Origin of the sequence: Mesorhizobium sp. CA15 (genome assembly GCF_020165215.1) — a bacterium.
In the GTDB taxonomy this organism is placed as follows: Bacteria; Pseudomonadota; Alphaproteobacteria; order Rhizobiales; family Rhizobiaceae; genus Mesorhizobium.
In genome coordinates, this window is record NZ_JAIUHQ010000002.1 from 172,621 (window position 1) to 229,297 (window position 56,677).

Consider the following 56,677-nt stretch of genomic DNA (forward strand, 5'->3'; position numbering starts at 1 on the left):
GACTATTCCCGCATCCGCGACGAGATCGAGCGCTGCTTCCCGGCACATTTCAAGGATTTCAACAAACGCTTCCTCACGCCAGGTGGATTCCATCGCGACATCAAGGCGTCGAAGCGCGTCTGGGAAACGCCGAACAAAAAGGCGAATTTCAAGCTGCCCACCACGCTGGAAACCGACCCCGACATCGATGTGTCGGGCGAGGACGTACTGACGCTGATCACAGTACGGTCGAACGACCAGTTCAACACGACCGTGTATGGTTATCGCGATCGGTTGCGCGGCATCATCGGAACGCGAATGGTCCTGCTGATGAACGAGGAAGACATCCGACGGATGGGGCTCAGCGCCGGGCAGGAAGTCGCTCTCGAGGCGCATGCCGATGATGGCGTCGAGCGGCGGGTGGGAGGCCTGCGGGTCACGCCTTACTCCATACCAAGCGGCAACTGCGCTGGCTATTATCCCGAACTCAATCCTTTGATTCCGCTGTGGCACAGGGCTCATAAAGCGCACGTCCCGGCGGCGAAGTCGGTGCCGGTGAGGATCGTCGCATAGCTTCAGGTCCAGGCCGAGAGAAACGTCTCCATGTCGACGGTCTCGACTTGTTGCGCGAAGCGCTGGAGGTAGACGGTCATCAGGCGTCGTGCGTGGCGTCGGAAGAACTGCGCGATCCCGGCTTGGCCGTATTCCTCAGGTTGGAGCTACGGGCCTTCAAGCCTCGTCGGCGTCATACTTATCATCTTGATAGTCCTGGCTCTCATGGGCAGGATTTGAGGACCGGATAATCCAGTCGCACCGATCGGCATCTCTACCGGAGACGAGACCGAGGACGAGGCCCTGCTGCCTTCAACGCTTCTGGATGACAATTAATTTCGCATGGAACTCGCAGTGCCGGCGACCTTCTTCGTGGCGGACGATCCGCTTCCGATCCAAAAAGCTGCCAGGATCAATGCGGCCGCCAAGTAGAAGGCGGAGGCCCCCACCCACATGATCAAGCCACCAAGTTGCTGGTCTTCGAGAACGGTCAGATCCCATTGTGACGCCACTGAGTTCCTCGGAACGAACAGCTCATTTTTTGACAGGGCCAGAATCGCGCCGAGCAGCCCGCAATGCATCGAGGTGAAGAACAGATAGAACACCGACGCGCCGTAGCCTCTCCGGCGCGCCCGGCCATTGAGTAAGGCCCACCAGAAGAGCAGCGCGCTTGCCAGAAAGCTGAAATGCTGCAGCCAGTGCACCGGCTCGCTTGCGAGTGCAGCATCGAAGAGAACCGGCATGTGCCATGACCAGATGGCAAGGCCGTGCAGGATCGTTGCGGAGGCCGGCTCAATCAGGCCTCGCCATGTTATTCGCAAGACCGGCCATCGCGCCGCGCGCGCCAGGCGGCGTCGTATGACGGGCGGGAGCGCCCACAACATGGCGCCGAGCGGTCGCGACAGGGCAAGCGCAGGAGCAGCGACCACCATCAGGACCTCATGTTCGAGCATATGCGCCGTAAAGAGCCGCTCGCCCAATTCATGCAGCGGCGACATCAGGGCCGCCGCAAGCGCTGACCACCCTATCGCGAAGCAGCCCAGTTGCCACCACGCGACGCCGTGCCCCGCTCCCGCCCGCCGCCACAGCCGCGCAATGCCACCGCTGTAGATAAGCAGCGCGACGCCAAGCGGAACAACGGTCAAGCCGGTGATGGACCAGCCGCCGGTTCCTTGGCCTGCACCATGTGCGAATGCGGCGGGCGCCGGCATGGTGCACAGCGCCGAAACACATGCTGCGAGCAAAGATGCCTCGCCGACGGAGCGGGCGATCCGCATCACAATCTCGGCAGCCAATAGAGCACGGCATAGAGGGGCAGCCATGAGAGCACGACGAAATACCAGTAGAAAGCATTGTCTTCGGCATCGCTGAAGCGTTTGCCCGTTCCGTGCCGCGTAAACATCAGCACGGCCAGGACCAACGTGTCGGCGACGTCAGTGAGCACGTGCACGCCATGCAGGCCGAGAAGGAGCCAGACAAAGGAGCCATACGCATTGTCGCTCCAGCGTACCGGCAAGGCCGAGAATTCCATGATGCGCAGCCCGATAAGCACCAGCCCAATCGCGCTCATGATCAGCAGCAGCAGACGGACCGAGCGCAAGCTCTCCCGCATCGCTGCTCGCTTGATCAGGAAATTCGGCAGTGCGCTGACGACAAGGACGAGCGTGAAGAGCGCCGACCAGAGCAGGCTCAAAGGCACCGCGTCCTTCGCCCAGTCCTTGTTGGTAACGGCCAGGTAGAGATAGCCTCCGATGCCGAGGGCGAAGCCAGTTCCCTCCAGCAGGCAGAACGAGAAGGTCCCCCACCAGGGGGTGACACGCGAACCGAAGGCATAGGTCGGCAAACCCGAGACATCGATGACGCTGCGGGCCATCTAGACATTCTCCTCGATGGTTTTCGGCCAGAACCAGGCGACCAGCACGATGGCGACGACGGGCGAACCCCAAGTAACCGCCCAGGGCGTGTAGATCGAGCCGATGAACGCGACGGCTGTGGCAAACGCCGCCAGAAAGGGCCAGATCGAGGGCGCCGGCGATTCCTCGCGAATGTCAGGCCGGGCCTCCGTGACGCTCGTCACGAGCAGTTCGCGCTCATCAACCTTGAGGCCGCCGACCACCGCCTTGTCGTCGCCCTGATCCCATAGCGGCGAGCCGCTTGTGACGCAGGGAATGCGATCGAAGTTCTGCGGCTGGGGCGGCGAGCTGGTCGCCCACTCCAACGTGTCGGCGCCCCAAGGATTGTCGCCGGCAAGGGCGCCCGAGCGGGCGCTGGCAATCATGTTGTAGAGCATGAGTAGAAAGCTTGCGAAGAACAGCAGCGCGCCGGCGCTGGCGAGCAGGTTGAGCCCGCCCCAGCCCATCTCCGCAGGGTAAGTGTAGACCCTGCGCGGCATGCCATGCAGGCCGAGCAGGTGCATCGGAAAAAACGTGACGTTGGAACCAGTGAAGGCGAGGACGAACTGCCATTTGCCAAGCCGCTCATCCATGAGCCGGCCCGTCACTTTCGGGAACCAGTAGTAGACGGCCGCGACAAGCGGAAAGACGGTGCCGCCTATAAGCACGTAATGGAAATGAGCGACGACGAAATAGGTGTCGTGCACCTGCGTATCGATTGGCACCGACGCCAGCATCACGCCGGAGAGCCCGCCGGCGACAAAGATGAAGAAGAAACCGAGCACGAAGATCAACGGCGTCTTGAGCACCGGCTTGCCGTCCCACAGCGTCGCGATCCAGCAGAATATCTGGACCCCGTTTGGAATGGCTATAGCCATGCTGGAGGCGGTGAAGAATGCGGCGCCGACTTCAGGCAGGCCCGTCACGAACATGTGGTGAACCCACAAGCCAAAGGACAAAAAGCCGATCGCGATCAGCGACAGCACCATCGGCAAATAGCCGAAGACCGGCCGCCGGGAGAATGTCGCCACGATCGCCGACACGAAAGCGGTTCCAGGCAGGAAGATGATGTAGACTTCGGGGTGACCAAAGAACCAGAAAAGGTGCTGCCAAAGCAGCGGATCGCCGCCCGCGTCCGGATTGAAAAACTGCGTGCCGACCAGCCGCTCCATGATCAGCATAGACGAGGCGAGCATGATCGCCGGCATGGCGAAGATGATGATGAAGGAATGGACGAGCATCGTCCACACGAAGAGTGGAATGCGGTCGAGCGTCATGCCCGGGGCGCGCTGCTTCAGGACTGTGACGACGATCTCCACCGAGACTGCGAGCGCTGCGACTTCGGTAAAAGTGATCATCTGCGCCCAATAGTCCGGCCCCTTGCCTGGAGTGAAATTCAGATTTGCGAGGGGCACGTAGGAGAACCACCCGACATCAGGGCGGATGCTCAACGCGAAGCCGCCCCACAACATCAGGCCGCCGAACAGATAGACATAGTAGGAGAAGGCATTGAGACGCGGAAAGGCGATGTTGCGGGTGCCGACCATGAGCGGCACCAGATAGACGGCGAACGCCTCGCCGACCGGCACCCCGAACAGGAACATCATCGTTGTGCCATGCATGGTGAAAAGCTGGTTGTAGAGCTCGGCGTCGACGAAGTGGCTGTCCGGCCGTGCGAGCTGCAGCCGCATGATGATCGCCATGATGCCGCCGGCCAACAGGAAGACGAAGGCAGTGACGGCATAGCGGATGCCGATGATCTTGTGATCGACAGTCGAAAGAATGCCTATCAGACCACGCGCCGTGCCCCAGGTCTTGCTCAGTCTTGTGCGCAGCTCCTCGTCACCCAGATCGGTGTCACGGGTTTCGTGACGTTCTTCGACCACCTGGCTCATCGCGAATGCTCCGAAAGGGCGGCGGATGGAGACGATGCAGCGGAAGCAAAGACATTTTGTTGCTTCGTAAGATGAGCCATCGGCCTTGCCGGCGCGGCCTGTTTTGCGCGCCAGCGTTCGAATTCGCTCGGCTCCAGTGCCACCACGAAGATCGCCATATGCGCGTGCTGCTGACCGCAGAATTCGGCACATTGGCCGCGGTACACACCGGGCTTATCCGCTTGGATACGGAGTTCATTGCTTTTGCCTGGAATGAGATCGAGCTTGCCGGCAAGGCTCGGTATCCAGAACGAGTGGATCACGTCACCCGTGGTGAGCTTGATGTCGACCGCGCTGCCTACCGGAATGCGAATCTCGTTTGCTGTCTCGAAACCATTCTTTCCTTCGTAGCGGACCTGCCACCACCATTGGTGCCCTATGACAGATATTGTTACGGCCGCCCCGGCCCCATCCCTGAAAACCATCCTTTGTCCGTCGAAGCTGAGCACGGCCAGGCCCGAGAGAATGATGACGGTCGATGTCAGCATCGCAGCGAAGGCGATACGCATCGGCCGTTTGACGGCTGGACGCGCTTGCGCCGGTTCGCCGCGACTGTCTCGCCGGCGTGTCAGCGCAAAGAACAACCCGGCCATGGTGACCAGCCAGACCAGTCCGAGCACGGCCGTGAATATCCAGAACAGAACAGCCAGAGCGTCGGCCTGCTCGCCGTGCGGATTGAGGGCCGACTGCACACCGGTGCAGCCAGAGGCGAGAGCGCCGGCTGCAGCCGGAAGGCTGGCCAACGCCCGCCAATTGGGGGCTCTCCGAAACAGACGAAACACAAGATCCGGAACTCGCCGGTCCCGTTCCGTGTTGTGGGCTTCGTAGGGTGTCGAAGAGGCTGAGCCGTGAGTCTGAAACGCGATACCAGGATTTTCCGCGAACACGGGTTCTACGTTGCGACACTCCTGGCGTTCTGCCTGATCGGCGGCGTTCTTCTGTTCTGCGGCATCTACGCGCCATAGCTGCGACAGGGGGCCGGGACAGGCTGCAGTCCCGAAATTCCATGTCTCGTAAGGCCGCCGGAAGTGCATTCAGCCTGGTTCACCCGCAAAGGATGCTTCAGCCGGCTGTCTGCTCAGGCCGTCTGTGCGGAGTTGGAACTGGCAGGATGGGATAAAGTTCCTTGAACCGATTTCGAGGCGCCTTGTACAGCAGGCGCATTGTGCTCACCGAGGACCTTCAGCACTTCTGGAAAAATAGGCCGATACCGCTTGTATATCGTCATCCGTGAGGCGTTGGGCTGCGGTAGCCATGATATGCCAGAACGGCGTGCCGCCTCGGTCCTCGGACCGGAACAGCTTTAGCTGCCGCTCCAGGTAAGCAGCACGCTGACCGTCGAGGCGCGGATAGATCGGATTTTTGTCGGAACCGAGATGGCAGCCGGAACAGGCAGGCACGTTCCGCTCCGGAATTCCGGCCTCAGCGATTTGCTGTCCCTTGTTGATCACCTCCGCCGAAACTTGATCGCGGTCCGCTGATACCGGCGGCTGCGCCGCGAAATACCGGGCAAGCGCAGCCAGATCGGCGAGGTCGACGCCAGTCACCGGCAGAGCCATGAAGCCGCTCGTGCGATCGCCTTTGGCATAGGCCTGAAGGCTGGCGAGCAGGTAAGCTTCTTTCTGCCCGGCCAGCACGGGCACGGCGTCACCCCTGCCCTCGCCGTCGCCTCCGTGGCAGCGCATGCAGTCGGAGAGAACATCCGGGGTGGCGGGTTGCCGATCGCTGCTGGTAGCATCGCTGCCATTGAAGGCAAGCGCTCGAAATTCATTCGGATTGAGCTTTGGAAGTTCCCGCAGGAAAGCAACCATTGCCCAGACCTCGTCATCGCGGTCGCGGGCCGGCCAGGCGGGCATGCCGGTGAACCGTATTCCATGCTTGACGATCCGAAAAAGCTGGGCGTCGGTCCAATCTCCGACCGTGAGCGCAAGATCCGGTGGTTGCGGAAGCATCCGCAGCACTGCCGGCGAGCGGAGCTCGCCAGGTGCGCCGTGGCAGATCGCGCAGCCTCGCGCGAAATGTCCGGCTGCCGCCGGGAGCCCCCGCCGGTCGAGCGTTTTCGGCGCGTCCACGGCCAATGCATAGGTGCGTACGGCCGAGCGCATGGCGAGTTGAAGGAACCAGGCCGTCACCTTCCAATGGCCGCTGCTGGCGCCGACGTTGAAAAAGCCGATCCATGCCCCAAGCAACAGGACGACAGGCAAACCGATGGCGCCGAATACGACATGCTTCACGCGGATCATCATCGGCTGGTTCGCCACGCGAACGGCGTCTTCTTCGGCAGTAGCATTGGACGACGCTGTCCCGAATTCGGTACGAGAACCAGGCGTCATTTCAAGGCTTTCAAATATCGCGCGATCGCCTGGATTTCGGTTTGCGGCAGCATGTCGAACGCCGGCATTTTCACGCCTGGCTTGAACAGATCAGGGCGAGCGACAAAACGTGCAATGGCTTCCTCGGTGTTAGGCAGGACCCCGGCGCCGATCGCTGATCGCGATCCGACATGGGAAAGGTCCGGGCCAATCGACCCGCGGGCCTCGGTGCCTCTTATGGTATGGCATGCACCACAACCGTTGCTCAGGAACAGCGACAGCCCGCTGCCCGGCGGGTCTTGGGACGCGGTTAGGTTCGAGAATTGCGGCGCAGCCGGAATCACGGGCTCGATCGGAGGTTCGACGACCTTCGCTTGTTGATGCCCGAGTTCCTCGGCTGCGACCCAGTTGCTGGCATAGGCAAGGAACCAAAATGCGAAGCCTACCAGAAGGCCGGCGTTTGCTGACATGACAACCGCTCCCGCGCTTTAACTTTGCAGGATGGGCGAGGTTCCATTCCCGCGGGCGCCGGGGCTGCGGTCTTTTGGCGGTCAACCGCTAGCGAAGGCGGTGGTTCAGCCTGGAGACCTTTTCCAGTCGAACACGTCGAAGCCGATCACAGTTATTCGTCGAGAATCCGGGCAAGTTGCGCAAAAGACTGCTGCCACAGATTATCGAGAAGGCACCGATTGCGGCCGGGAGGCCCTGGGGTTGCCGCGGAAGGCGGTCCTACTTGGAATCTCGATTCTTGTTATGGGCACTTTCTTGATTTTTGCCGCGAAGGATATTGCGATCGTCTGGATCGACCAGGTCAGGCGTATCGCCCCTGAGGCTCGACCCCTTCCGCCGTGCCTCGCGCTCCGCCGCCGACCGCTTCAGCTCCGCTTTGGCCTCGAATTCCTTGGGCGCGTTCTTCGTATTCTCACGCTTCTCGATGACACGTATCTGCTGATCGTGGGTGGTGCGTCCAGTCATTGCTCGCTCCTGTCTTTTTGACGGTAACGGCAGTTGGACTCGATCGTTCCGCATACGAGGAGTTTCCTTGGGCATAAATGCAATATGGCAAGAGTAGCGGCCTTGGCGTCGGCAAGTCCGGGCTCATCTGGACAGACGGCGCGCCCGCGGATCGGTGCAAAGCGTCTCGGACGACATCGGGAGACCGCTGCCTCAACTGTCGCGCTGATGGAGGGGAGCGGGACTTGTGCGAGAATTGCCAATATCTTCTAATCCCGAAAGCTCGTTATCCGAGCAGAGCAGCCGCGGGTGCGCCGGATCGGTAATGTCGAGCTTGTCCCAAGGTATGCGATAGAGGCCCGACCTGCGACGCAGCCTGAAGAAGTCCAGCAATGCGGTGCCGATGGTCGACGCGGACAGTCGTTCGAACGCCGCGAAGATGCCGATATGGAATTCGGTGACGACGAGATCGTCACCGTCCTGCTCGGCGATGATCTCCTCGATGTAGCCGATACTCTTGCCGCTTTCTGAGCACACGCGCCGACCGGCCAGATGCTCGAGGTTTACATTCGTCATCGTCAGGCTCCCGGGATCCGGCCGACGACGTGATCGCGCAACCAGTGCTGCCAGGCAAAGATCTTCGTCCTGCGAACGTCGATATCGAATTCGATGTCGACGCCGATGTCGCGCACCTTGTGCCACGCGATCCGGTGCGGCCGTGCCTGGCGCTTGCCGCCAAGCTTTGCCGCGAGCCGCGCGGTCCATCGGCCTGGCTGCGCGCCAAGCCGACGCGCCAGCGCGATCGAGCCAAGCTCGATCGCAATGACCCTGGGCGGCTTGCCTTGCCTCAGCTCGGCGACCACGCCATCAACCTTGCCGATCTTGACCTGCTCGCGGTCGACGACCTGCTTGTCCAATATATCGCGCAGCAGCTGCATCATGTGCCTCCGAATATCTGCAGCGGAATGGTCACCACCGCCAGCACGAAGCCGAGCGCGATGACGAAGATCACGGCCGCGTTCGAAATGACACCGTTGCGATGCTTGCCGACATAGCGGTCGTCGTTCAGCAGGAAAAGGAACGGCACGACCGTCAGCGGCAGGCTGGCCGCGGTCAGCGCCATCGAGAAGATGGTGAGCTTCAACGGGTCCAGACCGAGCGCTATCGGGACGGCGGCGAGGAAGAGCGTCAATGTGTAGACGAGGCTGAATCCGGGATCATCGCGCGGCTTCAGATCCTCACCCCATGTCCAGCCGAATCCCTGCGCGACGAGATAGGCCTGCTGCAGCGCCACTTCGAGAGCGGCTCCGAAACAGGCAATGCCTAGCGAAGCAACGAAAAGGACGAAGCCCCAGAAGCCGAAGATCGGGATCAGCATCAGCGGAAGCTGGTTATAGTCATCCACCTGGTTCACGCCATGAGCGCCCAGCACGAGCGCGGCCACGATGAGCACGCCCACGGAGATCGTGCCACCGAAGCTCATGCCGAGGCCGGCAATCGCTCGATTGGTGCCGAGGTAACTCTTGTCCCATTGGTCCTCGATCGCGCCCGACGAATAGAACATGAAAAGGTAAGGCGAGATCGATGCGCCGAGAATGCTGACGGCCATGAACCAGTAGGTCGCCGTGTCGTGCTGCGGCAGGCTGGGCACGGCCCCGACCGCCACCTCTTTCCATTCAGGGCGCAGCATCAAGGCCGCGACGACGAAACAGAGGGTGACGAGGCCAAGCATCGACACCCCTTTCTCTATGAGGCCGAACGTGCCCTTCCACAGCAGCAGCCACGCCAGGAAAGCGACCGGCAAGGCCCACCACTGGAAGCTGATCCCCGTGGCAAGCTCGGCAGCGACGGCAACACCGCCTATCTCGGCGGAAAGCACCAGGAAGTTGACCAGCAAGACTGCAAGCAGCGGCCAGATGAACGCATTGAAGCCGAACCTCTCGCGGATGCCGTCAGCGATGGTGTGATGGCTGACCGCGGCGAAGCGGCCGGCCATCTCGACCAGGAAGATGATGCAGATGGTACCGAGCACCACCGCCCAGATGAGCTGGTAGCCGAACAATGCACCGGCCTGCGCCGCCGTCGCCATCGAGCCGACCTCCAGGAAGCCGCCGACGCTGGTCACGACACCGAGTGAAATTTCAAGCAGCTTCTTCATTGCTGCTGCGCAAAATACTGGCGATAGGCCGCGGCGAGATCCGCTTGCGCGGCGCGAAGATCCTGCCGCGCCTGTCTGGCCTGGATCTGCTGTTCAGCCTTAACGGCGCGCTCGGCCGCGGCTGCTGCGATCGTCACCCGGCCGACCGCCGACTTCAGCGCGTCCCGCCTTGCGATATCGGATGAGGGGGCCGATTGAACTTGCCGGTCGGCATCACCAAGCGTGCCGGCAAAGGATTGCAGGGCCGCAGATGCATAGTGCGGCGGTGCGGCGCCCGAAAGCCAGGCATCGATCACCAATACCGCCGCCTCCGCCGTCGAGGCGGCAAGCTTCGATTGCTGTTCGACGGTTTCAGATGAGGAGCAGGAGGCCAGCGCCAGTGCAAGCACCGGCAGTAAAAGCAGACTCCGCCAGGCAATGCTGCTCAATTGCTTCCTCTCGCTGCTTCTTCAAACATGAAGATAAGGCAGCATCGATCGGAAGGTTCCACTCACTTGGACGGCAGAGTCCGTTGGCGCAGTTCCGGCAACTTCGTCTACGAATGAGTTGCTCAACTTCGCTTCGAAAAGCTGCAGTCATCGACCTGCCAGCTCGAGCGCTGGCGAAGACCTTTTCTCATGCAGCGAGACGGCTTGAGGACACGATGGGGTGGCTCGACTTTGACAGTGCGACGCAACAGAAGAATGCATGATCGATCGAACGATTTCTAAGCCTGAAGGTCGACCCAGAGTACCCTCTGACCTGACGCGACACACCGATGGAACATCTCGACGCAGATCGGCTCCGCGCTGTCATTGAAGCCATTTTTCGAGCTGTTCGACGCTCTTTGGAGCTAATCGAAGGGAGCTAATCGAAGCCTTCCATTTTCGCCAGAAGAGAATGCAACGTTCAGGCCCGCCATCATGGGGGCCATGGGTCATTCGTCAAAAACCGTGACGGACAACTACGTCCCGAAGCAAACAAGAAGCGGATCGCGGTGGATATCGCTCGCGCCAGAAATGATCGCGAGGCGAAAAGCGATGCAATGAAGCAGCCAGCTGTCCTGCGAGTCATCAAATGATCAAATTGGCGACGCCCAGCGGCTCGGTCTGCTCGTCGGTCTTGACCAGGATGGCGCGGTCGGCGCCCATGGCGAGCGCGGTGCGCAGCGTCTCCTGCGCCTGTTGCGGGCCGATCGAGACGACGATGATCTCTTCAGCCTTGCCGGCTTCCTGATGCGGATGGCTTCCTCGACCGCGATCTCGTCGAACGGGTTCATCGCCATCTTGACGTTGGCAAGCTCGACGCCCAGTCCGTCGGCTTTCACCCGGACCTTGACGTTGGCGTCCACAACCCGCTTCACGGGCACAAGGATCTTCATTTCCGTTTTCTCTAAAATCAAATTGGGAGCGCCGGTCGGCTCAGTTTGACACGGCTCAAATCACCGCTTCTTCGAGAAACGGTTCATTCCGCGGTATGCGCTCGTAGCTGAACGGCGACAGGTCGAGCGTCTGAAAAGCCCCGTGGACAATCAGCTCCGAGACCGCCCGGCCGACGGCAGGCGACTGCTGCAGGCCATGGCCGGAGAAACCGTTGGCGAACATGAAGTTGGTCACCCCCGGGTGGAAGCCGACGATACCGTTGTGGTCGAGCATGTTGTATTCGTAATGGCCGGTCCAACTGGTCTGCACCTTCAACGCGTCGAAGGCTGGAATGCGGTGCCAGAGCGCCGGCCAGATGTAGTCGTCGAACTCTTCAAAATGCATCTCGAAGTCGTCGTAGTCGGCCGGCCCGTCGCCCTGCGGCGTGTTGCCGGTGAGGAAGAGCTCGCCTTCGGGGCGTACGAATGTGCCGGAAAGATCGATGACATTGGGCATCCGCCCGGGGATGGGATTGGCGCTGGCGAAAACAAAACTGTAGCGCTTGTAGGGAGCAACCGGGATGGACAAGCCAGCCATGGCGGCGACCTGCTGTGCGCGTGGACCGGCGGCGTTGACTAGGGTTCCGCAACGAACCGTCTGGCCGGTCGAGAGACGGGCCGAGACGACCCGGCCTTCGGAAACATCCAAATCCGTCACGGCGTTGTCGATATATTCGACGCCGCTCGCTCGCGCCGCGCGGCGGAACCCATTAAGCAAGCCCATGGAGTCGAACCAGCCCTCTTCGCGCGAACCCCACGAACCTCCGCCGAGGTCGTCGACATTCAGCCAGGGAAAACGTTCCTTCAACGCGCCCGGTTCGAGGAAGACGGTGTGGGCGCCGAGGCTGCGCTGCAGCTCGACCCGTTCGCGCGCCGCGTTCACGCCCTCGGGCGAGCAGCAGTAGAGATATCCATGTTCCTTGAAGCCGAGATCAGGCGCGGGCTCATTGGTGTAGAACGGCGCCATCCGCTCCTGAAAACCGCGGATGATCTCGATGCCGAACTGGCTGATCTTCACATTGATCGGGTTGGAATATTGCTGGCGGATGGCGCTGGTGGAGAGCGCCGTCGAGGAAAATTCGTAGCTTGAGTCGCGTTCGACCACGAGAATCGACGCGCCGCTGCCCAGCGCCTGGCTCAGCCAGTAAGCGGTTGACGAACCGATCACCGCGCCACCGACGATGACGATGTCGTAGGCGTTCCGGGAAGGCGCCTTGTAAGGAGGAATTGCCATGGCTTTTCCTACTGCCTGAACGAAGCGATCAGGGCATCCGAGCCCCGCGCCAGCAAACCGAGATCCGAGCCCACCGCAATCATGGTGAAGCCGTCGGCGACATAGCGGTCGGCGTCGGCCTTGACCGGCGCCAGGATGCCACTGGCCTTGCCAGCGGCGGCCGCGGCCTTGCGCACCGAAGCGATCGCCTCCTGCACATGTGCAGCGCCTGGATTGCCCATCGCGCCCATATTGGTGGAGAGATCGCCGGGGCCGACGAAGAGCACATCGACGCCCGCGACAGCGGCGATCTCGGCCGCATTGGCGACGCCAGTTTCGTCCTCGATCTGCACGGCTAGCAGCTGCTGCTCGCGTGCCTTGGCGTGATAGCCGGCGATGCGCCCGAACGCGTTGGCACGATGACCGACCGAGAAGCCACGGAAGCCGCCAGGCGCGTAGGTCATCGCGGCGACGATTGTACGCGCCTGCTCCGCCGTGCGCACGTTCGGGATCATCAAGCTACGGGCCCCGACATCCAAAGCCTGCTTCATGAGGTTGGCATCGTCGGACGGCAGGCGCACCACTGCCTCACAAGGAAACGCTGCCGCGACCTGCAGCTGCGCCATGATGCTGCGCAGATCGTTCGGGCTGTGTTCGCCGTCGATCAGCAGCCAACCCGTCCCGGAGCCGGCGACGACCTCGGTGGTCAGCGCCGAAGCCAGCGAGCACCAGACACCGATATGGGGTTTGCCCGCCTGCACGGCAGCCTTTAGCGAATTGACACGCTCCTGCATTTTGCGATCGGTCTCCAATGAGAAGAAGGTGCATTGAAATTTGTATGATGTCCTATATCATATGGCAAGCTTGGCCTGCAAGATGGCTCTGGCCGCAACGGAGTTGCAAATGAAGATTGGCTTTATCGGACTGGGCGTCATGGGGGCGCCGATGGCAAGGCATCTCGCCGACGCAGGGCATGAGGTCGTCACGGTGCTCAACCGCTCGCCTCTGCCTGCAGATCTGCGAGCATCGGTCGTCGCCTCCGCCACTGAGGTGGCGCGGACCGCGGAGATCGTCATCACGATGCTGCCCGACACGCCTGACGTGGAGCGCGTCCTGTTTGGCCAGAACGGCGTGCTTGAAGGGATATCCGCCGGCAAGCTGGTGATCGACATGAGCTCGATCAGCCCGATCGCCACCGCCCAATTTGCGGCGAAAATCACGGAAGCGGGGGGCGGCTATCTCGACGCGCCGGTCTCCGGCGGCGAGGTCGGCGCCAAGGCGGCGAGCCTCACCATCATGGTCGGCGGACCGGCCGCCGAGTTCGAGCGCGCGCTGCCGATCTTTGAGGAGCTCGGCAACAACATCACGCTGATCGGTGAAAAGAACGGCGCCGGCCAGACATGCAAGATCGCCAACCAGATCATCGTCGCGCTCAACATCGAGGCGGTTGCCGAAGCGCTGGTCTTTGCTGGCAAGGCCGGCTGCGATCCGGCGAAGGTGCGCACTGCCCTGATGGGCGGCTTCGCCTCATCGCGCGTGCTTGAAGTGCATGGCGAGCGCATGATCGCCCGCGCCTTCGCGCCGGGTTTCCGCATCCGGCTGCACCAGAAGGATCTCGGTCTTGCGCTCGAAAGTGCTCGCGCACTTGGCGTTGCATTGCCGGGCACGGCAACGGCGCAGCAGCTGATGAATGCCTGCTCAGCGCGAACCGCCGGCGCGGACGCCGACCATTCGTCACTCGTGCGGGCGCTCGAAATCCTGAGTGATCACGAACTGTCAAACGGAAAGGAATAACCGATGCGCGGAACCGGCAAGGCCGACATCTTCGTCATGCTGGCCCATCCTGTGGGCCATGCGAAGAGCCCCGGCATATTCAACGAGATCTTCGAGCAGAAGGGGCTCGACAGCCTGATGGTGCCGCTGAGCTGCCGTCCGGAAGATTTCGACACTTTCTGGGCCGGCATCACGGCGGCCGAGAACATCAAGGGTGTGATCATCTCCGTGCCCTATAAGGTCCCGGCCTACCACAAATGCGCGGCCGCTCACGACCGCGCCGCGCGCGTGCAGAGCGCCAACTCGGTGCGCCGGCAGGCGGACGGCAGCTGGTATGCCGACAATTTCGACGGCGTCGGCTTCATCGATGGCTTGAAGGCAGGCGGACACCGGATCGCCGGCAAGCGCATCCTCCAAGTTGGCGCCGGCGGCGCCGGCTCCTCGCTGACCTATTGCCTGGCCGAAGAAGGCGCGGCGGAGATACGGCTGGCCGACATCGACCGAGACCGCGCGCAAAAGCTTGCCTCGCTGGTCAACAAGTCCTTCCCCGATTGTCGCATCGAGATCGGAGAGCCCGATCCGTCCGGCATGGACATGGCGATCAACGCCACGCCGTCCGGGCTGAAGGCCGGCGATCCGTTGCCGATGGATGTGAGCAAGCTGACGCCGGAGATGACGGTGGTCGACATCATTATGGAGCCCGCCGAGACGGCGCTGCTCAAGGCGGCGAAAGAGATCGGTTGCCGCATTCAGCCCGGACGCCCGATGATGGATTTCCAGGTCGAGGCCATGGCCGAATTCTTCGACATCGAGCGGAAGGACCACCGCCATGGCTGATAAATCGAGCGCCGTCGTCATCGGCGGCACGTCGGGCATCGGCCGCGCGATCGCCGAGCGCTTTGCCGGGGACGGCTATCAGGTGGTCGTCGCCGGCCGTGAAAGCGTCCGTGGCAAGGAAACGGCGAGCGCGTGCGAGAGCATAGGCGCGCCGCGAGCCCTCTTCGTCCGGACCGATGTTGCCGATCCCGTCTCCGTCGAGGCGCTGGCGACGGAAGTCGTGAGCGCGTTCGGCACGCCTCATGTCGTCGTCAACTGCGCCGGCATCCTGCAGAGTGGCAAGCATGTGCTCGACCAGGACCTCGCCGAAGACGAAGAGATGTGGCGCATCAACTATCGCGGCACCCTGCTCGGCTGCCAGGTGTTCGGCCGGCTGATGTCGGCGGCCGGGCGCGGGGCGATCCTCAATGTCGGCTCGCTTGCCTCTTTCGCGCCGCTGTCGCTGCCGGCCTATACGCCGGGAAAACATGCGGTGCTGGCCCTCACCCAGATGTTGGCCGCCGAGCTCGGCCCGCACGGGGTTCGCGTCAATGCCGTGGCTCCGGGTTACACGCTGTCGGACGGGCTGAAAGCAAAGATCGCCAAGGGCGAGCGCAACCCCGAAGCCATCCAGGCGACCACGGCGCTGCGCCGCTTCGTCGAGCCGCGCGACGTTGCCGAGGCCGCGCTGTTCCTGTGCTCCGACCGCGCCGCCTCGATAACCGGCGTGACCCTGCCCGTCGATGCCGGCTGGCTCGTCCAGGCGCCCTACGCGCAGTATCTGCAAGGCAATCCCATCCGGCTGACGCCGGCTACCTGAGAGAGAACCCGTGACCGACATCCAGCGCTTCGACTTCGACACCCGCGTTCATCACGGCGTCATCCACAACGGCACGCTGTACCTCACCGGTCAGGTGGCGAAGCCGGGCCAATCCGCGGCCGACCAGATGCGCGAGGTGCTGGACAAGATCGACGCGCTGCTCGCCAAGTCGGGCACTAACAAGACCCGCATCCTGCACGTCCAGATGTGGCTGGACGACGTGCGGGATTTCGACGAGGTCAACACGGTCTGGGATGCCTGGATGCCGAAGGAGCACGCGCCGGCCCGCTCCTCCGGCGAGGGCCGCATGGCCAAGCCCGGCATGCTGGTCGAACTGATCGTCACCGCGGCGGTTTGAATGGTCCTGCCGGTTCGGGCATCATCCCGAATCTGAACTTGAACGGAAGGACCTCAATGACGAAACGCAAGCCGCTTTCCACCCTGGTGGCGGAGAGCCTGGCCGAAAAGATCCGCTCCGGTCAGTTGCAACCCGGCGCGCAACTGCCGACCGAGGCGGAGCTTTGCGCCGAATACGACGTCAGCCGCACCGTCGTGCGCGAAGCAGTGGCGCGGCTGCGCTCCGAGGGTATGGTGGTTCCGCAGCAGGGGCGCGGCATGTTCGTCAGCGAGACGCCGACCCCGCGCAGTTTCTCGATCCCGGACGAGGCACTCAGGACCCTGCCGGAAACCATCGCCTTGCTTGAACTCAGATTGAGCGTCGAGGTGGAATCCGCCGGGCTCTGCGCGGAACGCCGCACCGACAAGGAAGCAAGCGGCATCCGCGCCATAATGGATGACATCGACGCGCAGCAGGCCGACCCCGCCGCGGTCCAGATCCATTACGATTACGACTTCCACCTCGCGATCGCCAAGGCGGCGCGCAACGAATTCATCCACGGCTTCCTTGCCTATCTCGGGCCGATGATCGTGCCGAGATTCCAGCTCGGTTATGTCGTCGAGCCTGCCCTCAAGGACAGCTACTACGCGCGCATCCACAGCGAGCACAAAGCCATCGTCGATGCCATTGAAAGGCAGGACGGAAGCAAAGCCCGACAGGCGATGCGCAAGCATCTGCAGAACAGTTTGGGACGTGTGCGCGCGCTTGCCAAAGCCTCGGGCGTCGAGGCAACCGAGGCCGAGCAGAAGGCCGCGGCGGCCTCGCTTTTCACCAAGCTGAAAAAGCCTTTGCCGACCGCCGGGTAGGTTCACCGACTTCGACGTCGTTTGCCTCTGTCGCCGCGCAGGCGGCCGGTTGTTTACGAAAGCCATGTTTTTTCTCAGCTGGCGATCGGAAATCCGCCTTCGCGGGTTGAGGACATTGTTTTCCTTGGGATAGCAGCGTTTGTCGCCGCATAGGGCACGCCGGAATATTCCAGCCGCCGAAACGCGTTCGAAAGTTTATCTTTCCATTTTGCTGCTTTTCTTGGTTTCGCGGCATCCGCCCAGGCCGCAAACTGAAGTCCAAGCAATCGGGGAAGCCCAGGTGACGACAGCCTTCATAACAGGAGCGACGAGCGGCATAGGGCGGGCGATGGCAATTGCGCTGAGCGACGCCGGCTACGACGTCTATGCCGTCGGCCGCAGCCAGGCCGCGCTCAAGGAGCTACAGGCCGAGCGTCCGGGCATCGTGCCGATCGCCGTCGACGTCACCGACCGCGAGGCGCTGGAATCGGTGCTGGCCGATCTCACCGTCGACGTCTTGATCAACAATGCCGGCATCATGCCGCCGCTCGGCAATTTCGCCGATATGAACATCGCCGACATCGACACCACGCTCGAGGTGAACCTCAGCGCCGCGATCCTGCTCACCCGCCTCGTCGTGCCGCAGATGCGCGAGCGGCAGTCGGGCCACATCTTGTTCACCGGTTCCGTCGCCGGCCACACGGCATTCTCCAACATCGCCGTCTACGCGGCCACCAAGGCGGCTATCTCCGGCTTTGCCGGCGCGCTGCGCGCCGACCTCTCTGCGTCCGGCATACGCGTCACCGAGATCGTCGCCGGCCGTGTCGAGACGCAGCTCTATGAAGACATCCTCGACGCCAAGACGCGCGAGGCCATGTACGCCAGCAAAGTGGTGCAGCCGGATGACGTGGCCAAGATGGTGACCGCGGTTCTCGCGCTCCCCGCATGGGCCGACGTTACCCGTTTTGACATCATGCCCACCTGGCCCACCTCGCCGAGTGGCACCAAGTAAGGGAAACAGGATGAAAGACCTTTCCGTTCTGATCGTTGGCGGCGGCGCAGGCCTCGGCGCTCTTCTCGCCCGCATGGCCGTGGAGGCCGGAGCGACAAAGATCGGTATCATCGACATCAACCAGGAAGCAGCGCAGAGCGCGCTCGATCCGGCAAAGGCCAAGAGCCTGCCGACCGCAGCGGCGACTTGCGACATCCAGGTCGGCCCGCAGTGCCATGCCGCTTTCGACGCCATCGTTTCGAAGCTCGGGCGCATCGACACGCTGATCAATTGCGCCGCCATCTATCCGCGCCGTCCGCTGCTCGAAATCACCGACGCCGATTGGGACGCCTCCAACGGCATCAACATCAAGGGCACCTATCACATGATGGTGGCCGCGGTTCGCCACATGCAGGCGCAAGAGCCGAAGAACCATGTCCGCGGGCGGATTGTGAACCTCACCTCGGTCGATGCCTTCAAGGCGCATCCGCAGAACGCCCATTATGCAGCGACGAAGGCAGCCGTCGTCAGCCTGACGCGCTCCTTTGCCCATCACGTCGCCAAGGACGGCGTCCTGGTGAATTCCGTCGCACCCGCCGGCATGGCCACGGAGAAAGCAAAGGCGCTCGGTTTTCTCGAGGAGCTGGCTAAGGCAAGCCCTCTCGGCCGCGGCGCCGAGCCGACGGAAATCGCCGAGTGGGTACTCATGACCGGCGGACCCAAGAATACCTACATGACCGGCGAAAACGTCATTGTCTCAGGTGGTTACATCTACGCCTGAACCAACTTCATCAGCCCGGCCCGGCTGACATTCAGCAGTGCATGCTCGACGGAGTCTCGAACGAAAGGAGGCGGAATTCCCATGACCGGCAAGCTTCGCCTCCCATCGCTCAATGCGCTGCGCGTTTTCCACGCCGTCGCGCAGCACAAGAGTTTTAGGCAGGCAGCCGACGAATTGCTGGTCACGCCGCAAGCGGTCGGGCAGCAGATCAAGCTGCTGGAGGACACGCTCCAGGTGACGCTGTTCGAGCGCAAGGGTCGTTCGATCGAGCTGACCGAATCCGCCATTTTGCTCTCGCACTACGTCAAGGCCGGCTTCGAGGAGTTTTCCGAAGGTGTCCGCCGCGTCACTAAGTCGAACTACCGCGACCGCATCAACCTGAATGCCAGCCCCTACTTCGCCACGCACTATTTACTGCCCAGGCTCTCGCTCTTCCGCGAGATGCTGCCGGGCGCCGATCTGCGGCTGACGACGATGGTCGACCTGCCTGACTTCGGGCGCGACGACATCGATATGACCGTGCAGTGGGGCTACGGCAACTGGCCGGACTACGAAACCACGCTCTTGGTGCCGGATCCGAAGATCATTTGCTGCACGCCGGCAATCGGCGAAAAGATCAAGTCGGCGCACGATCTCACGAAGTTCACGCTGCTCGACACCGTCAAGTCGAAGCGCCTGTGGCCGGATATTCTGCGGCACCTTGGCGTCGAGTTGACGGATGGAGACCGCAGCATCAGCTTCGACGATGCCGCGACCATGCGTCGGGCGACCCTGCAAGGCATCGGCGTCGGCCTGGTTTCCGTGATCGATGCCGAGGAAGATTTCCGCTCCGGCGCGCTGGTGGCGCCGATCGGCCGCGACGCCATTGCCGATATGAAGCCGGAGGAAGTGCCGGGTTTCTACCTCGTCGTCCCGCGCGGGCATCTGCGCGTGAAGGCGGTGGCAGCGCTCCATCGGTGGCTGGCCCAGGAGGATTGGCGGAGCGACCTGAAACTCTCCTTGCCGAAACCGACCCCGCTTTCCGACTGAGAGGCGGCTTCGAGACCGAGTCCCGAAGACATCTTGCGGGGCTCCAACAACAAGAAACGGAACAACCTCAACAGTGGAGACAACAACTATGAAAATGATCAAATGGGGGGCCGCCGCCATGGCCCTGGGCCTCGCGCATCTGGCGGCGCCGGCTGAAGCCGCCGGCGGCAAGACGCTGGAGACCGTGAAGGCCCGCGGCGTGCTCAACTGCACCGGCCATGACGGCTCCTATCTCGGCTTCGCCGAAGTGGACGACAAAGGCAACTGGAAGGGCATGGACATCGACCTCTGCAAGGCGGTGGCGACCGCCGTGTTCGGCGATCCTGCGAAGCTGAAGGTCGTGCCGATCAGCTGGGCGCAGCGCTGGCCCTCGCTTCAGTCGGGCGATGTCGACATCATCATCAAGGCCTCGGGCGGCACACTCAGCCGCGACACCGAGCTCGGCCTGCAATTCTCGATGTCCTACTACCTCGGCACCACCAAGGTGATGGCGCATAAGGAGCTCAACCTGAAATCGCTCAAGGATGCCAATGGCGGCACGATCTGCATTCCCGCCGGCACCTCGCAGGAACAGCAGGTCGCCGCCTACGCCCAGAAGCTCGGCATCAAGCTCGAGCCGGTGCTGATCGAAAAGACGGAAGAGTTGGAGCAGGCCTACTTCTCCGGCCGTTGCGATCTTTATGCGCAGTGGGGTCCGACATTGGCCATCGCCCGCATCGCCAAGAGCAAGGTCGAAGACCATGTCATCCTGCCCGACGTGCTCGCGGTAGAGCCGGAAGTCATGATCATGCGCCAGGGCGACGACAATTGGGTCGACATCGCCAACTGGACGCTGAGCACACTGATCTTCGCCGAGCAGGAAGGCATCACCTCCAAGAACGTCGACGAGATCAAGGCCAAGCCGACCTCGCCGCAGGTGGCGAAGTTCCTTGGCGTGACGCCCGGCATGGGCAAGGGCCTCGGACTCTCCGACGATTGGGCCTACAACGTGATCAAGAAGGTCGGCAATTACGGCGAGATCTTCGATCGCGACCTAGGCAAGGACTCGCCCTACAAGATGGATCGCGAGCTAACCAACCTCTGGAACAATGGCGGCGTCCTGTTCCCGCTGGTGATCGACTGATCCACGTCTGACGGTGTTACCGCTCAAGGCTCCCGCCTGGCTTCGGCCGGGCGGGGCCGGCGGCAATTCGAGAAGGATTGATCAATGGTCAGCCTGCTGAGAAATCAGAAGGTCCGCAGCGCGTTGTTGCAGGTCGTCTATGTCGGTTCGCTTGCGGCCCTGGTGCTCGCAGGCATCATCATCGCGCGGCGGAATCTCGCGGAGCAAGGGATCACCTCGGGATTCGATTTCCTCTACAAGTCGACGGGCTGGGACGTGAACTTCTCGTTGCTGCCGGCCACGGCCAACGATCCCTATTGGTGGTTCTTCCTCATCGGCATCATCAACACGCTGTTCCTGGGCTGCACCGGGCTGATCCTGGCAACGCTCGTCGGGACGATCGTCGGCCTGGCGCGGACCTCATCCAACGAACTGGCGCGATTGCTCGGCCGCACCTATGTCGACGTCTTCCGCAACATCCCGCTGATCCTCCAGGTCTTCTTCTGGTACGCTTTGATCACGCACCTGCCGACGCCGCGCGCTGCGCACGAAGCCTGGGGCTTTCTGCTGACCAGCCGCGGCCTCTACGTGCCGGCGCCGAATGTCGGCGGGATGGCAATGGCGCTGGCCACATCGGCCGTGATCGCCGCCATCGCGCTGCCGGTCTGGCTGGGCAGGACGTCACGGCTCAGCCAGCCGTTCGGCCAGCGTGCCACCATTCAGCTTGCCGGTGCTGCTGCGGCGCTGGCCTGCGCGGCCATCGTTTTGGTGGTAGGACGTCTGCCTGACGCACCGCTGCTCGATTTCCCGGCCCTGGAAGGCCTCAACCTGAGGGGCGGCCTGCGCGTTCCGCCGGAATTCTCCGCCTTGGCTATCGCGATCGCCATCTATGGCGGCTCCTACATCGCAGAAATCGTGCGCGGCGGCTTCAAATCTGTCGGCATGGGCCAGATGGAAGCTGCACGCTCGCTCGGTTTGAGCCCATGGCGCGTCTTCACGCTGGTGCGTCTGCCGCTGGCGTTGCGGGCCATGCTGCCGATCCTTGCCAACCAGTATGTCTGGCTGATGAAGGCCACGACCATGGGCATTGCCGTCGGCTTCACCGACTTCTTCATGATCGTGGCGTTGACCATCAATCATTCCGGCCAGACCCTGGAAGTGATCGGCATCCTGATGGGAGGCTTCCTCGCCATCAATCTCAGCCTCGCCGCCGTCTTCAACCGCATCAACAAGGCCATTGCCCTCAAGGGCAATCAACTGAGGGGATGACAGAGATGGAGATGGTCATTGTCGCCCCCCCTGCCCCGGGCAGGCTCGAAGACCTGAAGCGCCGCTTCTTCGCGACGCCGCTCCAGGCGCTGCTGTCGCTGATCTCCTTGGCGATCATGGTCTCTATCGTCTGGAAACTGCTCAACTGGGCAGTCTTCTCTGCCGTCTTCACCACGAGTGGCGGGCCAGAGGCGTGCCAGGCGGCGGCAGGAGCCTGCTGGTCGGTCATCGCTGCCCGGTGGCGGATCATCCTGTTCGGCCTCTATCCCTTCGAAGAGCAATGGCGCTCCGCGCTCGCTTGCCTGACCGTGGTGGTGATGACGGTGCTGAGCTGTATTCCGGCCTTCTGGACCGGACGCCGGATCGCGCTGGTGTGGGGAGCAGGAGCAGCGTCGTACTACGTGCTGATGAAAGGCGGCGTGCTCGGCCTTTCCTATGTCGGCGAGGAAGCCTGGGGCGGGCTGGCGCTCACCCTCTTCATCTTCGTGACCACCTGTCTGATCGGCTTCCCGCTGGCGGTCTGCCTGGCGCTGCTGCGCCGCTCCAAGCTGCCATGGATATCCAGGACCACCGGTCTCATCATCGATGGGGTCCGGTCGTTGCCGCTGATCTCGATCCTGTTCACCTTCGCCATCGTCCTGCCTTTCGCCTTGCCGCAGTGGCTGGCGGGCGACAAGCTCTACCGGGTGATCCTGGGTTCCGCCTTGTTCTTCTCCGCCTATCAGGCCGAGATCGTCAGAGGCGGCATGCAGGGCGTCCCGGCCGGGCAGGAAGAAGCCGCCATGGCGCTCGGCATGAGCTACTGGCAGCGTATCGGCCGCATCCTTCTGCCGCAGGCGATGCGCAACGCGCTGCCGGCCACGATCAACCAGTTCGTCATCTCGTTCAAGGAGACCTCGCTGGTGGTCATCGTCGGCTTCTTCGAGATCCTGGCCTCCGGCAACGCCGCCTATGGCACCGGCGAATGGCGCTTCGCCTATGTCGAGGTCTATGCCTTCATTGCCTTCATCTATTTCGTCTTCGTCTTCAGCCTGTCCCGCTACGGCGCTTACCTCGAGCGGCGCATGGCGGTCGGCGACCGCTAAGGAGGCATGCATGGAATCGACGCTCCCGTCCGGCTCGGCCGTGCAAATCGAAAGTCTCGACAAACATTACGGGTCGTTCCACGCGCTGCGAAAGATAAACCTCTCCGTCGGGCGCGGCGAAAGGATCGTCATCTGCGGTCCGTCAGGCTCCGGCAAATCCACCCTGATCCGCTGCATCAACCGGCTCGAACAGCATGACGGCGGCCGCATCGCCGTGCTTGGCACCGAGCTCAACGACGACGTCGGCAATATCGACGGGATCAGGCGCGAAGTCGGCATGGTGTTCCAGCACTTCAATCTGTTCCCGCACATGACGGTGCTGGAGAACTGCATGATCGCGCCAATGATCGTGCGCAAGCGGCCGCGCGCGGAAGCCGAGACGACGGCCAGGCGCTTTCTGGAGAAGGTGCGAATCCCTGAGCAGGCGATGAAGTTTCCGAGCCAGCTTTCCGGCGGCCAGCAGCAGCGCGTCGCGATCGCCCGCGCGCTCTGCATGCAGCCGCAGATCATGCTGTTCGACGAGCCGACCTCGGCACTCGACCCGGAGATGATCGCCGAGGTGCTGGATGTCATGGTGACGCTCGCTTCCGAAGGCATGACGATGATCTGCGTGACCCACGAAATGGGCTTCGCCCGTCGCGTCGCCGACCGAGTCATCTTCATGGACGGCGGCGAGATCGTCGAAGAGGCGCCGCCGGAGGCGTTCTTCACGTCCTCCCGAAACGAGCGAACCCGTCAATTTCTGTCGCAGGTGCTGGGTCATTGAACAGCATCCCGGGAGATGCAACGTTCGCGCGCACATCAGCAGGAATTTCAATGACCGATCCTATAGTCGCCCTGCGCGGGATACTCGGACCGAAAGGCTGGCTTTCGGGCGATGATGCCCAACCTTACCAGCGCGATTGGCTCAACCGCTACGGCGTCCGGCCCGTGGGCGTCGCCCGCCCCGCCAACACCGCGGAGGTGGCCGCGGTCGTCAAGGCTTGCCGGCAGGCAGGATTGGCAGTCGTGCCGCAAGGCGGCAATACCGGCCTGTGTGGTGGGGCCGTCGCCGAGCAGCCCGACGCGGTTATCGTCTCGCTGTCGCGCATGACCGCAATCGGCGAGCCGGATCCGGAGAGCGGCTCGATCGCGGTTGAGGCAGGCGTCGTGCTCGCCGCGCTGCACGAGGCACTGGAGCCGCATGGCCTGATGTTCCCGATGCATCTTGGGGCCGAAGGCAGCGCCAGGATCGGCGGTCTGATCGGCACCAATGCCGGCGGCAGCCAGGCCTTCCGCTTCGGCATGATGCAGGATCTGGTCCTCGGCCTCGAGGTCGTCATGGCGGACGGCACGGTGTGGGACGGAATGCGCGCGGTACAGAAGGACAATGCAGGCTATCAGCTGCGCAAGCTGTTCTGCGGTTCGGAAGGCACGCTCGGCATCGTGACGCGAGCAATCCTTAGGCTCTATCCTTCGCCAAAGCAGCGGGCGAGCGCCCTCCTGGTGATGTCCGACTTCGCCGCCGCCGTGTCGTTCGGCGCGTTTCTGCGTGGCGAGGCCGGAGAGTTCCTTACCGGCCTTGAATTCTTTTCGGATGTCGGCCTGACGCTCGCGCTCAAGCATCTTCCAGACCTCGCCTATCAGCTGGAGACGCGGGGCGACGTCTATCTGCTCGTCGAGATGGCGTCGGGCTCGACGCGCGTTGCCCTCGACGACATCCTGGGTTCGGCGCTGGAATGGGGCATGGAGCAAGGCCTGGTCGTCGATGGCGCACTGGCCAATTCGGGCGCGCAGCGGGCGCAGTTCTGGCGCCTGCGCGAGGAGCAGCCGGAAGGCCAGCGGCTGGAGGGCGAGCAGCTCAAGCACGACATCTCCGTGCCGCCGGGCGCGATCGCGCGCTTCATCGAGGCGGGCGCGAAACTATGCCACGAGATTCTTCCGGGCGTGCGGATCAACCCGTTCGGCCATCTCGGCGACGGCAACATCCACTACAATCTGTCGCCGCCGGCGGGCCGCGCCGATTTCGATGGGAAAGCCGCGGTATTCGCTGAGGCGCTGGCCGCTTCAGCCACCGATATGGGCGGGAGCTTCGCCGCCGAGCATGGGCTCGGCCGCGCCAAGATCGCCATGGCCGACCGGAACAGAAGTCCGGTGGAGCGGGAGCTCATGGCACGGCTGAAGGATGCATTCGATCCGTCGGGCATGATGAACCCCAGTGTTTTGGTGCGGATTGCATAGCGAAAGAAAAACTTTCGTATGGATCGCATTTCTTGATTTCGCGTCGACCGGCCGCAGTGCAGGTATAAATCCGAAGGCAGGCTCGGTCCGCTTGCCACCGGCTTAAGAGGATGTCGAAGCATGGTCCGCAATGGCGGTCGCCTTCTTGTCGAATGCCTGATCGCCTTGGGCGCGACCAAGAGCTTTGGCGTGCCCGGCGAAAGCTATCTCGCCGTTCTCGACGCGCTGCACGACACCAAGGGGAGGCTGGACTATGTGCTTTGCCGCAATGAAGGCGGCGCGGCGTTCATGGCCTCGGCCTACGGCAAGCTGACGGGATCGCCCGGCATCTGCTTAGTGACCCGCGGCCCAGGCGTGACCAATGCCAGCATCGGCATCCACACCGCGATGCAGGATAGTTCGCCGATGATCCTCTTCGTCGGCCAGGTCGGCACCGATATGAAGGGCCGCGAGGCCTTCCAGGAGATCGACTACCGCGCCGTCTACGGCACCGTCGCCAAATGGGCGGTCGAGATCGACGACGTTGAGCGCCTGCCTGAAATCTTGGCGCGCGCCTGGACCACCGCCTTGACCGGCCGGCCCGGCCCCGTCGTCGTCGCGCTGCCCGAAGACATGCTGACGACCGCGACCGAGGCCGCGCCGCTCAGCGGCCCTGCTTCGATTTTCGAAGCCGCTCCGTCGCAGGATGCCCTTTCGTCGGCGCTTGAGATGCTGGCTGCGGCCGAGAGGCCGGTGCTGCTCATGGGCGGCGCTAACTGGACCGCGGACGGACGCGCCGCGCTCCAGGCCTTCGCCGAGGCTTCCGACATCCCCGTCATTGCCGCCTTCCGCTACCAGGACCAGTTCGACAACCATTCGCCAGTCTTCGTTGGCGAAGCCGGCGTCGGCATGGTGGCGCATGTCAAGACGCTGATCCGCGATGCTGACGTGATCTTGGCTGTCAATGTCCGCTTCGGCGAGATGACGACCGACGGCTACACGCTGCTCGACGTTCCGGTGCCGCGCCAGAAGCTGATCCATGTGCACGGCTCCGACCGCGAAATCGGCAAGATCTACGTGCCCGCGATCGGCGTCCATGCCGGCCCGAACGCTTTCGCCAAGGCGCTGACGCCGGTGAAAGGTGGCTGGGCCAACTGGCGCGCGGCGGCGCGCAAGGCCTATGAAGCCACATTCGCGGCACCCGTCCAGCCCGGCCCGGTCGACATGGTCGCGGTCACCGCCTGGTTGCGCGAGACCTTGCCGGCCGATGTCATCCTCACCAACGGCGCCGGCAATTTCACGGTGTGGCCGAACAAGTTCTTCAAGTTCGGGCCGGACGCGCGGCTGCTTGCCCCGCAGTCTGGTGCCATGGGCTATGGCCTGCCCGCAGCCATCGCCGCGAAAGTCGCGTTTCCGCAGCGCACAGTCGTATGCTTTGCCGGCGACGGCGACTTCCAGATGAACTGCCAGGAGCTCGGCACGGCTATGCAGGCCGGCGCGCAGCCAATCGTGCTCATCATCAACAACGGCATATACGGCACGATCCGCGCGCATCAGGAACGCAACTATCCGGCCCGCGTCTCCGGCACCTCGCTGGAAAACCCGGACTTCGTGGCGCTGGCAAGGGCCTATGGTTTTCACGCCGAGCGCGTCGAAAGCACCGGGCATTTCGCGGCGGCGTTCCGGCGGGCCCAGCAGTCTGCGACCGGCGCCGTTCTCGACATCGCCATCTCGCCCGAAGCGCTCACGCCCCGGCAGACCCTATCCCAGATGCGCGACGCAGCACTCGCTTCGCAGAAGGCCACGGCATGACCTCCAGATCAGACGACATCCGCCTCGGCGCGGACATCGGTGGCACCTTCACCGACATCGCCCTCGATGTCAGGGGAACGATGTTTTCGACCAAGGTGCTGACCAATTATTCGGCGCCCGAGCAGGCGATCCTCGACGGCATCGACGTCGTCGTCCGCGATGCCGGAATTTCGGCAGCCGAGATCGGCATCATCATCCACGGCACGACGCTCGCCACCAATGCGCTGATCGAGCGGCGCGGCGCCAGGACCGCGCTCGTCACGACGGAAGGCTTTCGCGATGTGATCGAGATGCGGACGGAGAACCGGTTCGAGCAGTACGATCTGAACCTGCAGCTGCCGACGCCGCTGATCCCGCGTGAAGATCGTTTCACCGTCAAGGGCCGCATCGGCGCCGAGGGCCAGGAACTGCAGCCGCTCGACGAAGCGGCGCTGGAAGCAATCGCCGAGCGGATCTTGGCCGGCAATTTCGGCTCGGTGGCGATCGGCTTCATCCACGCTTACGCCAACCCCGACCACGAGCGCCGGGCGCGCCAGATCCTCGCTCGCAAGCTCACCATCCCGATCTCGATCAGCGCCGAGGTCTCGCCGCAGATGCGCGAGTTCGAGCGCTTCAACACGGTCTGCGCCAACGCCTATGTGCGGCCGCAGATGGCCGACTATCTCGCCCGCCTGCAGACGCGCCTCAAGGACATGGGCGCCGAGTGCCCGGTCTTCATGATCCATTCCGGCGGCGGCCTGATCTCGGTGGAAACTGCTTCTGAATTCCCTGTCCGGCTGGTCGAGTCCGGTCCCGCGGGCGGCGCCATTTTTGCCGCCGACATCGCTCGGCGCTTCGGCCTGGAGAAGGTCGTCTCCTATGACATGGGCGGAACCACCGCCAAGATCTGCCTGATCGAGGATTTTGCGCCGCGCACGGCGAGAACCTTCGAAGTGGCGCGCACCTATCGCTTCTCCAAGGGCTCCGGCATGCCGATCTCGATCCCCGTAATCGAGATGATCGAGATCGGCGCCGGCGGCGGCTCGATCGCGTGGGTCGACGCTATGGGCCGTATCCAGACCGGGCCGGAAAGCGCCGGCTCGGAACCCGGCCCGGCCTGCTACGGCCGCGGCGGCAAACGCCCGGCGATCACCGACGCCGACCTGGTGCTCGGCAAGCTCGACCCCAACAATTTCGCCGGCGGCGCGATCAAGCTCGATACGGGCGCATCGGAACAAGCGATCCTGCGCGATGTCGGCGAGCGCCTGTCGCTGAATGCCATGTCGACCGCCTTCGGCATCTGCGAGGTGGTGGACGAGAACATGGCCAACGCCGCCCGCGTACACGCCGTTGAGAACGGCAAGAACATTTCCGACAATCTGATGATCGCCTTTGGCGGCGCAGCGCCTCTGCATGCGGCAAGGCTTTGCGAAAAGCTCGGCATCGATCAGTGCATCGTGCCGCGCGGCGCCGGCGTTGGATCGGCGATCGGTTTCCTCAAGGCGCCGTTCGGCTACGAGGCGCTGGCCTCGAAACTGACGCGCCTTTCGCGCTTCAAGCCGGCCGAAGTCAACGCCCTGCTCTCCGATCTCAAAGCCTCCGCCGAAGGCTTTGTCCGCACCGGCGCCAGTGGCCAGATCGTTTGCGAGATCACCGCCTTCATGCGCTATGCCGGCCAGGGCTGGGAAATCCCCGTGCCGGTATCGGACGAGCCGTTCGGCGACGATGCGGCCGCCAGGCTCAAGGCGCTGTTCGAGACCAGCTATCAGCGCTTCTTCGGCCGCGCCATCGACGGGCTCGACGGGCTGGAGATTGAGATCGTCACCTGGTCGGTGAAGGCGACCGATATTCGTCCGGCCGGCACCAGGCACGAGCTCACCGCAGGCAAGAAGACCACCCCACCGACGACGACCCGCGCGGTATTCGATCCGGCAACGGGGGCGCCGCAGAGCTACGGCATCATCGAACGCGAAGCGCTGTGCCCCGGCGATCGCATCGCTGGCCCGGCCGTCATCGTCGAGCGGGAGACATCGACCGTCGTCACCACCAGCTTCGATGCCGTTATCCAGAGCGACGGCGCGATCCTCCTGATCCGCAAAGGCAGCCAGGCATGAGCGATATTGGCGAAATCCGCATGCAGGTCATGTGGAACCGGTTGATCTCGGTGGTCGAGGAACAGGCGCTCACCCTGCTGCGCACCGCCTTTTCGACCTCGGTGCGCGAATCCGGGGACCTGTCGGCCGGCGTGTTCGATCCGCGCGGCCAGATGCTGGCGCAGGCGGTGACGGGCACGCCCGGCCACGTCAACACTATGGCCGAAGCCGTGCTGCATTTCATGAACGAGATCCCGCGCGATCAAATGTTCGAGGGCGACACTTACGTCACCAACGATCCCTGGCTCGGCACCGGCCACCTGCACGACATCACCATGGTCTCGCCGTCCTTCCTCAACGGCGAGCTCGTCGCCTTCTTCGCCTGTACCGCACATGTCGTCGATGTTGGGGGCCGCGGCTTCGGCGCCGACGGCAAGTCGGTCTATGAGGAAGGCATCCAGATCCCGATCATGAAGTTCGCCGAGAAGGGCAAGGTCAATCTCGACCTCGTCCGCATCCTGCGCGCCAATGTCCGCGAACCCAACCAGGTCGTCGGCGATTTCTATTCGCTCGCAGCCTGCAACGAGGTCGGCCATCGCCGCCTCGTCGACATGATGAAGGAGATCGGCCTCACCTCGCTCGACGGGCTCGGCGACTTCATCTTCTCGCGCACTCGCGACGCGATGCTCGAGCGCATCGAGGCGCTACCCAAGGGAAGCTGGTCGAACGAGCTGGTGACCGACGGTTATGACGAGCCGGTCAAGCTCGCAGCGACGGTCTCAGTCCGCGACGACCATGTCGAAGTCGATTTCACCGGCACAGATCCGATGAGCCGCTGGGGCATCAACTGCCCGATCATCTACAGCAAGGCCTATGCCTGCTATGCGCTGAAATGCATGGTGGCGCCCGACATTCCCAACAATGCAGCCTCGCTCGCCTTCTTCACCGTATCCTCACCGGTCAACATCCTGAACGCCGTGCGACCGGCGCCGGTGGCGCTCAGGCATATTTTTGGCCACATGGTGCCCGATCTCGTGCTGGGCGCCTTCGCCAAGGCGCTGCCTGGCAAGATCCTCGCCGAAGGCGCCGGTGCTCTCTGGAACATCCACATTTCGGCACGCCCGGTTGCAGGCGGATCCGGCCGCCGCGCCGAGGTGCTGATGTTCAACTCTGGCGGCATGGGCGCCCGCCCCGGGCTAGACGGCTTGTCGGCGACAGCCTTCCCGTCCGGCGTCCACACCATGCCGATCGAGGCCACCGAGCATACCGGCCCGATCGTCATCTGGCGTAAGGAGCTGCGCCCTAACTCCGGCGGCGACGGCGAATTCCGCGGCGGCCTCGGACAGATCATCGAGATCGAGGCGACCGATGGCCACGAATTCGACTTCTCGGCCATGTTCGACCGCGTCAATCATCCGGCCCACGGCCGTAACGGCGGCAAGCCGGGCACTGCCGGCGTGGTCAAGCTCGACGACGGCACGAAGATGCGGCCCAAGGGCTGGCAGCATGTGCCGGCGGGACGCCGGCTGATCCTCGAACTGCCAGGCGGCGGCGGCTATGGCGATCCGGCTAAACGCCGTGCGGCCGCACGAGCCAACGATCGGTCCAAGGGTTACATCACGGAGAACGACTGATGAGCTATATTGCCTCGCGCCTTTCGGTGGTGAAGCCTTCGGCCTCGATGGCCGCTTCGCAGGCCGCCAAGGCGCTACGCGCCAGGGGCGTGGACGTGATCGATCTCGGCCTGGGCGAGCCCGACTTTCCGACGCCCCTCCACATCATCGATGCCGCGCATTTCGCGGCGAAAGCGGGACAAACCCTCTACACCGCCGCTGCCGGCACGGCCGAGGTGCGCCAGGCTGTGGCCGGCAAATTCCGACGCGAGAACGGCCTGGACTACACGGCCGATGACATCGTGGTGGCCAACGGCGCCAAGCAGATCATCTTCAACGCGCTGATGGCAACGCTGGAGACGGGCGACGAAGCAATCCTGCCGGCGCCCTACTTCGTCTCCTATCCCGAAATGGTGAAGCTGCTCGGCGGCACGCCGGTCGTCGTCGAATGCCCGGAGACCACCGGTTTCCGGCTGACGCCAGCGCTCTTGGAAAAGGCAATCACGCCGAGGACGAAATGGCTCTTCCTGAACATGCCGGGTAATCCATCCGGCGCGGTCTATTCGGAGTCGGATTTGCGCGCACTCGGCGCCATTCTAGCCATGCACCCGCAAGTGCTCGTCCTCTCCGACGAGATCTACGAGCACATCCTGTTCGACGGGCGCGAGTTCGTTTCCTTCGGCAAGGCCTGCCCCGAGCTCAAGGACCGCACGCTGATCGTCAACGGTGTGTCGAAGTCCTACGCGATGACCGGGTGGCGCGTCGGTTACGCGGCGGGACCCGCGCCGCTCGTCAAGGCGATGTCGACGATCCAGAGCCAGTCCTGCACCTCGGTGTGCTCGATCGCGCAGGCCGCGACCGTAGCCGCGCTCAACGGTCCGCAGGACGAAGTCGCGCGCTTCCGCCAGGCTTTCGAGAGGCGCCGCGATCTGGTCGTCAACGGCATCAGGAAGATCAACGGGCTGACGCTGTCGCCGCCGGAAGGTGCCTTCTATGCCTATATCGGCTGCGCCAGCCTGATCGGCCGCAAGACCCCGAAGGGCGTCGTGCTGGAGGACGATACCGCGGTCGCGAATTACCTGCTGAGTGAAGGCCGGGTAGCGTCGGTGCCCGGCGTCGCCTACGGACTGTCACCCTATTTCCGCATCTCGACCGCGACCAGCGAAGAGGTGCTGGCCGAGGCGATCTCGCGGATCAATACCGCCGTCTCGCAAGTGGAGTAAACGATGCCGCATTACGAACGTATCCTGATCACCGGCGCCGCCGGCCGGCTTGGGTCAGAGCTGCGCAAGGGTCTGGTGCCGCTGGCAAAGACGATTCGCCTGGCGGGGCGCCACCCGTTCGACGATCTCGCGCCTCACGAAGAGGAAGCGGTCTTCGATCTCGCCGACATGGAAGCCACGATCGCCGCAACCAAGGATTGCGACGCGATCGTGCATTTCGGCGGCGCGCCGCTCGAATGCGAATGGCAGACGATCCTCGATTCCAGCATCCGCGGCTCGTACCACATTTACGAAGGCGCGCGGAAACACGGCGTCAAGCGTGTCATCTATGCCTCATCGGTGCATGCCATCGGCTACCACGAGGTCGAGGCGCATATCGGCGTCGACGCGCCGGTGCGTCCCGACAGCCTCTACGGCGTGTCGAAAAACTTTGTCGAGAGTCTCAGCCGGCTCTATTGGGACAAGTTCGGCATCGAGACGGTATGCCTGCGCATCTTCTCGTCCTTCCCCGAGCCGGCCGACCGCCGCATGCTGTGGTCGTATCTCTCCTTCGCCGACTGCGTGCGCCTGGTCGAGGCATCGCTGACCGCGCCGCGCGTCGGCCACACGATTTCGTTCGGCATTTCCAACAACAAGCTGAAGATGGTCGACAACAGCGGCGCCAATCACCTGGGATTTATCCCGCAGGACAGCGCCGAACCATTTCGTGCCGCCGTCGAGGCGAAGACACCAGTTCCCGATCCAACCAAACCGTCGGTGAAGTATCTCGGAGGCTGGTTCTGCGAGCTCGGCCATCCGGACGACAAGCCGTCCTGAGGGTCGATCCGCAGGGCGAATGCATCCGTCTCCGCGTCGCCAGTAGGGAGGCGCCGAACCAAGCGCACTGAGGGTGGCGGATTCGATTTCGCGTCGTCTGCCTCTGGAATACGACGACATCCGGCATTGTCGCCCTGCGATGTCCGCTTCCGGGCGGAGGCAAAGCTCTGCTTGAATGGCCGGCATCAGGCGCAAAACTGGGCGCCAAACTCAGGCAGCCGTTGTAAACTGCTCATTCGACCTTCGAGATAGGAAAAGGCGAGCAGATTGAAGACGTGCTCGTCTTCGGCGCTATAAGGGACACATCGGCCGACGTCTACGAGTCCGCGCCTTGTCGCCCGAAAGCCAAGATTGCCATCGGTTGCGCTATTCTCAACGGCATGCTGGCCGGTGCACGCCCGGAGTCCGTTCGTTGCGGACAAAGCAGAGTCGAGCCGGCGGTATCAACGATCCTATTGCGCCGCAAGTCGCACCTTTGCTCCGACGCCGCCAAAATCCTGATCTAATAATGATTGTGTTGAATGCGTTTCGCTGATTAGCTGTCTTGCATAAGTCCGGGACAAGGTTGGCAATGTTGTCCGGGGAGGACCGCGATGCCGGTGCTTGAAGTTCGCCATATTTCCAAGAACTTTGGAGCCATCCAGGCCCTGACCGACGTCAGCTTCCAGGTAGAGCGGGGCGAAGTCGTGGGTCTCATGGGGGACAACGGCGCCGGCAAGTCGACGATAGTCAAGACAGTGGCCGGGAACTTCCCGCCGAACGACGGCGAAATCGTAGTGGACGGCGAGGTTTGTCAATTCCACAAACCCGTCCAGGCGCGTGCCAAAGGAATCGAAGTCGTCTATCAGGACCTGGCGCTCGCCGACAATCTAACGGCCGCGCAGAACGTCTTTCTTGGCCGTGAGATCAAGAAGGGCTTCTGGCCGATCAGGGTGCTCAATAAGCAGGCGATGATCGACCGCTCGGCAGCGCTGTTCGAAGAACTCAAATCGGAAACCCGACCGCGCGACCTGGTCAGGAAGATGTCGGGTGGGCAGCGCCAGGCGGTAGCCATCGCACGAACCCGGCTTTCAAACGCCAAGCTGGTGTTGATGGACGAGCCGACCGCCGCAATCTCCGTACGCCAGGTGGCGGAAGTGCTTGAATTGATCCGACGCCTCAAGGCGCAAGGGGTCGGGGTCATGTTGATCAGCCACCGCATGCCTGACGTTTTCGCCGTCGCAGATCGTATCATCGTGCTGAGGCGAGGTTCGAAGGTTGCCGACAAGCAGGTCGACAACACCTCGCCCGAGGAAATCACCGGACTAATAACGGGGGCCATCCGTGGCGAATAGTGCTCGGCAGTCGGTTAGCGTCAGGGAGTCGCTCGTGGAAACCGGCCGCCCGGCCATGGCGGACTTCATCCCGACCAAGGAGAAGACGGCACTGCAGCGTGTGGTTTCAAGTCAGCCATTCTGGGTGACAATCGCGCTCATTGCTCTCGTCACGTTGATGACAGCCATCGAGCCGAGCTTCGGCACCTCCGAAAACGTCGCCAACGTCACGCGCAACTTCGCACCTTTCGGCCTCATGGCGCTCGGCATGACGGTGGTGATCATCACCGGTGGCATCGATCTGTCGGTCGGCTCGATCATGGGCCTGGTGGCCATCGTCGCCGGCCTGTTCCTGACCTGGCACTATCCTTGGTACGTCGCCTTCGCCATCGGCCTTTTCTCCGGTCTGGCCTGCGGCGCGGTCAACGGGTTCTTTGTTGCTTATGTCGGAATGCCGTCCTTCGTGGTCACCCTCGGGATGCTGTCCGTGGCGCGTTCGCTGGCGGTCGTGTTCTCGGCCAACCAGATGCTCTACCAGTTCGGGCCCGATGCTCCGATCGTGAAGGCGATCGGTCAGGCGAGATGGCCGCTGCATGGGCCGCAGGACTGGGCACCCCACTGGATACCGGGACTGTCATCGCAGTTTTGGACTATGGTGATTCTGGCCCTGATCGTCGGCTTCGTGTTCAATTTCACCGCCTGGGCCCGGCATCTCTTCGCCATCGGTGGTAACGAGGAGGCCGCCCGGCTTACCGGCGTGCCGGTCGACTGGATCAAATTCCAGGCCTATGTCTTCTCGGCTTTCACCGCCTCGCTCGCCTCGCTGCTGCTGCTTGGTTACAACGGCTCGGCCATCAACGCCATGGGCCAAGGTTATGAGCTGCGCGTGATCGCCGCGACAGTCATTGGCGGAGCCAGCCTCATGGGCGGCGCCGGCACGGCGTTCGGCGCGATAATCGGTTCGGCCTTCCTCGAGGTGATCAGGAATGCACTGCTGATGGCCGGCATCGATTCAAATTGGCAGGGTGCCTTCGTGGGCGCCTTCATCGTTCTTGCGGTTCTTTTGGGCATGCAAACCGGCGGCAGATCGATGCTCGCAGCGTCGCTGGCAGCCTTGATGCCCAAACGAAGCCGTTAGAAACCCGCCGGCGGGAGGCCTGCGGGATCACACCAAGGAGGAGAACGTCCCATGAAAAAACATCTGTTGACGGCGGCCGTGGCGCTTGGCGCAATGGTGCTCGCCGTTTCCGGCGCCCAGGCGAAATACACTTTCGCCCTGGTGCCGAAGAACATGAACAATCCTTTCTTCGACCAGGCACGCGACGGCTGCAAGAAAGCCGAAGCCGAATCGAATGGGGCCCTGGAGTGCATGTATATTGGCCCCGGAGAGCATGGCGGCGGCGACGAGCAGGTACAGATCGTGCAGGACCTGGTTGCCAAGAAGGTGGACGGCATCGCCGTGTCGCCATCGAATGCCGCGGCGATGGCAGTCGCGCTGCAGGCCGCCAAGGAAGCCGGCATCCCGGTCCTCACCTGGGATTCCGACCTCCTGCCCGAGAACAAGGATCTTCGCGCCGCCTATATCGGGACCCACAATTATGAGATCGGCGTGAACCTTGCCAAGCTTGCCATGCAGATTAAGCCCAAGGGCGGCACGATCTGTATCCAGTCGGGCGGCGCGGCGGCGGCCAACCACAATGAGCGCATGCAGGGCATTCGCGATACGCTTTCGGGCACCAAATCGGCGGCCTCGCCCGGGGACCGGCTGACGGGCCAGAATGGCTGGACCGAAATCGAAGGCTGTCCGCTCTATACCAACGATGATTTCCCGCTTTCGGTGCAGCAATTCGAGGACATCATGGGGAAAAACCCGAACCTCGACGCATTCATCCCAACGGGTGGCTTCCCGCAGTTCATCCCAGATGCCAACCGAGCTGCGGTAGCCCCGTACAAGGACAAGATCGCCTCGAAGGCCCTGGCCCTTGTCGTCGCCGACACGCTTCCCGTCCAGATCGATCAGATGAAGGAAGGTCTCTCCCTTGGCCAGGTCGGCCAGCGGCCGTTCGAAATGGGCTACAAGACGATGATGGCATTGAAGGATATGAAGGACGGCAAGGCTCCGCCGGCTGACCCGACCTACACCGGCCTCGACGTCTGCACTCCGCAGACGGCGGATACCTGCGTCGCCAAATAGGGTTTTTTGGGCGGGAGGTAACTCCCGCCCGTTCGTTGAAGCGAGATGCGGCTAGATTGAAGCATTCTCATCTCGCTCCAGGGGCTTCAATGTCGGAATTGTTCTCGCTCAAGGGCCGTGTCGCATTGGTCACGGGTGCTTCGCGCGGCCTCGGCTTCGCCATGGCCAAAGCACTTGCGGAAAACGGTGCGACGGTAATCGTCAACGCCCGCGGCACGAACGCCCTCTCCGCGGCGGCGGAAAGCATCGGGGCCGAAGCCCTGCCGTTCGACGTTGCCGACGCGGCGGTCTCAAGGGCGGCGCTCCAAGCAATCGTCGAACGCCACGGCCGCCTCGATATTCTGATCAACAACGCCGGCATCCAGCATCGCAGGCCTTTGGTCGAATGGGAGGACGAGGATTTCGACCGTGTGATTGCCGTCAATCTGTCGGCCTGCTTTCGCATGATGCGTGATGCAGTGCGTCTGATGCTGCCGAACAAATTCGGCCGCATCATAAACACTGGATCGGTTGCGGCGATCCTTGGCCGTCCCACCATTCACGCCTATGTGGCGGCAAAGGCGGGCCTGCATGGACTGACGCGCTCCGCCGCCGCCGAGATGGGCCGTCACGGCATAACAATCAACGCGATCGCCCCCGGCTATTTCGCCACCGAGCTCAATACCGCGCTTATCAACGATGAGGCTTTCACCAAATGGGTCGAGGCACGAACCCCTGCAGGCCGCTGGGCCAAGCCTGAGGAACTCGGCGGAGCCGTGGTGTTTCTCGCCTCTGACGCTGCCGGTTACGTCAATGGACATGTGCTGGCGGTTGACGGCGGACTATCGGTTTCCCTCTGACCTGCGAACCGCAGCCCGTCAGAGCCTATTCCGGATGACACCGTCGGCTTCGACCTCACGGCCGCGCCGGCGCGTTCATTAGGACCCCGCCGATATGAGCCAGTGCGTTGGCTATGCAAGTACCGCGAGCAGGTTTGTTCTCTGCGCGGGTCATCTGCCGACTTCAGTCAACCCCGGGCAGACGCACTCCTGCCAAGCCGGCCAGCGGAGACCCGTTCTTTCTTCCGCTCGCCTGTCGTTTCGGGCGCAAGCTCGCTGATGTCGCCGGCCACGACGGAACGTGTGCGCTCCAGCATCGCGGGGATCTCCCGAGCCGGTAGTGGCCGACTGAACAGGAAGCCTTGCGCTTCCGTGCAGCCTTCTCTTCGCACCCGTTCCAGTTGCTCGGCCGTCTCTATGCCTTCGGCGGTGGTCTGCATCCCAAGGCTGTTGCCAAGGCTGGTGACGGCCCGGATGATGGCGACGGAGCTGTCGATATCCTCGGCGTCCTTTACGAAGGACTGGTCAATCTTGATCTTGTCGAACGGAAACGAGCGCAGATAGCTCAAACTCGAATATCCGGTCCCGAAGTCGTCCATTGCGATATGGACACCCAGCAAGTGGATCTGTTGCAGCATCGCGAGAGTGGCCTGGGTGTTGGCCAGCAGCACGGTCTCGGTGATTTCAAGCTCGAGACGGCTCGCGAGCAATCCCGAGGTATCCAACGCTGCGACAATCGTCGAGAGCAAGCGGGCATTGCGAAACTGCGTCGGCGACAGGTTGACGGCAACCCTGATGCCTTCGGGCCAGCTTGCTGCGTCGAGACAGGCTTGCTTGATCACCCATTCCCCAATCGGAACAATCAAGCCGATCTCTTCGGCCAAGGGGATGAACTCGGACGGCGAAACGATACCCCGCGTCGGGTGATGCCAGCGCAACAGCGCCTCGAAACAACTGACCTCGCCGCTTTCGAGATTGAGGAGCGGCTGGTAGTAGATCTCGAACTGCTGCCGTCCCAACGCGTCGCGCAGATCGAGTTCGAGAACCCGCCGCGCCTGCATGCGGGCATCCATGTCCGGCTCGAAGAACCTGTATGTTCTGCGACCCTCCGCCTTTGCCCGATAGAGCGCCATGTCGCCGTTCTTGAGCAACTGGTCGGCGTTTGTGCCGTCGTCAGGCGCAATCGAGATGCCGACGCTGGCGCTGACGGTGACGCCATGGCCGTCGGCGATATAAGGCGCGCTCAGCGCATCAATGACGCGTTGCGCAAGGGCGGTGGCCTCGACCGGCTGATCGACCCCATTTTGAATGATCACGAACTCGTCGCCACCTAGTCTGGCAACAGTGTCGTCCTCGCGCACGATCGACTTCAGCCTTGCGGCGACCTCCTTGAGCAAGGCGTCGCCGACCGGATGCCCTAGCGTGTCGTTGACAGTCTTGAAATGATCGAGATCGAGGCAAAGGAAGGCGACCTTGCCATCTCTGCGAGCCATCTCGGCCAAGGCGTCCTCGGCGCGTTCGCGAAACAATATCCGGTTTGGAAGATCGGTAAGCCCGTCATGGCGAGCCATGTGCGATATGCGAGCCTCGCTGCGCCGCAAGTCGGTCACGTCGTGATGCGTGGCGAGCCATCCGCCGCCCGGCAGCGGCTGATGAATGAGGTCGATGGTGCGCCCGTCCCTGAGCTCCACCAGGCTCACGACGCGCTCGGCGCGGTCGATGGTCGCCGAGAGCTCTTCCAGATATCTGTCCGGGTCCTGGCCTACATAAAGTCCCGCCGCAATCCGGAAACGCATCAAATCGTCCCACCGGGAACCAGGGTGGGTCAGGGCCTCCGGCAGGCGATAGAAGTCGGCATAGGCCTGATTGCAGAAAACCAGCCGTCGGCCGGCATCGAACATACACAGGCCCACAGGCATGTTCGCGGCAGCGGCAGCCAGATTCTGCCGCTCCAACTCGGCATCACGAGCCAGGGTGGTGCTGCGCTCCAGGCTGGCGCGGTAGCCGGCAAAGGCCGTGAACAATATTCCGACCTCGTCGCGCCGATCCTTTCTGAGCGCAACCAGCGTCGAGCGGTGTTCCCCTCGCGTCAACCGGTGCATCGCTTCGCTCACGGCCAGGATCGGCTTGCTGACATTATGGCGAATCCAGGCGACAAGCACGCCAAGGCACACGGCAGCAAAGGCGATCGCGGCCCAAACGAGCCGCTGCGCGATGGTGTAGGTGCGGTCCGCGATGGCTGCGGCAGCCTTGCTGCGCTGATTTGTGAGTGCCAGGAGGCCATCCAGCCTCTGAGCCGCCGCCGCAATCGTGGGGAGCGACACCACCTCGAACTCGTTAGCGGCCTTCGTTCGCTCCGCGGTATCGAGAAGTGGAATGATCGACGACAGGGAATCTTGATACGCCGTCCAGAGGTTGACGAATTGATCGAACAGCTCCTGCTCGGCAGGTGATCCGGCGCTCCTGCGGTAGGCGCGCCGATCTTGGAGCATTTCTTCGCTCTCTCTCGCCAGCTCCTTGTCGATGTCAGCGATTTGCTGAGAGTTTTCGGCACGCATGCGCAGCGTCGCGTAGAGCCGGTGCTCCGCAAGGTTGCGCTTCATCTCGTCGACGATCTGCACCTGGGGCAACCAAACTCCGGTGATCTCGCTCGTGACCTTATTGAGCGACCGCAGCTGTGCGACCCCAAATACCCCGACCGTCACGGTGCAAAGCAGTGCCAATCCAAAGCCCAGCGTGAGCTTGCTGCCGACACTTATGTCCTTGAACCGTTTCATGTTAACGCTGACCTGATAAGGTCAGTCCCGCCCGCAGGCGCCAATAGCGGGACTGATTGGAAGCGCCTCGCCAATCTCGCGCTGAAATGTATTAAGGCTGACTTAAGATGGCGTTTAGCGTAATCTGCACTTCGTCGTTGTCTGCTTCAACGATATGACGACCGGGGCACTTATCCTTTACGCTTGTGAACAAAGAGATATTCGCCGCCCAACAGGGATGGCGGGTCAATACTCTTCTGGACGCTGAGGTAATCCGCTACATATTTAACGATCGGGCAGCTGTCGAAGGAGACCGCCTAGGCACGCGACTGCTGCCAAAGGGACCCGCTGATTTCGGGATGGAGGAAAGCCGTGGAAAATCACGCCGGCTCGGCACCCAATGTAGCTGACTTTGTCATTCACAAGGTTCTGGACACGTTCGAATACTCCGACCGCGGCGCGGTGGTCACGATGGTCGATCCGCGGGGCGCACGCATCCGTCTCCACGTCACCATCATCACCGGGGAGTTGCTTTGCGAACATATTGCCGAAGCGCTGGAGCAGCGATACGGGAAATAGAATGTCTCCTGCAACAGCACACTCATTCAACAGCGAGCCCTCGGAATCGAAGAGCAAGGCGGCATGACACGGGCATTGCTCAACCTACGAATACCCCGGTGTAGCAGCCACCTGCTACCAACGACATCCATTTCGGCACTACCTAATATGAATGGCGGACTCGACTGTGGCAGTGTAAGGTCCGCTGCAAGCAAGAAAAATTGCCATACCGGCACTGCCGACGAATCTGGGAGGATTCATGGTCGAGATCATCTCCAAGCGGGATGGCCCGCGGCGCGAGGATGCTCAAGTCAAAAGGCTGATTGAGCAGAACCGCTCAACCATCGTGCGCCTTGCCGACCAGCTCAGCGCCGGCGGTTATTCAGCTTCGAAACAGCCACGTCAGGAACCGAAGGCTCAAGGCCTTATCTTTCACGTTGGCGGCGCAACCGGATCTGTGGCCGAGGCCAACCCGTCCGTGCATGTCAGCCTCAATGGGCGTGTGATCTCGAAGGATCAAAACACAGGCCGTCAGCTTCATCATATCGGCGATATCCGCGATCGCGGCGGCGAGCACATTTTCGTTTTGGCCACCAAGCAGAACGGCTACGTCGCGCCGGTCGACGAAGCCGTCGCCGCGAAGCTTGCCGAAATGGACGGGCGTCGCCTCACCGCCAGCTACTCCGAAGAACAGCTCGCCACCGACATCGGCGCGAAACTGGGCATCAATTGACCGGTAAGCGATTGGACCGGCTTCGGCACGTCCGATCCAAGACAGCATACAGCATTGGCATGCCTCGAAGGTTCCGTAATGACTGAATGAAACGCGATCCTGGGCCTAATCAGATGAAGATCGATGCTCTTCCGACGCGTGCGTCGTTGGCCGGCAATCAAATCGCTCTGGGCAGCATCGACTATGACGAGCGCGCCACCATGCGCGCTTGGGAAGATTTTCTGGCGGACGAGCCCAAATGTGTCCGCGATCCGATCCGCCCAAGCCACGTCCGCTCCCTCATTCACGACTCCTGGTATCGCAGCGCCACCGGCGGCATCAACGCTCAGGGGATCGAAGCGCCGCTGAGCAGCGATCGCGACGAAATCGAGTACCTGACCCGGGCCAATGCCGAACTGCTCTCGGCGGCGCGCCGATCCTTCGCTTCCATCGGTCAGTTGCTGGAGGGCACCGGCGCGATGCTGGTTCTTGCCGACAGCGACGGCGTGCTGATCGATGCCATCGGCGACAAGAAGACCCTGCATGACGGCATGGATATTCATCTGGCCATCGGCGGCAAATGGAATGAGGGCGCCGTCGGGACCAACGGCATCGGCACGGCGCTGTGGACCGGGGAACCGACTTTCGTCCATGCGGCGGAGCACTTCTGCGCCGGCATCAAGTCCTGGACCTGCGCCGGGGCGCCGATCCGCGATCCGCTGGACGGCAAGATAGTCGGGGTCGTCGACTTGTCAGGCTACTCGCCGATCTTCCGACCGCACAACACCGCGCTTGTCGCCGCCACGGCCCGCCAGATCGAAAAAGCATTGGCAGAGCAGCAACAGGAGCAGCGCACACGCCTGCTCGAAGCTTTCATTTCGTCGGCTCCCGGCTATCGCCGAAAAGATGGACTGGTGATCGTCGATCATCGCGGGCGCGCGATCTACCGAAACAACCTGCCCGACGGCGAAGCCGCCGAAATGACCAGCGGCCCGATAGACGCGGGCCGCGGCCGCTGGCTGATGAACCTTCCGTCGTCGGGTTCGGAGGCCGATATCGCCAGGGCTCTGCCGGCTCATCTGCGCTCCTGCCACATCACACCGCTCAAGCTCGATGGCGACTTGCGCGGCGCGGCGCTGGTGTTCCCGTCGGCGCCGACAGTTTCGAGCCTGACCGTGATCAACCGGGAGGCGGACAAGCATCTTCAAGACGCAGCCGCAATGATAGTCGGCGAGAGCGAGGCACTGCTTGCCGCAGTCGATGTCGCCTGCCGCGTCGCGCGATCGAAAAGCGTCGCCTCACTGCTGGTCGAAGGCGAGACCGGCGTCGGCAAGGAGCTGTTCGCGCGGCTCGTCCATGCCGGCAGCCGGCGTACGGACAATGACCCGTTCATCGCGATGAATTGCGGCGCTATCACAAAGGACTTGTTCGGCAGCGAGCTGTTCGGCCATGTCGCCGGCGCCTTCACCGGCGCATCACGCGACGGCAAACCGGGTGTCTTCGAGCTTGCCAATGGCGGCGTGCTCAGCCTCGACGAGATCGGCGAGATGCCGCTCGAGATCCAGCCGTTTCTGTTGCGTGTCCTGGAAGAGCGCGTGGTCCACCGTATCGGCGACAGCCGAGGCCGGCCAGTCGACGTCCGGCTCGTCGCCTCGACCAATCGAGACCTCAAGCAGGAAGTCGCTGCGGGTCGTTTCCGCCGCGACCTCTATTATCGGATCGGCGCCGTCTCGATCACTGTGCCGCCGCTGCGCGATCGCGGCGAGGACGTGCTGCTGCTGATCGAACATTTCAACCGGAAGATCGCCGCTGCATCAGGCGACGAGCCGCTGGAATTCTCGCAGGAAGCTGTCGCTGCATTGCTCGCCTATCGGTGGCCGGGCAATGTGCGTGAGCTGAAGAACCTCGTCGGACGGCTGCACGTCCTGGCGCGCGGCCGTGGTATCGGACTGCACGACCTTCCCGAGGAAATCACGGATGGCGGTTCCGAGCCGCAGCCGGGCAGCAACACGGCAGTCTCCCCCGAAGAGCCCGCTGGCACGCTAGCCGAGGCGGAACACCAAGCGTTGAAGAATGCGCTGACCGCGGAGGGCGGCAATCTCAGCCGGGTGGCGCAGCGGCTGGGCATTTCCAGGCCAACGCTCTACCGCAAGCTCGAGCAATATGGCATCCGGCGCGGCTTCGTCTGAACACGCAGTAAAAAAGAAACCCATGGCGTTCCGCCATGGGCTTGGGAATCTTACCGACAAAAAGGCAGCGGCCGATCAGGCGAGCTGCGGTGCCGGTTCGCTGGCGCCGATCATCCCGGTGCGCAGCACCAGTCCGGCCGCGGCAGCGCCCAGGCAAGGCGCCACGATATAGAGCCAGAGCTGCGACAGCGCGCTTCCGCCGGCAAACAACGCGGGCCCTAGCGAGCGAGCCGGATTGACCGAAGACCCTGACACGGCAATGCCGGCGAGGTGGATCATGACCAGCGTCAAACCGATCGCCAGGCCGGCCAGAGCACCCGCGCCGTCCTCCGCGGTGGCACGCAAGATGACGAGCAGAAAGAGGAATGTGGCGACTGCCTCGAACAAGAACGCCGAAGTCGCCGAATAGGCCGACCAGCCGTTCTGGGCAAAACCATTCGCCGCGACGTCATAGCCGCCGCCTTTGCCTTGCGCCATCACGTAGAGCACCGCCGAGGCAGCGATCGCCCCCAGACATTGCGCGACCACGTAGCCGGCGAGATCGTTGGACTTCATCCGGCCGGAAACAAAGACGCCAAGGCTTACCGCCGGGTTAAGATGCGCGCCGGAAATCGGCCCGATCGAATAGGCCATCGCAATCACCGACAGGCCGAAGGCCATTGCAACACCGAGCAGTCCGACCTCGGAACGCATGAACAGAACCGTCGCGCAGCCGAAGAAGACCAGCGCGAAGGTTCCGACGAATTCACAGATGTATTTGTTCATTTTTCCTCTCCGGATTGTGACGCCTGGACCGGATACCGCGGCTTTCCGCGCGCCATCCGGGCCCAAGGCTTTCAGGGAACGATGACGCCGCGGCCGGTGAAGCGCCGGTTCTTGAAGTCATCGAGCGCGGTGTTGATGCTGGCGAGATTGTATTCGGTGTAGTGCATCTTGACCTTGCCGTCGGCGTTGAGCTCCATCAGCTCGACGAGCTCGGTGAAATTGCCGACCAGGCTGCCGCCGATGTTGATTTCCTCGATGACCAGATGCGCGGTCGGCACGTTGACGGCGCCGCCATAGCCTACCACGAACAGCTGGCCGCCCTTGCGCACCATCTTCCAGCAGATGTTTTCCACGCCAAGCTCGCCGACGAAATCGATGACCACATGGGCGCCGCCGCCAGTGATCGCCTTTACTTCTTCGACGACGTTCGGCCCGCCATCGAGGACGAAGTCGGCACCGAGATCCTTGGCCAGCACGCGCGCGGCAGGCTCACGATCGACGGCGATTATCCGGCAGCCTGAAATCGCATGCAGCGACTGCAGCGCGATGTGTCCGAGCCCGCCGATGCCGAGCAAGACGCAGTAGCTCCCCGGCCGCAAAAGCTTCGCCGCCCGTTTGGCGGCGCGATAAGCGGTGATGCCGGCATCTGCCAGCGGCGCCACTTCGATCGGCGTGACATTGGCATTGAGCTTGATCAGCGAACGCTCGCTGGTGATGAAATATTCGGCGAAGCCGCCATTCATGCCGAGCCCAGGGAACTGGCCATTGTCGCAGTACATATCCTCGCCGTGCCGGCAGTTGAGGCAGATGCCGCAGGAGCGGAACGGATGGCAGATCACGGCATCGCCGCGCTTGACCGATCTGACGCCGCTGCCGACCTCCTCGACCCAGCCGGCGTTCTCATGACCCATGATGTAAGGCAGAAGGCTGCCGTCGGGGTCCATGGTCGGTTTCCACACACCTTCAATGATATGGAGGTCGGTGCGGCAGAGGCCGGCGGCACCTACCCGCACGATGACCTCGTCCGGGGCCGTGATCGTCGGCGCCTTGACCTCCTCGATCTTGAGCTTGACGTTCATGTGCGGGTCGTATTCGTAAAGTCTTGCGGCTTTCATCGTCGTGTCCTTTCAGGTCCGGAATTGTTTCAGGCGCGGCCAAGCTTTTCCGCGCCGCCGCCGAGCGCCGGCCCGGCCGTCGGGTCCTCATCCTCGGCAAGATCGCCTATCAGTGTCTCGGTGGTCAGGATCAGCGTCGCCACCGAAGCGGCATTGGCCAGCGCGGTGTAGGTGACGCGGACAGGATCGATGATCCCGGCTTCGAACATGTTCTGGTAGCTGCCGGCGGATGCGTTATAGCCGTAGCCGCCGTTGATGCGCGTCACCTCGGCTACCACGGCTTCGGGATCGGCGCCGGCATTGGCGGCGATGCGCCAGAGCGGCCGTGTCAGCACCGACCGGACCAGGCGCACGCCTTCGGCGACATCGCCGTCGACACCGGTCGCCACCTTGTCGAGCAGCGGCGCGATCTGGGCCAACGCCGAGCCGCCACCGGCAACCACGCCCTCCTCGGACGCCGCGCGCACCGCATTCAGCGAATCCTCGATCAGCTGGATGGTCCGCTTCTGCTCGACCGGCGTGACACCGCCGGCATAGAGGATCGCGGTACCGCCGGAGAGCTTGGCCAGGCGCTCGCGCAGCTTGTCCTGCTCGATATTCGGCGGCGCGGCCTCATACTGCCGCTGCACCTGGGCGCGGCGCGCCGCGATCGCGTCATGGTCGCCGCCGCCGCGAATGATCGAGGTGTAGGATGAGCTGGTTTTCACCCGGTCAGCGGTCCCAAGATCGTCGACTGTGATGTCCTCCAGCCGGCCGCCGAGGTCGCGGGCTATCACCCTACCGCCGGTGATGATCGCCAGGTCCTCCATCATGGCCTTTCGCCAATGGCCATATTCCGGCGGATGGACGACGAGGTATTTGCCTGGCCCCTGCTTGCCCAGCAGTGTGACCACAACTTCCGGCGACACTTCCTCGGACACGATCAGCAACGGGCGCCCCGCCTCGTCGGCGATACGGCGCGCAGTCTCGAGCGCCGTGGGCTCCTTGATCTTGAGATCGGTCATCAGGATGAAGGGCCGCTCGAGCACGGCCTCCATCTTCTCCTGGTCCGTCACCATGTGATGCGAGAGGTAGCCGCGGTCGAAGGACATGCCCTCGACCACGTCCAGCGTGGTCTCGGTGGTCACGCTGAAATCGGTGGTGATGACGCCTTCCGCGCCGACGCGCTCATGCGCTTGGGCCACCAGCGCGCCAAGCTTGGCATCGGTTGCGGCGATGTTGGCAACCGAGGCGAGGACGCCATTGCCCTTGGCGGGCTTGGCCGATGCCTTGAGGGCCGTCACGACCGCCGCCACGGCAAGGTTGATGCCCTTGCAGAGATCGACTGATTTGGCGCCGCGCTCATTGGCCTCGATGCCACCCTGGATCAGCGCGTTGGCGAGCACGATGGCGGTCGTCGTGCCGTCGCCGGCGACCTCGTTGGTCTGCATCGACACCTCGCGGACGACCTGAGCGCCCATGTTCTCGAAACGGTCATGCAGCTCGATTTCGGAAGCGATGCTGACGCCGTCGCGGGTCACCATCGGCGTTCCGATCGGCCGGTCGATCATGGCGTTCATGCCTTTGGGACCGAGCGTCGGTTCGACTGCCGCCGCCAGCCTGAAGACGCCACGGGCAAGGGCCCGGCGGGCCTCGGAATTGTGAAGCATAATTTTAGGCATGATTCCTCCTTCCGCCTTACGGGCGGGTTGTTGGTTGGGGGCCTCGTGCGAGGGAGGCCGTTGCTTTCGACACTGCTTAGACGGCCGGCGCGTTTCGCGCCGGCACGCGATCCATGATGAAGTCGACCAGCGTCGGCTCGCCTTCGACCACGCTCAGTTCCTTGTATCTTGTCTGCTTGAGCCCACGGCAAAGCGCACCGTTGAACTCCATGTTGACACGCACGCCGCGCAACTCGGCGAGATGGGCACTGAGCGCGGCAGGCGGAATTTGCCGCCCTTCCCAGGTGACGAAGACGGGATCGTCCATACGGCGATCGGGAAACCGCTGCAGCAGCGCTGCCCGGTACCGTGGCTTCTGCATGGCCGCCTCGCCCGGCTCGAAGCTGGCGGCATCGTATGCCGGCAGGTCCATGCCGAGGATTTCGACATCCGTCAGGCCGTGCTGCCGAAGTCCGCGCAGGACCGCTTCCTGGCGGCGCTTGAATGCCTTCATCTTGAAGGTTTCGCGCACGGCGCCGAGATCCGCGTCTGCGGCTAACTCGGCGAATATGTCGCCGAATGCCTTGCCGGCTTCGATGCCGCGATTGACCTCCTCCGCGAACATATGATCGTGCAGTTTCACGCGATAGGCGGGCGACCAGGAAAGCTGGTCGAGCGCCTTGCGGACGCCGTCGAGCATGAGGAAAGCGAAGTTGGGCGAGCACCAGTAGGTCGGCAGGCGGAAATCGACCTCCACGCTGCCGTCGCCCGTCATCTCGGCCCGCTCGACGAAGCCCATCTCGGTAATCGGCTCGTCGAGTTCCGGGTCATTGACCTCGCCAAGGCGCCGCCAGAGTTCCTTCTCGCGGCTGTCGGAAACGCTGGCGGTTGCCATGGCCCTACTCCGCCGCGATGCTGAAGGGCGAACTTGCGAGCGCCTTCTTCTTCGCTTCGACGTCGATCTCGTAGAGGCGCGCGGCATTCAGCCCGAGGATCTTCTCCTTGATCTCGTCGGTCAGCTGCACGCCGCGTTCCGCGGCGATGTCCTCGGGGATCTGATACGCCCAAAATTTCTCGACGAGCCAGCGCGGCGTCCAGATCGCATAGTCGGAGCCGAACAGGATCTTCTCCGGCCCGATCCAGAACAGCAGCTCGGCAATGACCTCGCCGAAATAGCGGGGGCGCGAATGGATGAAGGGCAGCGCCACGGCAAGGCCGCCATAGACATTGGTTTCCTGCGTCGCGATCCAGCAGAAATCGTCGAGGCGCGGCAGCCCGCAATGCTCGATGATCCAGTTCAAGCCCTGGAAATCCGTTGCCGCGTGGTCGACATCGTGCACGTCGAACGCGTCCTTGCTGAGCGGGATGATTGTCGGGCCCTTGTGGACGTGAATGTTTTTGATGCCGAGTTTTTCACAGAGCTCGAAGCACTTGTAGGCATCGGGATCGGTGAGCTTCCAGCCCTTGGAGGCGCCGTTCCACTCGGCCGTGTACATCTTCACGCCCTTGACGTCGTAAGTCTCCTTCATGAAGTGGATGTATTCCAGCGCCTTCTCGCCGTCGCGCGGATCGAAGGACCCATTGATGATGAAGCGCTCCGGGTAGCGCTTGGCGACCTCCGCGTTGCGCTCGATCGTGTTGAACCCGTTCTTGTAGAAATCCTTCAGATAGGTCGACTGGACGATCGCCACGTCGTCCGGACCGTCTATGAACAGGTCGCGATAGAGATCGTCGGCGCTGTATTTCTCGAACTTGCCCTTCTCCCAAAGCTGCTCCTTCGGGCTCAGCCCCGTATGATAGGCGTAGAAGCAGTCGATGAACTGCTTGCCGTGGATGTTCCTCTGATTCTCTGGGCTGCCGTCCCAGAAATGGGTGTGGCCATCGACCACGAAAATGTCTTTGCCTTCAGGTGTCCTGTACATTCTTGCCTCCGCAATCGTCGCGTTGATGCCGTCCTGTTGATGGAGTGGGCGCGCCGCGATCGGGCGGCGCGCCGGTGCCCGGCTTCCTCAGATGTATTCGAAGACCTCGTCCATGTTCCCGAACAGGATCACGGTGTTGTCGTCGACGCGCACCATGCGGCCGTAATGGGTGGAGGTGTTGACCTCGAAGATCTCGGCGGTCATGTCGCGGCCGAGATATTCGCTGATCTCGTCCATCTTGAAGATCAGCTTGCCGTTGCCGTCGATGCGGATCATGGCCGGCTGGTAAGTGACGATAACCCCCGGCTTCTTGCCCATGAATTCGGCGATGGCGCGCGCCTCGACCGAGTCGTTCATGGTGACGCCGCACTGGTGCGAAATCGTCTGCTCAAAGGTGATGTCCTTCATCGATTTGAAGATGTTGGACTGCGAGGCGTCGCGTGCTGCTACTGACATGTTGGTCTTCTCCCTGTTCAGCGCTTGAGGCCGAGTTCGCCGAGGATCTGGCCGATCCGTTCCTCGGATTGGGCGCGAACGTCGGTGAAGGAAATCGGCTTGGAATGCGGCATCGACCAGATCGGCTGAAGGCCGGTGGCTGCCTTGTCGGCAAGCGCGCCGTGCTTGTTCACCCAGCCCTGGAAGAGCTTCCTGTTCGCCGCGCCATGCTTCTCGTCATTGGCAAGCAGGTAGGCCAGGTCGATGGTGTTGGCGAGGTTGCGCTCGTAGTCGGCTTCGGCCGCCGAGATCACCGGCGGTGTGATGAAGTCGTGGTTGGCGGCCGCGGCCTGCATCAGGAAGCCGGATCGGAACAGTTCGCCGACCAGCGGTTCGAACACGATGTTGATGGCGAAGTACTGTTCCAGATAGTCGGTCGTGCCCATGATGGTCTCGATCGCCTCGCGGGTGCCCTGCCAGACACCGTCCTCCAGCCAGTGCTTCTTGCCGAGTTCGTCGTCCCAGCCGGCGATGTCCATGCCGATCTCAGCGAGATAGAGCGTGATGTCCTGGGCGAGCCTCAGCTTGTAGGACGAATTGGTCAGCGTGGCGTTGTTGATCATCTGCGTGTAGCCGTAGCGCTGCGCCTGCATCAGCGAAGTGCCTAGGCCGAACTCGGCATGTTTCCACGCTCCGAGATGCGCCTGCAGGAGCTTGGCCCACACCTTGTCGAAGGTCTTCGGCGCGCCGGCGCGGCGGGCATTGGTGATCACGCTCTGCACCATCGTCTCGATTTTCGACTGGCGCTGATAATGCGTGCGCTCCCACTCCTGGTCGGGAGCCCGGAAGGCATGCCAGTTCGAGCTCTTGGCAGCCGTATTGTCCTTGATGTAGGCGCCCTTGCCGTTCGAGAAGGAGATGATCCAGTCCTGGATCAGGTAGCGCTCGGGGTCGGGCTGCACGTCGACCGTGACATCCTCGTAATGGGTGGCGCGCTGGCCTTTCGGATCGAAATACCGATATTTGCGGCTGTCGGAATCGGCGAAGATCGCGGCTCCCGCGGCTCCCGATCCGACTGAACTGGACGTTGCTACCATTGTCTTCACTCCCTTGTTGCAGTTGCTTTGGTGTCGCTGGCTCCGGGCCGTCTCAATGGCCCGGGGTGGCGCTGGACGACGTGGTGAACCGGTCGAAGAAGATGCGTTCGCTCTCGAAGCCATTCATGAACAGGACCGGCTGCAGCGCATCGATCATGGGCGGCGGACCGCAGGCGTAGACGTCGCCCTGCCCGTCGACCGCCAGTTGCTTGAGCTTGGCATCGACGCTCTGGTGGACGAAGCCGCGCTCGCCGTCCCACGCCTCGCCATTCACATGCGACAGCACCGGGATGAAGTTCAGCTCCGGGTGGCGGCCGGCAAGCTCGGCGATCCTGTCAAGATAGAACAGGTCGGTCGGGGTCCGCGCGCCGTAGAAGAAGAACACGTCCCGCTTCTCGCCGCTCTTCAGGTGATCGTTGAGGATCGACCAAACCGGCGACATGCCGGAGCCGGCGCCGACCAGGATCAGGGGACCTTGCCGTTCCTCCCGCCGGAAGCAGGTTCCATAGGGTCCGGCGACAGTGACTTCGGCTCCGACGCGGATGCCTCCGGAATCAAGCTCTCCGGAGAACTTTCCTTCGGGATATTTCTTGATGATGAAGGAAAGTTTTTGGGTTTGGTCCGGCGTATTTGCCATGGAGAACGAGCGCGTAATCGTCTCCCCTTTTTGCGTGGTGACCGTGATGTCGACATATTGCCCAGCCCAGAATTTTATCGGCGAGCCGAGCTCGATCTCGATGCCGCGGATGTCATGGGTCAGATGTTCGAATTTTGAGATCCGGCCTTTGAATGTCTTCACCGCGATTGATTTCGCCAGCACCTCCTCGTCGTAGTTGAGAAGCTCGACATGCATGTCGGAATAGGCGATGGACCGGCACAACAGGATGTGCCCGGTATCCTTCTCCGTGTCATTGAGGGCGAAGGTCGAGTATTTCAGCATGTCGACCTCGCCTTCGAGCAGCACGCATTTGCAGGCCGAGCATTGCCCTTCCTTGCAGCCATGCGGCAGCGCAATGCCTTGGCGGAATGCCGCGTTCAGGACCGTCTCGCCGTTTTCGACCTCGAACTCGACGCCGACCGGCTCCAGGCGCACGGTGTGAGCACCAGTCATCGATAACCTCCCAATTCCTCTCCGGCCCGTCCGCAGGACAGGAGATGGCCTTCCTCTGGAATGTCGCGGGGGTCGGAACCCGGCCCCCGCGCTCGTATGGTCAGTTGAAGGGCGTGATCGTGAAGCCGGCCCGATACTCGGCCAGGTGCTTTTCACGATCGGCCGGCGACATGCCGCGAAGCGCCTTGAGCGGCGATCCGAGGATGTTGCCGCGCACATCGTCGAGCGTCCACTGCTCGTCGGCGCCGAAGCGCAAATGCGGCTGCGGGATCAGCGTCTTGCCGTCGGAACGGACGAAGTTGAGGTCCTTGATCGCATCGGCGAGATCCCAGCCGTCATAGAGCGTCTCCCACTCGCGCTTCCCGCTGAAGCGGCCCATCGCGGGCGTCGGACGGCCTTGATACTCGTCGGCAAAGGCTTCGACAGCGGTCCAGCGGTCGAGCTCGTGTGCGAAGGTATGCAGCTGCCCGTCGATCTCGTCGACCACGATGTCCTCGCGGATCAGGCAAGGCACGAGGCAGGACCAGCAGCGGTGCGGATAGACGTAACCGACATCGCTGTTGAACAAGAGCACCTTCTCGCCCTTGTGGCTGAGCTTGGCATACCATTTCCAGAAGTCGCCGAACTCGGCGTACCAGCCCGGATATTTGTGCTCGAACCACTCGAAGTCCTTGTCGGTCTGAGCCTCGATGCGCCAGAAGTTCACCGGCCAGCCAACCGCGAAGAACTGGCCGACCTTGTGGACGTAGTTCTTCTTGGTAATGCGCTCCCAGGCTGCCTGGACATCGTCATGGTGGATCTTGATGCCGTACTTCTCGAGCGGCAGCATGTAGGTGCGATAGTAGTCTTCGTAGATCCAGCGGTGCCACATCTCCGCGTAGGATTCCTTCGACTTGTCGCGATTGGTGGTGCCGTATTCGATGAAGGTGCCGATTGCGGCATCGACGATGGCGTGGTTCTGCCAGAAGGCGTAGCGCATGTCGCGCTCGAGCAGCAGGTGGTTCTCAGGCTCCTTCAGCGCAGCCATAAGCAGCGAGTGGCCGTTGCCGATGTGCCGGCTCTCGTCGGACTGCACCGAAAGGAACACGGTCGGCAGCGCGTAATCGCCGTTGCGGGCGGCCTCCGAGGGCATGGCGACGAAGAGCGTGTTGGTGAACGCCGTCTCAGCCACGACGGTCAGGTACATGCACGCGGCCGTCATCGTGTCGCCGGTGATGAAGCCTTCGCCGAACTGGCGGCCGATGGTCGTCGCATAGCACTTGCCGAAGGCTTCCTCGGTGATGTCGAAGCCCGCCGGATCGATGTAGTTCTCCATGTACCACTTCTTCAGGTTCATCTGGATCGTGGAGTGGCGGAACTCATCGACCATTTGCATGGTGAAGCCGGTCCTGAGATCCTCGCCCGGCGCCAGCCGCGCCACCATCGCCATCGAACGGGCGGCGGAGATTTCCGGGAAGGGAATGATGGCGAGGAAGAGCTTCATCCATTCCACCCAGCGCGGCTCGACATTGCGGAACATGTCGCCGCGAAGAGCGGCATCGAGCGCGCCATAGACGCGGTTGTCCTTCTCCTCCTGCATGGGGAAGTAAGAGCGCAGCACCTGCTTCATCGGATCGCGCGGCGCCTTGGCGATCTTGTAGTCGGTCGGAAACGTCATCGCTTCCTGGACATAGCTCGGGTTCCAACCGAGGTCGGAAATCTTCTTCGTCGCCTCGCCTACGGAAATGCCGCGTTGCGAGGTAATCTTGTTGAGCGTCAAAGACGACATCGTCATAAGCCTCCACCAGGTTTGAGCCGCGGATCCCTTGATCCGGGCGTGAGACGGCAAACAGCGCCGCCAGTGAGAGTGCGAACGGCACGACAAAGGGTTGCGCATTCAGGCGCGACCGACGGCCGGCTGTTCAAGTGGATCGCGGCAAAGGTTTGTGAGGGGTCTGGCGCGGCTCGCTACGCCAACCGCACTTGCGATGGCGTATCGAAGCGGACCTGCTTCCTCCGTTCCTTCGTTCTTTTAGCACCGCGACGAGAGCGCGATGGGCTTCTTATGGAAATAGACAAAGCAAGCGCCGTGCCAGTTTGGAAAATAAGGGCGTATCCGGCCGCTGGGAACAACCCACGCGCATTTCGACGGCAGAGATCGCCATCAACTGTAACGTTATTTTACAATTGTAACTTACGGCTGTAATGATTTTCTTCTATTCGCAATCGCAATATATTTACTTAGCACCTGCAGCATGCAGAAAAATACACGCCATCTATTCAATTCTTCTGGTCACTCTATTATTTCAACGTGACGGCCCATGCGGCTCAGCAGGAGAGAGGCTATGCCGAACGACAGGGACAACCGGAGCCGTCCGCCGCCAACATCCGATCTGTCCGACGGCGTTGCCGGCGATCTGGTAAGGCTGATGCCCCGTGATCTGGTGTTTGTCATGCGTTTCATGGGCGAGAGCCAATTGCGCCTGCAGAGCCACTTCCAGAGCTTCATCCGGGCCGAACTTGCGGCCGGCGGCGTCACCGCCGAAACGCATCCGATGATCCATCTGTTCATCGAGAGCCACGCCATCCTGCTGCGCGACTTCGTATTTTCCGGCGTTTCGCTGTCGCGCCAGTTTCGCGTCGAAGAAATCGAGCGCCTCACCGGGGACACGACTGCGATGATGCGCGTCGACATCTGGGACCAGCTCAAGAGCCACATCGAGACGGCCGAAAAGCAGTTCCAGTCACAGGCCGGCACACTGCCCGGGCTGCTGGCGGCATTCGAGCAACCGCCAGGTCCGGTGCCTGGAAACGAAAAGTGACAGGAGGGTCCGATGGGGCAAACCGAAAGCCGTGACGCGCTGCTCGCCCGCCGCCTCGATCTCGTCGCGAGCGTCTGCGCGCTCACCGCCGAGGCGCAGCGTCTCAACCAGAAACTTGCCGGCGTCGAGATGGATGTGCTGCGCCTGGAACTCGAGATCGGCAGACGCGGCACGAACGCGCAACTGGTGCAGGACTTGCATGAAGCCGAGGAGAGTGCCGCGGCATTCAGGAACGCATGCACGGCGTGCGAGGAACGTATCGCGGCCGCCGAAGGTGACATTGACGATGTCGACCGTCGCCTGGCGAAGACCGTGAACTGACGAAGGGAGTGGCCATGAACCAGCACGCGATACAGAACCTCACCTTGTTCGACCTGCTGGCGAGAAGCTGGTGCCGTCCATCGGCGATCGCCGATCTGCGCTTCAGCGCCGATGGCTCGACCGTCGCCTTCACGTGCATCGATGGAACGGTTGCCATAGCGGCAGTCGCGGACCAGGAACCGCCGGAGCAGCGGATCAGGGTGAGCGGCGATCTCGGCCAAACGACGATCCGCCCAAGGGAAAAGCCGCCGGTGCCACTGGTAGCGACCGCCGTTCTGGCTGACGGCGATGTTCCGCTCGCAAGCTATCTTGGGTCCGACTTTCTCGTCGGGACGGCGGCCGGCGATGTGGCCCGGCTGAACGCGGACGGCTCTGTGATGGAGACGCTGGTCAAGATCGCCGGACCTGCCGTCGCAATCGACTATAGTCCTCGGTCGGGCATGGTGGCCGTCAGCAGCGGGCAGGACATCTTTTTGGCGCGCGGCGGGATCGAACCAGTGAGGCTGCAACGCGACGCGCCACCATCCACGGACGCGCTTGCCTTCTCACCAGGCGGGAGGAGGCTTGCCTGTGGTCAGGAGCACGGGTTGTCGACCTGGATGGTCGAAGGCGAGCCCACCCCGATGCGCGATTTCGCCTTTTCAGCCCACCCGATGTCAATTTGCTGGAGTGGCGACGGCGCCTGGCTGGCCTGTGGGCTCGAAACCGGAGGCCTTGCTCTGGTCAGCGCAAGTGATGACGGAACTGCAATCGTGGCGGGATTCCCATCGTCAGTCCGGACGGTATGCTGGAGCGCGCCGGGGGACGCGCTGTTTGCGTCGGGCGCATTCCGGATTGCCGGCTGGTCGATGACCGCGCCGCCACTTGACGGCGAAACCTCCGGCGCTCTGGAGACGGGCCGCGCCGGGTTGGTTCCGGTCGAGGCCGTGGCCGCCCATCCGCAGAAGAAACTGATTGCGGCCGGCTATGCCAACGGTCGGATCACCGTCGCCCAGATCGGAACGCGGGACGAACTCCTCGTCAGACCCCTGGGCAGCGCGGTGACCGCGCTTGCTTGGTCCGGCGACGGACGGCACCTGGCACTAGGCGCCGTCGACGGTACCGCCGCGATCATCACCTTTCCCGCCCAGATGTTCAAATAGGCCAATGCGGGCCGCAAGCGACAGGAGAAGAAGGATGCAGACCGAACTTACCCCTGAGGACAAGAGCAAGGATGAATTCTTCGAACGGCTCGCCAAACTGTCGGAAGAAATGGTCGCCAAGCACGGTAAGGATTTCAGCATGGGCGCGCTGGTGCTGGCTGCCCGCTGGATTGCCGAGAACCGTGTCGGTCAATTGAAAACCAATTGACCATCAAGACGCTCGTGACAGGTCGCGCTCCAACATCAACTCCTCGAAATTCGCTGGAAAGATCGAAACAGCCTATTGTCTCGAAAGGTGCTGTGCCGACCAAACTTCCGAAGCGGCGATCGAGGGGGGTTCGAGCCTACGTTTTGGGCCATATCTCTCAGCCCAAGGCGCTGAAGAGGTCGGCGACGCTCTGAGGAGCCTCGGGTCCGAAGAACCGAGTGAGGTTCTGCGCGCTGGTTTGCGCAACGCTGGTGCTGCGAGGGAACAGACGCTGTTCGTATTCGGCGATGGCGGCTTCGTTGTCGTTTTTAACGGCGATCGCAACAGCCAGCTCAGCGGCGTCATACATCGCCAAGTTGGCGCCTTCACCAGCGAAGGGAGACATTAGGTGCGCGGCATCGCCGAGCAGCGTCGCGCCTGGCACGTGGCGCCAGCGATGGTCGACCGGCAGCGCGTAGATCGGCCGTATCACGGGCGAGATATCGGTGTTTGTGATCAGCGCGACCAGCGGTGCGGCCCAACCGTCGAACTGCTCGGCGACCCGGGCGAGACCGGCGCGTGCCTCCGTGAAGTCGATGCTTGATGCCCAGCTTTCCGGCTTGTT

The 56,677-nt window shown here is 62.6% G+C and carries 55 protein-coding genes and 2 pseudogenes (2 of these 57 running past the window's edge); 31 read left to right on the forward strand and 26 right to left on the reverse strand.

Features of this window, described 5'->3' with window-relative positions:
- Positions 1-552, forward strand: partial view of an FdhF/YdeP family oxidoreductase gene (locus tag LB515_RS04260; RefSeq protein ID WP_224706851.1) — the 3' end only. It extends 1,749 nt beyond the left edge of the window; 552 of the gene's 2,301 nt are visible here — the last part of the coding sequence; its start codon lies off the left edge, out of view; its stop codon occupies positions 550-552.
- A gap of 2 nt (positions 553-554) precedes the next feature.
- On the opposite strand, the pseudogene LB515_RS04265 reads toward LB515_RS04260, so the two are convergent.
- Positions 555-661: pseudogene (locus LB515_RS04265) on the reverse strand (cysteine hydrolase); the annotation flags it as partial.
- A 5-nt stretch (positions 662-666) separates the two neighbouring features.
- On the opposite strand from LB515_RS04265, the gene LB515_RS04270 reads away from it, so the two are divergent.
- Positions 667-771 (forward strand): DUF3309 family protein, encoded by a 105-nt coding sequence (locus LB515_RS04270; protein WP_141245394.1) that lies wholly within the window; start codon positions 667-669, stop codon positions 769-771.
- A 92-nt stretch (positions 772-863) separates the two neighbouring features.
- Here the strand turns inward: LB515_RS04270 and LB515_RS04275 are convergent, their stop codons facing one another.
- The 14 genes and pseudogenes from LB515_RS04275 to LB515_RS04340 form a co-directional block, all read right to left on the reverse strand.
- The gene (locus LB515_RS04275; RefSeq protein WP_224706852.1) at positions 864-1,808 is read right to left on the reverse strand and encodes a cytochrome c oxidase assembly protein; all 945 of its coding nucleotides are present in this window, start codon (positions 1,806-1,808) and stop codon (positions 864-866) included.
- Positions 1,808-2,404 (reverse strand): heme-copper oxidase subunit III, encoded by a 597-nt coding sequence (locus LB515_RS04280; protein WP_095768617.1) that lies wholly within the window; start codon positions 2,402-2,404, stop codon positions 1,808-1,810. Before LB515_RS04280 ends, LB515_RS04275 begins: the two co-directional genes overlap by 1 nt.
- Positions 2,405-4,318, reverse strand: a complete 1,914-nt coding sequence (ctaD, locus tag LB515_RS04285; protein ID WP_224706853.1) for a cytochrome c oxidase subunit I — start codon at positions 4,316-4,318, stop codon at positions 2,405-2,407. It abuts the gene before it with no gap.
- Positions 4,315-5,100 carry a cytochrome c oxidase subunit II gene (gene coxB / locus LB515_RS04290; RefSeq protein ID WP_224706854.1) on the reverse strand — a complete coding sequence of 262 codons (786 nt, stop codon included), beginning with the start codon at positions 5,098-5,100 and terminating at the stop codon, positions 4,315-4,317. Before coxB ends, ctaD begins: the two co-directional genes overlap by 4 nt.
- 426 nt (positions 5,101-5,526) lie before the next feature.
- On the reverse strand, positions 5,527-6,618 hold the full coding sequence (locus tag LB515_RS04295) for a c-type cytochrome (protein ID WP_224706855.1): 1,092 nt from the start codon (positions 6,616-6,618) through the stop codon (positions 5,527-5,529).
- A 68-nt stretch (positions 6,619-6,686) separates the two neighbouring features.
- Positions 6,687-7,139 (reverse strand): c-type cytochrome, encoded by a 453-nt coding sequence (locus LB515_RS04300; RefSeq protein ID WP_224706856.1) that lies wholly within the window; start codon positions 7,137-7,139, stop codon positions 6,687-6,689.
- Between the two features lie 259 nt (positions 7,140-7,398).
- Positions 7,399-7,644, reverse strand: coding sequence for a hypothetical protein (locus LB515_RS04305; RefSeq protein WP_224523015.1), 246 nt, complete (start codon positions 7,642-7,644; stop codon positions 7,399-7,401).
- Positions 7,645-7,836: 192 nt separating this feature from the next.
- Positions 7,837-8,199, reverse strand: a complete 363-nt coding sequence (locus tag LB515_RS04310) for a hypothetical protein (protein WP_224706857.1) — start codon at positions 8,197-8,199, stop codon at positions 7,837-7,839.
- A 2-nt stretch (positions 8,200-8,201) separates the two neighbouring features.
- The gene (locus LB515_RS04315; protein WP_224706858.1) at positions 8,202-8,561 is read right to left on the reverse strand and encodes a hypothetical protein; all 360 of its coding nucleotides are present in this window, start codon (positions 8,559-8,561) and stop codon (positions 8,202-8,204) included.
- Positions 8,561-9,781 carry an NRAMP family divalent metal transporter gene (locus LB515_RS04320; RefSeq protein ID WP_224625690.1) on the reverse strand — a complete coding sequence of 407 codons (1,221 nt, stop codon included), beginning with the start codon at positions 9,779-9,781 and terminating at the stop codon, positions 8,561-8,563. The genes LB515_RS04315 and LB515_RS04320 overlap by 1 nt, the downstream gene beginning before the upstream one ends.
- The gene (locus LB515_RS04325; RefSeq protein ID WP_141245390.1) at positions 9,778-10,209 is read right to left on the reverse strand and encodes a hypothetical protein; all 432 of its coding nucleotides are present in this window, start codon (positions 10,207-10,209) and stop codon (positions 9,778-9,780) included. Before LB515_RS04325 ends, LB515_RS04320 begins: the two co-directional genes overlap by 4 nt.
- Positions 10,210-10,839: 630 nt before the next feature.
- Positions 10,840-11,141: pseudogene (locus LB515_RS04330) on the reverse strand (electron transfer flavoprotein subunit beta/FixA family protein); the annotation flags it as partial.
- Positions 11,142-11,196: 55 nt separating this feature from the next.
- Complete coding sequence (locus LB515_RS04335; protein WP_224706859.1) at positions 11,197-12,414, reverse strand: NAD(P)/FAD-dependent oxidoreductase; 1,218 nt, start codon at positions 12,412-12,414, stop codon at positions 11,197-11,199.
- 8 nt (positions 12,415-12,422) lie between these two features.
- A complete protein-coding gene (locus LB515_RS04340) occupies positions 12,423-13,187 on the reverse strand; it encodes an HpcH/HpaI aldolase family protein (protein WP_224706860.1) in 765 nt (254 codons plus the stop codon).
- 109 nt (positions 13,188-13,296) lie between these two features.
- Between LB515_RS04340 and LB515_RS04345 the strand changes: the two genes are divergently transcribed.
- The 22 genes from LB515_RS04345 to LB515_RS04450 all read left to right on the forward strand — a co-directional run bounded on the left by LB515_RS04345 (position 13,297) and on the right by LB515_RS04450 (position 37,322).
- The gene (locus LB515_RS04345) at positions 13,297-14,187 is read left to right on the forward strand and encodes a 2-hydroxy-3-oxopropionate reductase (protein WP_224706861.1); all 891 of its coding nucleotides are present in this window, start codon (positions 13,297-13,299) and stop codon (positions 14,185-14,187) included.
- Between the two features lie 3 nt (positions 14,188-14,190).
- Complete coding sequence (locus LB515_RS04350) at positions 14,191-15,003, forward strand: shikimate dehydrogenase family protein (RefSeq protein ID WP_224706862.1); 813 nt, start codon at positions 14,191-14,193, stop codon at positions 15,001-15,003.
- The gene (locus tag LB515_RS04355; RefSeq protein WP_224706863.1) at positions 14,996-15,802 is read left to right on the forward strand and encodes an SDR family NAD(P)-dependent oxidoreductase; all 807 of its coding nucleotides are present in this window, start codon (positions 14,996-14,998) and stop codon (positions 15,800-15,802) included. Before LB515_RS04350 ends, LB515_RS04355 begins: the two co-directional genes overlap by 8 nt.
- A gap of 10 nt (positions 15,803-15,812) precedes the next feature.
- A complete protein-coding gene (locus LB515_RS04360; protein ID WP_224706864.1) occupies positions 15,813-16,160 on the forward strand; it encodes a RidA family protein in 348 nt (115 codons plus the stop codon).
- 56 nt (positions 16,161-16,216) lie between these two features.
- Entirely contained in the window at positions 16,217-17,005 is a 789-nt protein-coding gene (locus tag LB515_RS04365) for a FadR/GntR family transcriptional regulator (protein WP_224542942.1), read from the forward strand.
- Positions 17,006-17,285: 280 nt separating this feature from the next.
- Positions 17,286-17,996 carry an SDR family oxidoreductase gene (locus LB515_RS04370; RefSeq protein ID WP_224606192.1) on the forward strand — a complete coding sequence of 237 codons (711 nt, stop codon included), beginning with the start codon at positions 17,286-17,288 and terminating at the stop codon, positions 17,994-17,996.
- Between the two features lie 10 nt (positions 17,997-18,006).
- Complete coding sequence (locus LB515_RS04375; RefSeq protein ID WP_140630296.1) at positions 18,007-18,756, forward strand: SDR family NAD(P)-dependent oxidoreductase; 750 nt, start codon at positions 18,007-18,009, stop codon at positions 18,754-18,756.
- An 81-nt stretch (positions 18,757-18,837) separates the two neighbouring features.
- Positions 18,838-19,785: a LysR substrate-binding domain-containing protein gene (locus tag LB515_RS04380; protein ID WP_224523045.1), complete on the forward strand. Its 948-nt coding sequence runs from the start codon at positions 18,838-18,840 to the stop codon at positions 19,783-19,785.
- Positions 19,786-19,873: 88 nt separating this feature from the next.
- Positions 19,874-20,908 (forward strand): amino acid ABC transporter substrate-binding protein, encoded by a 1,035-nt coding sequence (locus LB515_RS04385; RefSeq protein ID WP_224542945.1) that lies wholly within the window; start codon positions 19,874-19,876, stop codon positions 20,906-20,908.
- A gap of 84 nt (positions 20,909-20,992) precedes the next feature.
- The gene (locus LB515_RS04390; RefSeq protein WP_224706865.1) at positions 20,993-22,156 is read left to right on the forward strand and encodes an amino acid ABC transporter permease; all 1,164 of its coding nucleotides are present in this window, start codon (positions 20,993-20,995) and stop codon (positions 22,154-22,156) included.
- An 11-nt stretch (positions 22,157-22,167) separates the two neighbouring features.
- Complete coding sequence (locus LB515_RS04395; RefSeq protein ID WP_224706866.1) at positions 22,168-23,241, forward strand: amino acid ABC transporter permease; 1,074 nt, start codon at positions 22,168-22,170, stop codon at positions 23,239-23,241.
- Positions 23,242-23,251: 10 nt separating this feature from the next.
- A complete protein-coding gene (locus LB515_RS04400) occupies positions 23,252-24,007 on the forward strand; it encodes an amino acid ABC transporter ATP-binding protein (RefSeq protein ID WP_224600605.1) in 756 nt (251 codons plus the stop codon).
- Between the two features lie 50 nt (positions 24,008-24,057).
- Positions 24,058-25,461, forward strand: coding sequence for an FAD-binding oxidoreductase (locus LB515_RS04405; RefSeq protein ID WP_224706867.1), 1,404 nt, complete (start codon positions 24,058-24,060; stop codon positions 25,459-25,461).
- A gap of 120 nt (positions 25,462-25,581) precedes the next feature.
- Positions 25,582-27,252 (forward strand): thiamine pyrophosphate-binding protein, encoded by a 1,671-nt coding sequence (locus LB515_RS04410; RefSeq protein WP_224706868.1) that lies wholly within the window; start codon positions 25,582-25,584, stop codon positions 27,250-27,252.
- Positions 27,249-29,345 carry a hydantoinase/oxoprolinase family protein gene (locus LB515_RS04415; RefSeq protein WP_224706869.1) on the forward strand — a complete coding sequence of 699 codons (2,097 nt, stop codon included), beginning with the start codon at positions 27,249-27,251 and terminating at the stop codon, positions 29,343-29,345. The genes LB515_RS04410 and LB515_RS04415 overlap by 4 nt, the downstream gene beginning before the upstream one ends.
- Positions 29,342-30,958 (forward strand): hydantoinase B/oxoprolinase family protein, encoded by a 1,617-nt coding sequence (locus tag LB515_RS04420; RefSeq protein WP_224706870.1) that lies wholly within the window; start codon positions 29,342-29,344, stop codon positions 30,956-30,958. The genes LB515_RS04415 and LB515_RS04420 overlap by 4 nt, the downstream gene beginning before the upstream one ends.
- Complete coding sequence (locus tag LB515_RS04425) at positions 30,958-32,160, forward strand: pyridoxal phosphate-dependent aminotransferase (RefSeq protein ID WP_224706871.1); 1,203 nt, start codon at positions 30,958-30,960, stop codon at positions 32,158-32,160. Before LB515_RS04420 ends, LB515_RS04425 begins: the two co-directional genes overlap by 1 nt.
- 3 nt (positions 32,161-32,163) lie before the next feature.
- A complete protein-coding gene (locus tag LB515_RS04430; RefSeq protein ID WP_224706872.1) occupies positions 32,164-32,976 on the forward strand; it encodes an NAD-dependent epimerase/dehydratase family protein in 813 nt (270 codons plus the stop codon).
- A gap of 593 nt (positions 32,977-33,569) precedes the next feature.
- A complete protein-coding gene (locus LB515_RS04435; protein ID WP_224706873.1) occupies positions 33,570-34,310 on the forward strand; it encodes an ATP-binding cassette domain-containing protein in 741 nt (246 codons plus the stop codon).
- Between the two features lie 34 nt (positions 34,311-34,344).
- Positions 34,345-35,427 carry an ABC transporter permease gene (locus LB515_RS04440; RefSeq protein WP_224706874.1) on the forward strand — a complete coding sequence of 361 codons (1,083 nt, stop codon included), beginning with the start codon at positions 34,345-34,347 and terminating at the stop codon, positions 35,425-35,427.
- A gap of 51 nt (positions 35,428-35,478) precedes the next feature.
- Complete coding sequence (locus tag LB515_RS04445) at positions 35,479-36,483, forward strand: sugar-binding protein (protein ID WP_140839134.1); 1,005 nt, start codon at positions 35,479-35,481, stop codon at positions 36,481-36,483.
- Positions 36,484-36,572: 89 nt separating this feature from the next.
- On the forward strand, positions 36,573-37,322 hold the full coding sequence (locus tag LB515_RS04450; RefSeq protein WP_224706875.1) for a glucose 1-dehydrogenase: 750 nt from the start codon (positions 36,573-36,575) through the stop codon (positions 37,320-37,322).
- A 167-nt stretch (positions 37,323-37,489) separates the two neighbouring features.
- On the opposite strand, the gene LB515_RS04455 is transcribed toward LB515_RS04450, so the two are convergent.
- Positions 37,490-40,078: an EAL domain-containing protein gene (locus tag LB515_RS04455; RefSeq protein WP_224706876.1), complete on the reverse strand. Its 2,589-nt coding sequence runs from the start codon at positions 40,076-40,078 to the stop codon at positions 37,490-37,492.
- Positions 40,079-40,429: 351 nt separating this feature from the next.
- Between LB515_RS04455 and LB515_RS04460 the strand changes: the two genes are divergently transcribed.
- From LB515_RS04460 to LB515_RS04470, 3 genes are all read left to right on the forward strand, one after another.
- Positions 40,430-40,636 (forward strand): hypothetical protein, encoded by a 207-nt coding sequence (locus tag LB515_RS04460; protein WP_224706877.1) that lies wholly within the window; start codon positions 40,430-40,432, stop codon positions 40,634-40,636.
- A gap of 238 nt (positions 40,637-40,874) precedes the next feature.
- A complete protein-coding gene (locus LB515_RS04465) occupies positions 40,875-41,348 on the forward strand; it encodes a hypothetical protein (protein ID WP_224706878.1) in 474 nt (157 codons plus the stop codon).
- 113 nt (positions 41,349-41,461) lie between these two features.
- Entirely contained in the window at positions 41,462-43,516 is a 2,055-nt protein-coding gene (locus tag LB515_RS04470; RefSeq protein WP_224706879.1) for a sigma-54-dependent Fis family transcriptional regulator, read from the forward strand.
- A 75-nt stretch (positions 43,517-43,591) separates the two neighbouring features.
- Here the strand turns inward: LB515_RS04470 and LB515_RS04475 are convergent, their stop codons facing one another.
- From LB515_RS04475 to LB515_RS04515, 9 genes are all read right to left on the reverse strand, one after another.
- On the reverse strand, positions 43,592-44,281 hold the full coding sequence (locus tag LB515_RS04475) for an MIP family channel protein (protein ID WP_224542959.1): 690 nt from the start codon (positions 44,279-44,281) through the stop codon (positions 43,592-43,594).
- Positions 44,282-44,352: 71 nt separating this feature from the next.
- Positions 44,353-45,396 (reverse strand): NAD(P)-dependent alcohol dehydrogenase, encoded by a 1,044-nt coding sequence (locus tag LB515_RS04480; RefSeq protein WP_140535659.1) that lies wholly within the window; start codon positions 45,394-45,396, stop codon positions 44,353-44,355.
- A gap of 29 nt (positions 45,397-45,425) precedes the next feature.
- A complete protein-coding gene (locus LB515_RS04485; RefSeq protein WP_140839148.1) occupies positions 45,426-47,057 on the reverse strand; it encodes a molecular chaperone GroEL in 1,632 nt (543 codons plus the stop codon).
- Between the two features lie 76 nt (positions 47,058-47,133).
- Complete coding sequence (locus tag LB515_RS04490; protein ID WP_224706880.1) at positions 47,134-47,931, reverse strand: iron-sulfur cluster assembly protein; 798 nt, start codon at positions 47,929-47,931, stop codon at positions 47,134-47,136.
- A gap of 4 nt (positions 47,932-47,935) precedes the next feature.
- Positions 47,936-48,958: an amidohydrolase family protein gene (locus LB515_RS04495; protein ID WP_224706881.1), complete on the reverse strand. Its 1,023-nt coding sequence runs from the start codon at positions 48,956-48,958 to the stop codon at positions 47,936-47,938.
- An 87-nt stretch (positions 48,959-49,045) separates the two neighbouring features.
- Positions 49,046-49,414: an MmoB/DmpM family protein gene (locus tag LB515_RS04500; protein WP_112097527.1), complete on the reverse strand. Its 369-nt coding sequence runs from the start codon at positions 49,412-49,414 to the stop codon at positions 49,046-49,048.
- Positions 49,415-49,431: 17 nt separating this feature from the next.
- Positions 49,432-50,490 carry an aromatic/alkene monooxygenase hydroxylase subunit beta gene (locus LB515_RS04505; RefSeq protein WP_140839153.1) on the reverse strand — a complete coding sequence of 353 codons (1,059 nt, stop codon included), beginning with the start codon at positions 50,488-50,490 and terminating at the stop codon, positions 49,432-49,434.
- Between the two features lie 52 nt (positions 50,491-50,542).
- Positions 50,543-51,601, reverse strand: a complete 1,059-nt coding sequence (locus LB515_RS04510; protein WP_224523078.1) for an NADH:ubiquinone reductase (Na(+)-transporting) subunit F — start codon at positions 51,599-51,601, stop codon at positions 50,543-50,545.
- A gap of 100 nt (positions 51,602-51,701) precedes the next feature.
- On the reverse strand, positions 51,702-53,375 hold the full coding sequence (locus tag LB515_RS04515; protein ID WP_224706882.1) for an aromatic/alkene/methane monooxygenase hydroxylase/oxygenase subunit alpha: 1,674 nt from the start codon (positions 53,373-53,375) through the stop codon (positions 51,702-51,704).
- 550 nt (positions 53,376-53,925) lie between these two features.
- On the opposite strand from LB515_RS04515, the gene LB515_RS04520 reads away from it, so the two are divergent.
- From LB515_RS04520 to LB515_RS04535, 4 genes are read left to right on the forward strand one after another with little or no spacing between them, the layout of a single operon-like run.
- Positions 53,926-54,402 (forward strand): hypothetical protein, encoded by a 477-nt coding sequence (locus tag LB515_RS04520; RefSeq protein WP_224600591.1) that lies wholly within the window; start codon positions 53,926-53,928, stop codon positions 54,400-54,402.
- A gap of 12 nt (positions 54,403-54,414) precedes the next feature.
- Entirely contained in the window at positions 54,415-54,723 is a 309-nt protein-coding gene (locus LB515_RS04525) for a hypothetical protein (protein ID WP_140839161.1), read from the forward strand.
- Positions 54,724-54,737: 14 nt separating this feature from the next.
- Positions 54,738-55,865: a WD40 repeat domain-containing protein gene (locus LB515_RS04530; protein WP_224706883.1), complete on the forward strand. Its 1,128-nt coding sequence runs from the start codon at positions 54,738-54,740 to the stop codon at positions 55,863-55,865.
- 34 nt (positions 55,866-55,899) lie between these two features.
- Entirely contained in the window at positions 55,900-56,073 is a 174-nt protein-coding gene (locus LB515_RS04535) for a hypothetical protein (RefSeq protein WP_181174704.1), read from the forward strand.
- Between the two features lie 157 nt (positions 56,074-56,230).
- Here the strand turns inward: LB515_RS04535 and LB515_RS04540 are convergent, their stop codons facing one another.
- A protein-coding gene (locus LB515_RS04540) for an FAD-dependent oxidoreductase (protein ID WP_224600589.1) crosses the window boundary here: on the reverse strand, positions 56,231-56,677 show its 3' end. The gene runs 678 nt beyond the window's last position; 447 of the gene's 1,125 nt are visible here — the last part of the coding sequence; its start codon lies beyond the right edge, outside the window — the gene reads right to left on this strand; the stop codon is at positions 56,231-56,233.

What these genes read in the sequence shown, in the direction of transcription:
- LB515_RS04385 (WP_224542945.1), top strand. Translation starts at nt 19,874, where the DNA reads ATGAAAATGATCAAATGGGGGGCCGCCGCCATGGCCCTGGGCCTCGCG.
- LB515_RS04520 (WP_224600591.1), top strand. Translation starts at nt 53,926, where the DNA reads ATGCCGAACGACAGGGACAACCGGAGCCGTCCGCCGCCAACATCCGAT.
- LB515_RS04525 (WP_140839161.1), top strand. Translation starts at nt 54,415, where the DNA reads ATGGGGCAAACCGAAAGCCGTGACGCGCTGCTCGCCCGCCGCCTCGAT.
- LB515_RS04305 (WP_224523015.1), bottom strand. Translation starts at nt 7,644, where the DNA reads ATGACTGGACGCACCACCCACGATCAGCAGATACGTGTCATCGAGAAG.
- ctaD (WP_224706853.1), bottom strand. Translation starts at nt 4,318, where the DNA reads ATGAGCCAGGTGGTCGAAGAACGTCACGAAACCCGTGACACCGATCTG.
- LB515_RS04310 (WP_224706857.1), bottom strand. Translation starts at nt 8,199, where the DNA reads ATGACGAATGTAAACCTCGAGCATCTGGCCGGTCGGCGCGTGTGCTCA.
- LB515_RS04395 (WP_224706866.1), top strand. Translation starts at nt 22,168, where the DNA reads ATGGTCATTGTCGCCCCCCCTGCCCCGGGCAGGCTCGAAGACCTGAAG.
- LB515_RS04450 (WP_224706875.1), top strand. Translation starts at nt 36,573, where the DNA reads ATGTCGGAATTGTTCTCGCTCAAGGGCCGTGTCGCATTGGTCACGGGT.
- LB515_RS04375 (WP_140630296.1), top strand. Translation starts at nt 18,007, where the DNA reads ATGAAAGACCTTTCCGTTCTGATCGTTGGCGGCGGCGCAGGCCTCGGC.
- LB515_RS04280 (WP_095768617.1), bottom strand. Translation starts at nt 2,404, where the DNA reads ATGGCCCGCAGCGTCATCGATGTCTCGGGTTTGCCGACCTATGCCTTC.
- LB515_RS04485 (WP_140839148.1), bottom strand. Translation starts at nt 47,057, where the DNA reads ATGCCTAAAATTATGCTTCACAATTCCGAGGCCCGCCGGGCCCTTGCC.
- LB515_RS04445 (WP_140839134.1), top strand. Translation starts at nt 35,479, where the DNA reads ATGAAAAAACATCTGTTGACGGCGGCCGTGGCGCTTGGCGCAATGGTG.
- LB515_RS04390 (WP_224706865.1), top strand. Translation starts at nt 20,993, where the DNA reads ATGGTCAGCCTGCTGAGAAATCAGAAGGTCCGCAGCGCGTTGTTGCAG.
- LB515_RS04455 (WP_224706876.1), bottom strand. Translation starts at nt 40,078, where the DNA reads ATGAAACGGTTCAAGGACATAAGTGTCGGCAGCAAGCTCACGCTGGGC.
- LB515_RS04380 (WP_224523045.1), top strand. Translation starts at nt 18,838, where the DNA reads ATGACCGGCAAGCTTCGCCTCCCATCGCTCAATGCGCTGCGCGTTTTC.
- LB515_RS04405 (WP_224706867.1), top strand. Translation starts at nt 24,058, where the DNA reads ATGACCGATCCTATAGTCGCCCTGCGCGGGATACTCGGACCGAAAGGC.
- LB515_RS04350 (WP_224706862.1), top strand. Translation starts at nt 14,191, where the DNA reads ATGCGCGGAACCGGCAAGGCCGACATCTTCGTCATGCTGGCCCATCCT.
- LB515_RS04475 (WP_224542959.1), bottom strand. Translation starts at nt 44,281, where the DNA reads ATGAACAAATACATCTGTGAATTCGTCGGAACCTTCGCGCTGGTCTTC.
- LB515_RS04500 (WP_112097527.1), bottom strand. Translation starts at nt 49,414, where the DNA reads ATGTCAGTAGCAGCACGCGACGCCTCGCAGTCCAACATCTTCAAATCG.
- LB515_RS04340 (WP_224706860.1), bottom strand. Translation starts at nt 13,187, where the DNA reads ATGCAGGAGCGTGTCAATTCGCTAAAGGCTGCCGTGCAGGCGGGCAAA.
- LB515_RS04365 (WP_224542942.1), top strand. Translation starts at nt 16,217, where the DNA reads ATGACGAAACGCAAGCCGCTTTCCACCCTGGTGGCGGAGAGCCTGGCC.
- LB515_RS04335 (WP_224706859.1), bottom strand. Translation starts at nt 12,414, where the DNA reads ATGGCAATTCCTCCTTACAAGGCGCCTTCCCGGAACGCCTACGACATC.
- LB515_RS04430 (WP_224706872.1), top strand. Translation starts at nt 32,164, where the DNA reads ATGCCGCATTACGAACGTATCCTGATCACCGGCGCCGCCGGCCGGCTT.
- LB515_RS04400 (WP_224600605.1), top strand. Translation starts at nt 23,252, where the DNA reads ATGGAATCGACGCTCCCGTCCGGCTCGGCCGTGCAAATCGAAAGTCTC.
- LB515_RS04425 (WP_224706871.1), top strand. Translation starts at nt 30,958, where the DNA reads ATGAGCTATATTGCCTCGCGCCTTTCGGTGGTGAAGCCTTCGGCCTCG.
- LB515_RS04300 (WP_224706856.1), bottom strand. Translation starts at nt 7,139, where the DNA reads ATGTCAGCAAACGCCGGCCTTCTGGTAGGCTTCGCATTTTGGTTCCTT.
- LB515_RS04530 (WP_224706883.1), top strand. Translation starts at nt 54,738, where the DNA reads ATGAACCAGCACGCGATACAGAACCTCACCTTGTTCGACCTGCTGGCG.
- LB515_RS04320 (WP_224625690.1), bottom strand. Translation starts at nt 9,781, where the DNA reads ATGAAGAAGCTGCTTGAAATTTCACTCGGTGTCGTGACCAGCGTCGGC.
- LB515_RS04495 (WP_224706881.1), bottom strand. Translation starts at nt 48,958, where the DNA reads ATGTACAGGACACCTGAAGGCAAAGACATTTTCGTGGTCGATGGCCAC.
- LB515_RS04490 (WP_224706880.1), bottom strand. Translation starts at nt 47,931, where the DNA reads ATGGCAACCGCCAGCGTTTCCGACAGCCGCGAGAAGGAACTCTGGCGG.
- LB515_RS04480 (WP_140535659.1), bottom strand. Translation starts at nt 45,396, where the DNA reads ATGAAAGCCGCAAGACTTTACGAATACGACCCGCACATGAACGTCAAG.
- LB515_RS04355 (WP_224706863.1), top strand. Translation starts at nt 14,996, where the DNA reads ATGGCTGATAAATCGAGCGCCGTCGTCATCGGCGGCACGTCGGGCATC.
- LB515_RS04315 (WP_224706858.1), bottom strand. Translation starts at nt 8,561, where the DNA reads ATGCAGCTGCTGCGCGATATATTGGACAAGCAGGTCGTCGACCGCGAG.
- LB515_RS04345 (WP_224706861.1), top strand. Translation starts at nt 13,297, where the DNA reads ATGAAGATTGGCTTTATCGGACTGGGCGTCATGGGGGCGCCGATGGCA.
- LB515_RS04470 (WP_224706879.1), top strand. Translation starts at nt 41,462, where the DNA reads ATGAAGATCGATGCTCTTCCGACGCGTGCGTCGTTGGCCGGCAATCAA.
- LB515_RS04420 (WP_224706870.1), top strand. Translation starts at nt 29,342, where the DNA reads ATGAGCGATATTGGCGAAATCCGCATGCAGGTCATGTGGAACCGGTTG.
- LB515_RS04275 (WP_224706852.1), bottom strand. Translation starts at nt 1,808, where the DNA reads ATGCGGATCGCCCGCTCCGTCGGCGAGGCATCTTTGCTCGCAGCATGT.
- LB515_RS04510 (WP_224523078.1), bottom strand. Translation starts at nt 51,601, where the DNA reads ATGACTGGTGCTCACACCGTGCGCCTGGAGCCGGTCGGCGTCGAGTTC.
- LB515_RS04465 (WP_224706878.1), top strand. Translation starts at nt 40,875, where the DNA reads ATGGTCGAGATCATCTCCAAGCGGGATGGCCCGCGGCGCGAGGATGCT.
- LB515_RS04435 (WP_224706873.1), top strand. Translation starts at nt 33,570, where the DNA reads ATGCCGGTGCTTGAAGTTCGCCATATTTCCAAGAACTTTGGAGCCATC.
- LB515_RS04505 (WP_140839153.1), bottom strand. Translation starts at nt 50,490, where the DNA reads ATGGTAGCAACGTCCAGTTCAGTCGGATCGGGAGCCGCGGGAGCCGCG.
- LB515_RS04515 (WP_224706882.1), bottom strand. Translation starts at nt 53,375, where the DNA reads ATGACGATGTCGTCTTTGACGCTCAACAAGATTACCTCGCAACGCGGC.
- LB515_RS04415 (WP_224706869.1), top strand. Translation starts at nt 27,249, where the DNA reads ATGACCTCCAGATCAGACGACATCCGCCTCGGCGCGGACATCGGTGGC.
- LB515_RS04410 (WP_224706868.1), top strand. Translation starts at nt 25,582, where the DNA reads ATGGTCCGCAATGGCGGTCGCCTTCTTGTCGAATGCCTGATCGCCTTG.
- LB515_RS04535 (WP_181174704.1), top strand. Translation starts at nt 55,900, where the DNA reads ATGCAGACCGAACTTACCCCTGAGGACAAGAGCAAGGATGAATTCTTC.